Annotated in this window: 48 protein-coding genes, 6 tRNA genes and 1 pseudogene; 12 read left to right on the top strand and 43 right to left on the bottom strand. The window is 32.4% G+C overall.

Annotation, left to right across the window (positions count from 1 at the left end; translation table 11 throughout):
- Positions 1-189 precede the first annotated feature (189 nt).
- Both N5B56_RS11610 and N5B56_RS11605 read right to left on the bottom strand, forming a co-directional pair.
- Positions 190-1,119, bottom strand: a complete 930-nt coding sequence (locus N5B56_RS11610; RefSeq protein WP_022088908.1) for a glycosyltransferase — start codon at positions 1,117-1,119, stop codon at positions 190-192.
- A 12-nt stretch (positions 1,120-1,131) separates the two neighbouring features.
- On the bottom strand, positions 1,132-2,139 hold the full coding sequence (locus N5B56_RS11605) for a LacI family DNA-binding transcriptional regulator (protein WP_022088909.1): 1,008 nt from the start codon (positions 2,137-2,139) through the stop codon (positions 1,132-1,134).
- A 378-nt stretch (positions 2,140-2,517) separates the two neighbouring features.
- On the opposite strand from N5B56_RS11605, the gene N5B56_RS11600 reads away from it, so the two are divergent.
- From N5B56_RS11600 to galT, 3 genes are all read left to right on the top strand, one after another.
- Complete coding sequence (locus tag N5B56_RS11600) at positions 2,518-3,795, top strand: galactokinase (RefSeq protein ID WP_260979022.1); 1,278 nt, start codon at positions 2,518-2,520, stop codon at positions 3,793-3,795.
- A complete protein-coding gene (galE, locus tag N5B56_RS11595; protein WP_260979021.1) occupies positions 3,792-4,781 on the top strand; it encodes a UDP-glucose 4-epimerase GalE in 990 nt (329 codons plus the stop codon). The genes N5B56_RS11600 and galE overlap by 4 nt, the downstream gene beginning before the upstream one ends.
- 98 nt (positions 4,782-4,879) lie before the next feature.
- The gene (gene galT / locus N5B56_RS11590) at positions 4,880-6,370 is read left to right on the top strand and encodes a UDP-glucose--hexose-1-phosphate uridylyltransferase (protein WP_260979020.1); all 1,491 of its coding nucleotides are present in this window, start codon (positions 4,880-4,882) and stop codon (positions 6,368-6,370) included.
- Positions 6,371-6,434: 64 nt separating this feature from the next.
- On the opposite strand, the gene N5B56_RS11585 is transcribed toward galT, so the two are convergent.
- From N5B56_RS11585 to N5B56_RS11545, 9 genes are all read right to left on the bottom strand, one after another.
- Positions 6,435-7,484 carry an aldose epimerase family protein gene (locus tag N5B56_RS11585; protein WP_117910279.1) on the bottom strand — a complete coding sequence of 350 codons (1,050 nt, stop codon included), beginning with the start codon at positions 7,482-7,484 and terminating at the stop codon, positions 6,435-6,437.
- A gap of 334 nt (positions 7,485-7,818) precedes the next feature.
- Positions 7,819-10,095: a bifunctional diguanylate cyclase/phosphodiesterase gene (locus N5B56_RS11580; RefSeq protein ID WP_260979019.1), complete on the bottom strand. Its 2,277-nt coding sequence runs from the start codon at positions 10,093-10,095 to the stop codon at positions 7,819-7,821.
- Positions 10,096-10,181: 86 nt separating this feature from the next.
- Positions 10,182-10,835 carry a YesL family protein gene (locus N5B56_RS11575; RefSeq protein WP_260979018.1) on the bottom strand — a complete coding sequence of 218 codons (654 nt, stop codon included), beginning with the start codon at positions 10,833-10,835 and terminating at the stop codon, positions 10,182-10,184.
- Between the two features lie 95 nt (positions 10,836-10,930).
- A complete protein-coding gene (locus tag N5B56_RS11570) occupies positions 10,931-13,717 on the bottom strand; it encodes an AAA family ATPase (RefSeq protein WP_260979017.1) in 2,787 nt (928 codons plus the stop codon).
- Positions 13,704-14,849 (bottom strand): exonuclease SbcCD subunit D, encoded by a 1,146-nt coding sequence (locus tag N5B56_RS11565; protein ID WP_022088917.1) that lies wholly within the window; start codon positions 14,847-14,849, stop codon positions 13,704-13,706. The genes N5B56_RS11570 and N5B56_RS11565 overlap by 14 nt, the downstream gene beginning before the upstream one ends.
- A 111-nt stretch (positions 14,850-14,960) precedes the next feature.
- Positions 14,961-15,956, bottom strand: coding sequence for an ornithine carbamoyltransferase (gene argF / locus N5B56_RS11560; protein ID WP_260979016.1), 996 nt, complete (start codon positions 15,954-15,956; stop codon positions 14,961-14,963).
- A 37-nt stretch (positions 15,957-15,993) separates the two neighbouring features.
- Positions 15,994-16,989 (bottom strand): putative ABC transporter permease, encoded by a 996-nt coding sequence (locus N5B56_RS11555; protein ID WP_260979015.1) that lies wholly within the window; start codon positions 16,987-16,989, stop codon positions 15,994-15,996.
- Positions 16,990-17,203: 214 nt separating this feature from the next.
- The gene (locus tag N5B56_RS11550) at positions 17,204-18,334 is read right to left on the bottom strand and encodes a glycosyl hydrolase family 18 protein (protein WP_260979014.1); all 1,131 of its coding nucleotides are present in this window, start codon (positions 18,332-18,334) and stop codon (positions 17,204-17,206) included.
- Between the two features lie 297 nt (positions 18,335-18,631).
- Positions 18,632-20,659, bottom strand: coding sequence for a sodium-translocating pyrophosphatase (locus tag N5B56_RS11545; RefSeq protein WP_022088921.1), 2,028 nt, complete (start codon positions 20,657-20,659; stop codon positions 18,632-18,634).
- Between the two features lie 526 nt (positions 20,660-21,185).
- Here N5B56_RS11545 and N5B56_RS11540 point away from each other — a divergent pair.
- Entirely contained in the window at positions 21,186-21,635 is a 450-nt protein-coding gene (locus tag N5B56_RS11540) for an Lrp/AsnC family transcriptional regulator (protein ID WP_022088922.1), read from the top strand.
- Positions 21,636-21,857: 222 nt separating this feature from the next.
- On the opposite strand, the gene N5B56_RS11535 is transcribed toward N5B56_RS11540, so the two are convergent.
- Both N5B56_RS11535 and N5B56_RS11530 read right to left on the bottom strand, forming a co-directional pair.
- Positions 21,858-23,144 carry a glycosyltransferase gene (locus N5B56_RS11535; RefSeq protein WP_260979013.1) on the bottom strand — a complete coding sequence of 429 codons (1,287 nt, stop codon included), beginning with the start codon at positions 23,142-23,144 and terminating at the stop codon, positions 21,858-21,860.
- A gap of 43 nt (positions 23,145-23,187) precedes the next feature.
- Positions 23,188-24,324, bottom strand: a complete 1,137-nt coding sequence (locus N5B56_RS11530; protein WP_022088924.1) for a hypothetical protein — start codon at positions 24,322-24,324, stop codon at positions 23,188-23,190.
- Positions 24,325-24,978: 654 nt separating this feature from the next.
- Between N5B56_RS11530 and N5B56_RS11525 the strand changes: the two genes are divergently transcribed.
- The 5 genes from N5B56_RS11525 to rfbC all read left to right on the top strand — a co-directional run bounded on the left by N5B56_RS11525 (position 24,979) and on the right by rfbC (position 30,472).
- Complete coding sequence (locus tag N5B56_RS11525; RefSeq protein WP_022088925.1) at positions 24,979-26,160, top strand: MerR family transcriptional regulator; 1,182 nt, start codon at positions 24,979-24,981, stop codon at positions 26,158-26,160.
- A 544-nt stretch (positions 26,161-26,704) separates the two neighbouring features.
- Positions 26,705-27,601 carry a glucose-1-phosphate thymidylyltransferase RfbA gene (rfbA, locus tag N5B56_RS11520; RefSeq protein ID WP_118565716.1) on the top strand — a complete coding sequence of 299 codons (897 nt, stop codon included), beginning with the start codon at positions 26,705-26,707 and terminating at the stop codon, positions 27,599-27,601.
- 110 nt (positions 27,602-27,711) lie between these two features.
- The gene (gene rfbB / locus N5B56_RS11515) at positions 27,712-28,731 is read left to right on the top strand and encodes a dTDP-glucose 4,6-dehydratase (protein ID WP_022088927.1); all 1,020 of its coding nucleotides are present in this window, start codon (positions 27,712-27,714) and stop codon (positions 28,729-28,731) included.
- Positions 28,732-28,930: 199 nt separating this feature from the next.
- The gene (gene rfbD, locus N5B56_RS11510) at positions 28,931-29,827 is read left to right on the top strand and encodes a dTDP-4-dehydrorhamnose reductase (protein ID WP_260979012.1); all 897 of its coding nucleotides are present in this window, start codon (positions 28,931-28,933) and stop codon (positions 29,825-29,827) included.
- A 36-nt stretch (positions 29,828-29,863) separates the two neighbouring features.
- Positions 29,864-30,472 carry a dTDP-4-dehydrorhamnose 3,5-epimerase gene (gene rfbC / locus N5B56_RS11505; RefSeq protein ID WP_022088929.1) on the top strand — a complete coding sequence of 203 codons (609 nt, stop codon included), beginning with the start codon at positions 29,864-29,866 and terminating at the stop codon, positions 30,470-30,472.
- Positions 30,473-30,607: 135 nt separating this feature from the next.
- On the opposite strand, the gene N5B56_RS11500 is transcribed toward rfbC, so the two are convergent.
- The 23 genes from N5B56_RS11500 to N5B56_RS11405 all read right to left on the bottom strand — a co-directional run bounded on the left by N5B56_RS11500 (position 30,608) and on the right by N5B56_RS11405 (position 52,390).
- Positions 30,608-31,000 (bottom strand): AAA family ATPase, encoded by a 393-nt coding sequence (locus N5B56_RS11500; protein WP_260979011.1) that lies wholly within the window; start codon positions 30,998-31,000, stop codon positions 30,608-30,610.
- 92 nt (positions 31,001-31,092) lie between these two features.
- Positions 31,093-32,517, bottom strand: a complete 1,425-nt coding sequence (locus N5B56_RS11495) for a nucleotidyltransferase domain-containing protein (RefSeq protein WP_260979010.1) — start codon at positions 32,515-32,517, stop codon at positions 31,093-31,095.
- Positions 32,518-33,036: 519 nt separating this feature from the next.
- Positions 33,037-33,486: an integrase core domain-containing protein gene (locus N5B56_RS13565; RefSeq protein ID WP_428979610.1), complete on the bottom strand. Its 450-nt coding sequence runs from the start codon at positions 33,484-33,486 to the stop codon at positions 33,037-33,039.
- 14 nt (positions 33,487-33,500) lie between these two features.
- Positions 33,501-33,797, bottom strand: a complete 297-nt coding sequence (locus N5B56_RS13560; protein ID WP_428979609.1) for a transposase — start codon at positions 33,795-33,797, stop codon at positions 33,501-33,503.
- Positions 33,794-34,168 (bottom strand): hypothetical protein, encoded by a 375-nt coding sequence (locus N5B56_RS13555; protein ID WP_428979608.1) that lies wholly within the window; start codon positions 34,166-34,168, stop codon positions 33,794-33,796. The genes N5B56_RS13560 and N5B56_RS13555 overlap by 4 nt, the downstream gene beginning before the upstream one ends.
- A complete protein-coding gene (locus N5B56_RS13550; protein ID WP_428979607.1) occupies positions 34,116-34,298 on the bottom strand; it encodes a transposase in 183 nt (60 codons plus the stop codon). The genes N5B56_RS13555 and N5B56_RS13550 overlap by 53 nt, the downstream gene beginning before the upstream one ends.
- Positions 34,299-34,560: 262 nt before the next feature.
- Positions 34,561-35,178 carry a VanZ family protein gene (locus tag N5B56_RS11485; protein WP_260979009.1) on the bottom strand — a complete coding sequence of 206 codons (618 nt, stop codon included), beginning with the start codon at positions 35,176-35,178 and terminating at the stop codon, positions 34,561-34,563.
- A 68-nt stretch (positions 35,179-35,246) separates the two neighbouring features.
- Positions 35,247-35,441, bottom strand: a complete 195-nt coding sequence (locus tag N5B56_RS11480) for a 4Fe-4S dicluster domain-containing protein (RefSeq protein WP_182436384.1) — start codon at positions 35,439-35,441, stop codon at positions 35,247-35,249.
- Between the two features lie 40 nt (positions 35,442-35,481).
- Positions 35,482-36,414: a Coenzyme F420 hydrogenase/dehydrogenase, beta subunit C-terminal domain gene (locus N5B56_RS11475; protein WP_260979008.1), complete on the bottom strand. Its 933-nt coding sequence runs from the start codon at positions 36,412-36,414 to the stop codon at positions 35,482-35,484.
- On the bottom strand, positions 36,377-37,897 hold the full coding sequence (locus N5B56_RS11470) for a polysaccharide biosynthesis C-terminal domain-containing protein (RefSeq protein WP_260979007.1): 1,521 nt from the start codon (positions 37,895-37,897) through the stop codon (positions 36,377-36,379). The genes N5B56_RS11475 and N5B56_RS11470 overlap by 38 nt, the downstream gene beginning before the upstream one ends.
- Positions 37,898-37,965: 68 nt before the next feature.
- The gene (locus N5B56_RS11465; RefSeq protein WP_260979006.1) at positions 37,966-39,204 is read right to left on the bottom strand and encodes a PIG-L deacetylase family protein; all 1,239 of its coding nucleotides are present in this window, start codon (positions 39,202-39,204) and stop codon (positions 37,966-37,968) included.
- A gap of 12 nt (positions 39,205-39,216) precedes the next feature.
- Positions 39,217-40,302 carry a polysaccharide pyruvyl transferase family protein gene (locus N5B56_RS11460; protein ID WP_260979005.1) on the bottom strand — a complete coding sequence of 362 codons (1,086 nt, stop codon included), beginning with the start codon at positions 40,300-40,302 and terminating at the stop codon, positions 39,217-39,219.
- The gene (locus N5B56_RS11455) at positions 40,299-41,276 is read right to left on the bottom strand and encodes a glycosyltransferase family 2 protein (protein WP_260979004.1); all 978 of its coding nucleotides are present in this window, start codon (positions 41,274-41,276) and stop codon (positions 40,299-40,301) included. Before N5B56_RS11455 ends, N5B56_RS11460 begins: the two co-directional genes overlap by 4 nt.
- Positions 41,277-41,286: 10 nt before the next feature.
- Positions 41,287-41,847 carry an LbetaH domain-containing protein gene (locus tag N5B56_RS11450; RefSeq protein ID WP_260979003.1) on the bottom strand — a complete coding sequence of 187 codons (561 nt, stop codon included), beginning with the start codon at positions 41,845-41,847 and terminating at the stop codon, positions 41,287-41,289.
- 14 nt (positions 41,848-41,861) lie between these two features.
- Positions 41,862-43,100, bottom strand: a complete 1,239-nt coding sequence (locus N5B56_RS11445; protein WP_260979002.1) for a hypothetical protein — start codon at positions 43,098-43,100, stop codon at positions 41,862-41,864.
- Between the two features lie 11 nt (positions 43,101-43,111).
- Positions 43,112-44,143, bottom strand: a complete 1,032-nt coding sequence (locus tag N5B56_RS11440; protein ID WP_260979001.1) for a glycosyltransferase — start codon at positions 44,141-44,143, stop codon at positions 43,112-43,114.
- Between the two features lie 14 nt (positions 44,144-44,157).
- Complete coding sequence (locus tag N5B56_RS11435) at positions 44,158-45,375, bottom strand: Coenzyme F420 hydrogenase/dehydrogenase, beta subunit C-terminal domain (RefSeq protein ID WP_260979000.1); 1,218 nt, start codon at positions 45,373-45,375, stop codon at positions 44,158-44,160.
- Between the two features lie 5 nt (positions 45,376-45,380).
- Positions 45,381-46,442: a polysaccharide pyruvyl transferase family protein gene (locus tag N5B56_RS11430; RefSeq protein WP_260978999.1), complete on the bottom strand. Its 1,062-nt coding sequence runs from the start codon at positions 46,440-46,442 to the stop codon at positions 45,381-45,383.
- Between the two features lie 2 nt (positions 46,443-46,444).
- On the bottom strand, positions 46,445-47,503 hold the full coding sequence (locus tag N5B56_RS11425; RefSeq protein WP_260978998.1) for a polysaccharide pyruvyl transferase family protein: 1,059 nt from the start codon (positions 47,501-47,503) through the stop codon (positions 46,445-46,447).
- On the bottom strand, positions 47,503-48,615 hold the full coding sequence (locus N5B56_RS11420; RefSeq protein WP_260978997.1) for a glycosyltransferase family 1 protein: 1,113 nt from the start codon (positions 48,613-48,615) through the stop codon (positions 47,503-47,505). Before N5B56_RS11420 ends, N5B56_RS11425 begins: the two co-directional genes overlap by 1 nt.
- Complete coding sequence (locus N5B56_RS11415) at positions 48,608-49,615, bottom strand: acyltransferase family protein (RefSeq protein WP_260978996.1); 1,008 nt, start codon at positions 49,613-49,615, stop codon at positions 48,608-48,610. Before N5B56_RS11415 ends, N5B56_RS11420 begins: the two co-directional genes overlap by 8 nt.
- 5 nt (positions 49,616-49,620) lie before the next feature.
- On the bottom strand, positions 49,621-50,751 hold the full coding sequence (locus tag N5B56_RS11410) for a glycosyltransferase family 4 protein (RefSeq protein WP_260978995.1): 1,131 nt from the start codon (positions 50,749-50,751) through the stop codon (positions 49,621-49,623).
- Between the two features lie 181 nt (positions 50,752-50,932).
- Positions 50,933-52,390 (bottom strand): sugar transferase, encoded by a 1,458-nt coding sequence (locus N5B56_RS11405; protein WP_260978994.1) that lies wholly within the window; start codon positions 52,388-52,390, stop codon positions 50,933-50,935.
- Between the two features lie 665 nt (positions 52,391-53,055).
- Here N5B56_RS11405 and N5B56_RS11400 point away from each other — a divergent pair.
- The 3 genes from N5B56_RS11400 to N5B56_RS11390 all read left to right on the top strand — a co-directional run bounded on the left by N5B56_RS11400 (position 53,056) and on the right by N5B56_RS11390 (position 55,637).
- Positions 53,056-53,460, top strand: a complete 405-nt coding sequence (locus N5B56_RS11400; RefSeq protein WP_117910315.1) for a zinc ribbon domain-containing protein — start codon at positions 53,056-53,058, stop codon at positions 53,458-53,460.
- Between the two features lie 160 nt (positions 53,461-53,620).
- Entirely contained in the window at positions 53,621-54,700 is a 1,080-nt protein-coding gene (locus N5B56_RS11395; protein WP_260978993.1) for a DUF5685 family protein, read from the top strand.
- 103 nt (positions 54,701-54,803) lie between these two features.
- Positions 54,804-55,637 carry a DnaJ domain-containing protein gene (locus N5B56_RS11390; protein WP_260978992.1) on the top strand — a complete coding sequence of 278 codons (834 nt, stop codon included), beginning with the start codon at positions 54,804-54,806 and terminating at the stop codon, positions 55,635-55,637.
- Between the two features lie 228 nt (positions 55,638-55,865).
- Here N5B56_RS11390 and N5B56_RS11385 read toward each other — a convergent pair.
- The 7 genes and pseudogenes from N5B56_RS11385 to N5B56_RS11355 all read right to left on the bottom strand — a co-directional run.
- A pseudogene (locus N5B56_RS11385) lies at positions 55,866-56,606 on the bottom strand (Rpn family recombination-promoting nuclease/putative transposase); the annotation flags it as partial.
- 179 nt (positions 56,607-56,785) lie between these two features.
- Positions 56,786-56,858: transfer RNA gene (locus N5B56_RS11380), tRNA-Phe, on the bottom strand.
- A gap of 8 nt (positions 56,859-56,866) precedes the next feature.
- A tRNA-Met gene (locus N5B56_RS11375) sits at positions 56,867-56,940 on the bottom strand.
- A gap of 19 nt (positions 56,941-56,959) precedes the next feature.
- A tRNA-Tyr gene (locus N5B56_RS11370) sits at positions 56,960-57,041 on the bottom strand.
- A gap of 45 nt (positions 57,042-57,086) precedes the next feature.
- Positions 57,087-57,159, bottom strand: a tRNA-Thr gene (locus N5B56_RS11365).
- A gap of 166 nt (positions 57,160-57,325) precedes the next feature.
- A tRNA-Val gene (locus tag N5B56_RS11360) sits at positions 57,326-57,398 on the bottom strand.
- Positions 57,399-57,474: 76 nt separating this feature from the next.
- Positions 57,475-57,548 (bottom strand) — tRNA-Asp (locus N5B56_RS11355).
- Positions 57,549-57,671 lie beyond the last annotated feature (123 nt).

Here is a 57,671-nt window from a genome sequence, read left to right as displayed (position 1 = left end):
TTCCTATTCAATCGACAACTGATTAATCATACACTAATATGGGAAAAATAACAACTTTATTAAAATATATGCCTTAATTTTGCTTAACTTATCAATATAAACTTAATATTGATTTATATAAGTCAACAATCAAATTTTCACAAACGGACTTAATATACCTGTATCATTCTAAGCCCGTTCTAAATCATTTTAAGCTCGTCCCAAAACGAATAAAATTCTTAAGGCAATATCTCCCGGCACTCTTGAACGCAGTGCATGTGGATAAAATATTTTTCTAATCTGTGTTATAAGACCATTTTTCTTTATAAATAATGCCATTTTCTTCTTTTGTTCATTTGACAATCTATCCTCAAACACTTTTGCAAAATAGATAAGGTTCTGTTTTGCTTCAACGCTTGCAGGGCCAAACACTTCCTTTTGGAAGAATCCTTTTAACAGACCTATTGTATTAGAATCCTCAGCTGTAACAGCTTCCGTATGTCTTATATGCGAAGCCGTAAAACGCTTATCATAAATCGTATCACCAAAACATACACAACATCTGATGAGCCATCTGTCATGCATTTCTATTCCGGGGTCTACATCTAAAATAAATTGTTTACATGCTTCATGATTAAATACAAGCAAAAATCCTGATGCAGGAGTACAGTATAAAACATCTGTTAAACCAATGTTTTCTTTTTGCTCCGGCGAGTGACGGATAAAGCTTCCATCACTCATGTAATAATCATATGCTGAAAAATAAACCAAAGGTTTATTTGTATCTTTTTTCTTCTCAAGTTCTTCAACCGCCCATTTAATTTTATCAGGGTACCATACGTCATCCTGATCGCAAAATGCATAATATTCTGCCGGTTCACATTCTCTTGCTATCTGGTAAAATGATTTCGGAGGTCGTAAATTAACTCCATTATTTTCTAAAAGAATTATCCTCTTACCTGATTTATTGCTTTCGATATAATTTTTAATAAATTCAACTGTATTATCTGTAGAGCAGTCATCTCTTACATATATATCAATATTTTCATAAGTCTGTTCAATAAGACTGTCCAATTGAGTTTTCAAAAATTTTTCGCCGTTATACGTTGCCAGCAAAATGTTTACTTTCGGTTGACTCATGCCAATTCTCCTTTATTCATTTATCGCCATGCAGGAATCTCTTACAACCAAATGACATGGTAATTTTACTTTAATTGTTGTCTTGATTGCTAAATTTGATGCTGCAAATAAGGAATTTACACCATACTGACCCATTTCATATGCAGGTGCATGAAGTGTCGTAAGTGCAGGTGCCGTATATCTTGTCATTTCCAAATCATCAAATCCAATCAATGAAATATCTTCTGGAATATTAAGATCATGCTCTCTAATTGCCTTCATTGCACCAAATGCAATCTGGTCACTTGCAGCAAACACCGCTGTAGGCAACTGTTTTTTTTCTAGAATTTCATTCATCATTTGATATCCTGATTCCATGGAATATCTTCCTTCTATAAGATATTTATTGTAATCTATCTCATTTTTCTCACAGAATTTAATAAATGCTTTTTTTCTATAATCTTCATATACTACATTATCATTCTCTTCGCCCAGAAATTCTCTACCACCTAAAAACGCAATTTCTTTATGGCCTAATTCTATAAGATATGTAAGTGCCTCATTAACTGCCATTTCAAAATCAAGTGAAAATGTAGTTGCCTTATAATCATGGAATGACATATCCAAAAAGACTATATTCTTTGTAATGCTCATAAATTTTTCGACTTCTTCGTTGCTAAATTTACCAATACAAATAATTCCGTCAGCATCTTCAATTTGTTCTAAATAGTTGGGATTTGACTTGAAAGTTCTCACAACATTAATGCAGTTCTTAACACAAAAATCCTCTATTCCTCTTCTTACCTTAAGATAATAATTATCCTTTGCTTCCTGTTGTTCAGAAAACCATTGAATAATTCCCAATGTAAAAATAGCTTTAGACATTTTCTTACTCTTGTTGTACTTAAGTTCCTTTGCTGCATTAATAACTTTTTTCTTAGTTTCAAGCGATGTACTCAAAGTAGGATCCTCATTCAAAATTCTCGATACTGTTGAGGGGCTTACCTGAGCTAATTTCGCCACATCTTTGATTGTAGCCATACTCTATACCACCTTTATCTTATTTATGTCCCTAGTCACTTTTTCCTTAGTAACTCCGCCATTTTTTTAATGACGCCGCTTCAAGTATAACATCTTTTTTTAATTAAAGATATGATTTATTGTGATTTTCTACTATTTTACTGTTATTTATTTAGTGGTAAACACGGAAATCAAATAAGTTTACTAAATTATATTGTATTTTAGTAAACATAAGTTTATATTTAAATTAGCAAAAGTATTCTAACAAATTAACAATTAATATCAGCAATTAGATTATAGATTAATTTGCTTTAATTAGAGCCACTCATTCTGATTACTTATAAATATTGTTTATTTCTGAATACTACAAATCGGATTATTTTTTAACGGAGGATTTAAATGAATATTAACGAATTAAAATCATTATTTGGCAAAAATGAATTTGACTCACTTTTAATGGATATTTACGAGGATTCATCTTTAATTGGATACCAGAACAACAGATACATTAAGGCTTTAGATAAATTTGAAAGTCTTTTCGGTGAAGGAGAGGTCGAAATCTATAGTGCTCCAGGGAGAACTGAAGTAGGCGGTAACCATACTGACCACCAGCACGGACAGGTTCTTGCTGCATCTATTAACTTAGATGCCATTTCTATCACACAAAAAACTGATGACGGAATTATTTCTTTAGTATCTGAAGGATATGACCTTATTACAATTGATACTGCAAATACAGAACTTATTGAAGAAGAAAAAGGCACAACAGTTGCGCTTATTAAAGGTGTTGTTAATGAATTTAAAAACCGTGGATACAAAGTCGGTGGATTTAAAGCATACATTACAAGTGACGTATTAGTTGGTGCAGGTCTTTCTTCATCTGCTGCATTTGAAGCTGTTATCGGAACAATTCTTTCAGGATTGTATAATGATATGAAAATTTCTTCAGTAGAAATTGCCATTATAAGTCAGTATGCAGAAAACGTTTATTTTGGAAAACCTTGTGGATTAATGGATCAGATGGCATGCTCCGTTGGTGGATTTGTTAACATTGATTTTATTGATCCTGCTCATCCTGTTGTAAACAAAATTGATTTTGATATTACAAACGAAGGATATAGTTTATGTATTGTTGATACAAAGGGTAGCCATGCAGATTTAACTGACGATTATGCTTTGATTCCTGCTGAAATGAAAGAAGTTGCCAAAGTATTTGGCAAAGAAGTTCTTGGAGACGTAAACCCTGATGAATTTTTCAGTAACATACCTAAGGCATTGGCAGGAGCTTCTTCAAGAGGAGTTCTTCGAGCATATCATTTCTTTACTGAAAATAAACGTGTATCAGTTGAAGTTAATGCTTTAATAGGAAATAATTTCCACAAATTCCTTGATACAGTTAAGGAATCCGGAAATTCATCATATAAATTTTTGCAGAATATTTATGCAAATAAGGAACCTTTAAATCAGCCTGTAAGCATCGCCCTTGCTGCCAGCGAATATATTCTCGGTGATAATGGCGTATGTCGTGTTCATGGTGGTGGATTTGCCGGAACCATTCAGGCATTTGTAAAAAACGAGGCCGTGCCTGAATATAAGAAATTTATTGAATCTATATTTGGCACAGACTCATGTCACATTTTAAAAATACGTAAATATGGAGGTATGAAGGTACAATGAGTATTTTAGTATTAGGCGGAGCCGGATATATCGGTTCTCACACGGTTTATGAACTTATTGACAGAGGTGAAGATGTTGTCGTAGTTGATAATTTACAAACAGGATTTAAAGCAGCTGTTCATCCCAAAGCAAGATTCTATGAAGGCGATATAAGAGACAAAGATTTCTTAGATGATTTATTTACAAAAGAAAAAATTGACGGAGTTATTCATTTTGCTGCCAACTCTCAGGTTGGAGAAAGTATGAAAGTTCCTCTCAAATACTATGATAACAATTTATACGGAACAATGGTTCTTTTAGAAAGCATGGTTGAACATGGAATTGATAAAATTGTATTTTCTTCTACTGCTGCAACATATGGAGAACCTGAAAGAATTCCAATTTTAGAAAGTGACAGAACTGAACCTACAAATACATATGGTGAAACAAAGCTTTCTATGGAAAAAATGATGAAATGGACAAGTAAAGCCCACAATTTACGTTATGTAGCATTAAGGTATTTTAATGCATGCGGTGCTCATATCAGTGGAAAAATTGGAGAAGCCCATAATCCTGAAACTCATTTGATTCCACTTGTACTTCAGGTTCCACTTGGAAAACGTCCTTATATTTCTATATTTGGAAATGATTACGATACAAAAGACGGCACATGTGTACGTGATTATATTCATGTTACTGATTTGGCACAGGCACATATCCTTGCTCTTAAATATTTGGCTGAAGGAAATGACAGTGATGTATTTAATCTTGGAAATGGAATTGGATTTACGGTAAACGAAATAATTGAAAGTGCAAGAAAAGTTACAGGTTTAGACATTCCTGCTAAATACGAAGCTCGCCGTGCCGGTGATCCTTCAAAGCTTATTGCTTCAAGTGAAAAAGCTAAGACTGTTTTAGGATGGAAGCCTGAATATCCTGATGTTGAAAAAATTATTGAGACTGCATGGAAATGGCATAAATCTCATCCAAACGGATATGAAGATTAAAATTCCTACTATATGTTAACAGGCGATTTAACTGTTCTTAGCATTATATCTTAAAACTTATATTTATTCATAAATATAAAGTTTAGAAAGGTTGTTATATGTTAGATTTATATATAAAAAAATTAGTTAATTATGGAATTAACACAGGCTTAATACCTGAATGTGAAAGAATTTATTCTACTAATTTGCTCCTCGAAGTATTTGGAAAAGATGATTATACAGATTTGGCTGTTGATGACAAAGAAGAAAACCTTGGCGATATTCTCGTTGCTCTTTGTGATGAAGCCGTAAAATTAGGAATAATTGAAGACAGCGTAACTTACAGAGATTTATTTGACACAAAATTAATGAACTGCATTATGCCACGTCCTTCACAGGTTCAAGAAAATTTCTGGAAGGAATATGCTAAATCTCCTGAAGATGCCACTAAATTTTACTATGATTTTTCTCAAAACAGCAATTATATCCGTCGCGACAGAATAAAAAAAGATATGAAATGGGTTGTACCTTCTGAGTACGGAGATATTGATATAACTATCAATCTTTCAAAGCCTGAAAAAGACCCTAAAGCTATTGCTGCTGCCAAAAACAGCACAAGTGTATCATATCCTAAATGCCAGCTTTGTATGGAAAACGAAGGTTATGCAGGTCGCATTAACCACCCTGCAAGAGAAAACCACCGTATAATCCCTATAAAGATAAATGATTGTGACTGGGGATTTCAATACTCTCCTTATGTTTACTACAATGAACATTGTATTGTATTTTCAGGCACACACACACCTATGAAGATAGAAAAGGCAACATTTATCAAGTTATTCGATTTTATCAAATTAATGCCTCACTACTTCTTAGGTTCAAATGCCGACCTTCCAATTGTAGGTGGTTCAATTTTAACTCATGATCATTTTCAGGGCGGACATTATACATTCGCAATGGCAAAATCTGATTCAATCAAGACTTTTAAAGTTAAAGATTATGAAGATGTAGATTGTTCAATTCTTCATTGGCCACTTTCAGTAATCAGATTGAAATCAAAAGACAGCAACCGATTAGTAGAATTAGGTTCTCATATTTTAAATAAATGGAGAAACTATACTGATGAGGATGCATTTATATATGCAAATACAGATGGTGAACCACACAACACAATTACACCAATTGCCCGTTTTAGGGATGGCATGTATGAGCTTGATTTGGCTTTACGAAATAATATTACTACAAAGGAACATCCTCTTGGTGTTTATCATCCTCATGAAAAGCTTCATCATATTAAGAAAGAAAATATCGGTCTTATTGAAGTAATGGGTCTTGCAGTTTTACCTTCAAGACTTAAAGGTGAAATACAAACATTAGCTGATTATATCGTAAATAAAAAAGATATACGAAGCAATGAATCTATTTCTAAGCATGCTGACTGGGTTGATGAATTTCTTCCAAAATATAATGACATTACATCTGAAAATGTTATGAACATTCTTGAATCAGAAATTGGAAAAGTATTTGTAAAAGTTCTCGAAGACGCTGGTGTTTACAAGTGTACACCTGAAGGTCTTGAAGCTTTCACAAGATTTATCGATACATTATAAAGCTTTCAAATTTTCTTTTAATATACGAGGCGCCTGCAGTTTTACTGCAGACGCCTCACCCTTTTTATAAAAACTTTAACTTTATATTCATATTATATTCTTCATCAGGTTTTAAAATTGCCGACTCAAATTTATCATTATTGATATTATCCGGTACATACTGCGGTTCAAGACAAAATGCATGTCGTCTGTTATACACTGCTCCATTTTTTCCTGATTCATCTGATACAAAATTAGCTGTATAAAGTTGTAATCCCGGTGTATCTGTATAAAGTTCCATCTTAATTCCTGACTTATCTCCGATGGCTTTTGCCGCCAGTCTTAATTCATGAGCATTTCCATTTATCATAAAATTATGGTCATATCCCGTTCCAAATTTTAACTGTTCATCTTCAACATCAATATCTCTCCCAATTGATTTCATTTCCGTAAAATCCATTGGTGTACCTTTTACGCTTCTAATCTCACCTGAAGGAATAGAATTGTTTGTGGCAAATGGAGTAAAATAATCACCATTTATCATTAATTTCTGCTCATATACTTCACCTGAATCATGGCCATTTAAATTGTAGTATGAGTGATTTGTGAAATTAGCAATTGTAGTTTTATCCGTTGTTCCTTTATAATTTAAAATCAATTCATTGTCCTCTGTAAGTATGTATGTAAGATTCACTTTTAAATTTCCCGGAAATCCCTGCTCCATATCTTTACTTAATATTTCAAATGAAATCTTATCATTTACATTCTCATCATAAATTGCTTTCCACATTTTTAGTGCTGTACAATTTGAACCACTATGAAGATTATTACCATTGTCACCATCATTGCTTTCCAAATTGTATTCAACTCCATCAATTATGCACCTTGCACCTTTGATTCTATTGGCATTTCTACCTACATTTGCTCCAAAAAAAGCTGATGCGCCCTGATACGGGTCAACATTATCATAGCCTAAAACTATATCCGTGTCTTTTCCATCTTTATCCGGCACAATTAATGAAACTAGAGTTGCACCATAATCGCATACTTTAACTTTCATTCCATTGCTATTTTCAAGAGTAAATAAATGTGTCTGTTCCCCATTTTTTGTTTTTCCAAATTCACTAATCTTCATCTGAATCTCCTTATTCTTGTAATTTTACAACAATTATGGACGCGAGGAATATTAGACTTCCTGAAAGGACGCTCGCGCTGCTTGTCGCTCGTAGCAGTTCTAAACATTCAGCACACAGACCGGCTTTGAAACCTACAGTTTCAGCCGGACTATGCGCCGAATATTTGAACCGACGGCGCCAAATGCCCTTTCATCAAGTATAATATTCCTCACTATTTAATTGCTTGTTCTTCTTTCAAATTTTCTTACATTCTTAGAGATTTCCCTACTCTTTTACTTATTTAAAATTTTAATGTTTACCATATATAATTTTCTTTTATCTTTTAAAATTTCCCTACTTCATATTTTTTACAAATTCAAGATATTCTTCTGCCGGCATAGGCTTTGCATATAAATATCCCTGAATATACGAACAACCATACTGCTTTAACTTTTCAGCCTGTTCAACTGTTTCAACACCCTCTGCAACAACTTCCATGTTAAGTTCTTTTGCCATGGCAAGAATCATTCTGATAATTGTATCTGCTCTTGCAGGATCCTGTGTTTGTGATACAAACCTCATATCCATCTTTATAATGTTAACCGGAATATCTTTTAAGGCATTAAGAGATGAATATCCACTTCCAAAATCATCCATTTCTACAATAAATCCAAACATTTGAAGTTTTTTTATTACATTTACATTTTTCTCTAAATCAAGAGTAAATGCACTTTCAGTAATTTCAAGTCTAAGCTTATTTTTATCAATTCCGTACTTTTCGATAAGATTTGTAAACACTTTATATAAATCTATAATGTAAAAATCCTTCATTGAAATATTTACTGCAATATAGTCATCTCTGCCTTCCTCTTTCCACTGTTTAAGAATCTGGCATACTTTCTCCCACACATACATATCAAGTTCTGTAATCAAGCCATTTTGTTCAAAGAACTCTATAAAATCTCCAGGTGGAATTAATCCTAATTTTCTGTGTTCCCATCTCACAAGAGCCTCTGCTCCTTTTACCAATCCATCTTCGCATCTGACCTGGGGTTGAAGATAAACTTTAAAATCTTCATTTTCTATGGCACTTGTAAGTTCTTCTTTATACATATGCTCTTTTAAAATTTTATTTCTAAGATTATCATTATAAACTGCTGCAACACAATTTCCATTATTCTTTATAGAGTCAAGCGCCATTCTTGCCCTATCACACATAGTTCCAACATCAACTTTAGAATCATAATCTACTTCATAAATTCCATATCTGATATGAACAGTACATGTGATGTTGTTATAAGTAACCTTTATATTTCTTTTCTTCTCAAGGTCTTTTATTACCAAATCACTCTTAGGACATAATGTAATAAAATTATCACTTTCCACTCTCGCATATACCCTTTTATCAGAGCACTGCGCTAAACAGTTTTCTGAAATCTGCTTAAGAATGGCATCACCCATTTTTCTTCCAAACATATCGTTTACGATTTTAAATCTTGATATGTTAAATATCATAATTGCAAATTTATCATCCGGGTATTTATTTGTTATCTCATTTACTTTTTCATAGAACCTCTTCATATTGTACAGTCCTGTAAGTTCATCATGAGTTTCCAAATATCTCATAACAGAATTAACGATTGTTATTTCCGTTATATCTTCAAATACAAAGTATTTTGCATATGCTATATTATCATTTTCACATAATTCGCCATATTTACACTGAAAATAAAGTTTCTTATCTTCATGCATAATACTTATTTTTTTGTGATAAGTTTTCTCTAACGCGGCAGGTGTATATAAATTATATGCTTTACAAAATTCCTCAAGCGAACACTTTTGTGTGCATTTATCAAATAATCTTTCCGCTTCTTTATTATAGGCAATTATGCTATCATCTGTGCCGAATACTACCATCGGCAGTTCTGATTCCTCAGCAATTTTCTGCAGTGCCCTGTTCTTAACAACTTTATGACTATATTGAAATGTTATTTCATAAACAAATGCACCTAATATACCATAAAACAATAATGATACATTCTCCCACAATCTAAGCTGAAACATTACAATATTAATGCAGGACACAATTATCATGCATGTTAATATCTGCATATATTTCACCTTATAAATACGTGGCGAATTTAATATACGGTATATGAAGCACAATATAAAAACTGCGACAAATACATATGTAATAAATATGTGTGCATCATATCCCAAATTATAAAGCCATGCAGCCACACCACTTTTATTCATCCTTACATTCTCAATTTTAATAATTGAATGTATAAACATATTTATAGTATCCACAATTGTAAATACAAACACAGCTCTTTTAATATATTTGAAGCATTCAAATGCTTTACCTAACCCTGTATATTCAAATGCATATTCTATTAATGCCAATATCATCCATGTAAAGCATGCATAAAATGGCCATATAAGAATGCTATCTATAAAATTCGAACCAATACCCTGCATTATAATTCCGAGTATTACTGCAACAAGATTACTCTCCATAAATAATGCAATGCTTTTTCCTGTCCTATTTTTATGTATTAAACTTAATTTAAGATACCTTACATCCATTACCCCCAATAAGATATATGGAATAATCATGTATTTCCCCATTCAAATTCTCCCTTTGTAAATTAATAGTTTCAATTTACTCTCACCCGTATTTATTTTACCACATTACTCTATATAAACATACACTTTTAATCTAATTCCTGTACCATATTACTTTCATTATTCTCTTCATCTCTTGCATCAATTATTTTAGCAAATATCTTTTGATATACTTTTGCATGGCAAAATCCTGATATTAATGGGAATAAAATAAATAACGCCGGAATCTTAAAAGCAAATATGAATATTGCTACATCAATTATAATAAGTAAAATTGACTGAAGAAAATGTCTTGTTGAAAATATTAATGAAATCATTAAAGTCCTCTTAACAGTATCATAAAATTTTGCGATATATGGGAATACAAAATTAATCGTCATTGTATAAATAATGAGTACTAACAAATAAAATGGTAATGCATAAAACAATTTGCTTCCTACTTTAGATGAGTTAAATACAATATAAAGACTTGTACAAACTAATCCTCCGATTGTTCCCATTATAAGCCATACAATTGTTGATATTTTAAAATTCTCCTTAAAAGCCTTAAAGAAACTTCTTACCACATATGACTCCTCACCAACAACTAATTTCATCATTACTGAGTAAAATGCTGTTGTAGATGCGCCAACTGTAATTATTGGCAAAGAACAAATTACCCACAATATTGCCAAAACCATTACATCTGCAAATCCATCTAAAAATGTCATTAATTTTCCTTCACTGTCAAATATATTTTTCACTATTTTTACCTTTGTGTATTATTACACACCTTTCGTTTTAAATTTGTCACTAATTTTAATAGTCAATCTGAATTCCCTATCAACACAATTTACATTTAATTTATTATTTCAAGTTTGCTTCCTTTCTCTTTGTCTTTCGTAACCACAATCTGCCTGTCAATTCTGGTCTTAAGTTCTGATACATGCGATATAATCCCTACAAGTCTTCCTACATCTGTAATCGAACTTAATGCCCTCATTGCACTTTCAAGCGATTCTCCATCCAATGATCCAAATCCCTCATCTACAAATAATGTATCAATCTTTATTCCTCCGGACTTAGCCTGGATTTCGTCAGACAAACCTAATGCCATCGACAAAGAAGCTTTAAATGATTCTCCACCTGAAAGAGTTTTTATATCCCTTTCACTTCCACTATAATAATCGATAACATTTAACTCTAATCCGCTCTTGCTTACCTTATTGTCAGCTTCACGCTTTCTCTTCAACTCATACTGACCTGAAGTCATATCCCTGAAATGGCTGTTTGCCTTGACTATAATTCTATCAAACATTTCCATTTGGACATAGGTTTCTAAAGTAATTCTTGACTTCGAAGAAAGAGTTCCATTGCATGTATCCGCCAGACTGCCAACAACCTGCAGCTTATCTTCTACTTCCACGGCTTCATCCATACACTTCTCAATTCTTTCATTTGCAAATTTATTCATATCCAGTCGTGAATGAACTTCTTTTTCACTCTTTCCAAGTTCCTTTTCCATACTTTGAAGCTGCTTCTTTTCTTCCTTTAATTCATCCAAATCTTCAACCTTTGAATTTTTAAATTGATTTTTCAAAGCCGCTATCGCATTTTCAAGCCCGGATTTTCTTTCCTTTGCTTCTTCATAGTTATCTCTTGCCTTTTCAAATAACTTAATAAGCCTGTTTCTTTTATCCTGCAAACTGCTGATATATTCCTCTGCTTCTTTCAGACTTGAGTATTTAAGTTTAGACTGAAGTTCTTCTATTCTGATATTTGCATTTGCAATATTAGTATTTTCTTCAATTATTTTATTTGAAATTTCCACAATTTCTGTTTTTTTACTTTCAAGTTCGTTCTTTAGTTTAGGCAAATTTTCTTCAATTGTTTTCTTCTCTTCTTTAAAATCTGACAATTCTTTAGCTTTAACATTTAAGTTCTTTATATCATCGTTTAACTTCTTTGTATTTTCTTCTAAAATATTAAAGCTATTCTCATCTATGCTTTCAGCAAATTCATTTGGATTTTCATTTACTACATCATCTATTCTTTCTTTCAACGAATCGATTTCTGTAATTTTCGCCCTCAAATTACCTGAAATTTCACTTCTTTTCTCTTCCTTTTTCTGTCTAAGATTTTTAGCATTTTTCAAATCTTTCTCAGACGGAATTTCATCTTTAACCTCAGTTATATGAGGATGACTTGTCGAACCACAAACAGGACAAGGTTCTCCCTCTTTCAGATTTTGTCCAAGCATACCAGCCTGCGCATCCATGTACTTAGCCATAAGACTTTCATAATTTTGTGATGCGTTATTATACTCATTAACGCTTTCCACATATTTTTCCTTTAAAGACTTATGCTCATCTTTGACTTCAACATATTTTTTAAACAATTTTTTCAAATTAGAATAAAGATTTATCTTATCCTCAACACTCTTAATGCTGCTCTGGCATTTTTCAAATTCAACTTCGCAGCCTTTTATTTCTTCAAGCCTTTTTTCAGAAATCAAAATACTATTTTCATTATTTTCTACATCGTCTTTAATTTTAGTTTCTTTATTTGTTAATTTTATCAAATTTACCTGTCTGTTATGTAAACTTTCAAGTTCTTTAGTAAGTTCATTGTAGCTTTCAAGTTTTTGTTTTTCTATCTCGATTTCAGTTGCAAGCTTTTCGCGTTCACTTTCCGTCTCTTTTTGCAAATTATAATCTTCTAAGAGCTTCGGCATAACTTCTAATACTTTAGCAAGTTCATTTTCATTATTTTCAATGTTTTTCATACCTGCCAAAACATTTTCTGTTTTACCAATTGTCTCATTAATTTTTTCAAGATTCTTATTAACTTCTTTTTTATTTTTTTCTAAAGTTTTTAACAAATCTTTGTCTTTATTAATAAGTTCTAAAATAAAATTATTAATATCTTCTGTCTTCCAAAATGTGTTGTCATCAATAATCTGTTTTAATTTTTCTTTATCATTTTCATCATTGCCACACTGAACACTTGCAATGTAATTTTTGATTGACTTCTCAATATCCTGATACTTAAACTTAAGTTCATTCTTTTTTCTTTTTAATTTTTCCTGTAAATCAAGATATTCATTTGTATTAAATATCTTTCTTAAAATTTTACTACGTTCATCAGTTCCCGTAAGCAGAACTTTCATAAAATCTCCCTGTGCAATCATGGCAATCTGAGAGAATTGTCCTCTATCTAGTCCTATAATTTCTGTAACTGCATCATTTACATTCTTTTTATTTATAATTGGTTCTCTGTCCTTAGTAAGAAAATATAATTCTGCCTCTTCCTTCTGTACAACCAGTTTGTCCCCACGTTTTGCTTTACGCATATATTCAGGAATTCTTCTGATTTTATATTTTTCATCTCTATATTCAAATTCTAATTCAACATAGCTTTCCGTTTCATCATCAGCATATTTGCTTCTAAGAGATTTCACTTCTCTTACCTGTCCGCTTGCCTCTCCATAAAGAGCATATGAAATTGCATCAAATATAGTCGTCTTTCCGGCTCCTGTATCACCTGTAATCAAATACAATCCGCTTTCACCTAATAATGTAAAATCAACTACGGTTTTGTCTGCATAAGGTCCAAAACCACACATAACTAATTTAATTGGTCTCATGGCTTTCCTCCCTTGCTTCTCCTAAAATTTCCAACAGGTAATTCCTTTGCTTTTCTGACATTTTCCGTCCATTCTGTTTTTCAAAAAATTCCTCAAAATAATCCAATGGAGATTTAGTCTCTCCTGTTTCAACATTATCAACAACAGAATATGAACGTGTTCGCGTATTGTCATATTCCATGCTCATCAGATTTGGATAAATGCTTTTTAATTTTCCTATTGCATTCAAAATATCATCTTCATCTGTAAGCACTGCTCTGTAATAGTCTTCTTTTTTTAATTCTTTGTAAAACTCTTCACTTGTTATTTTGCTGAACTTTCCTTTAATTGTCTTTAAATCATGTAACGGCTTTACGGGAATTTCTTTAATTTCTATATTTCCTTTTTCTTTTAAATCAACAATCGTCATTGACTTATTATGTTTTTCTTCTGAGAATGAATACTTAAGCAATGTTCCTGCATAACGTGCACTTTCCCTGCCCATTTGCTGAGCTCTATGAATGTGTCCTAACGCAACATAATCAAATGCTTCATAATTTTCAACGCTAACATTATCAAGTCCGCCAACTGAAACTTCTTCTGATTCGCTTCTCAACGCACCTGTAACAAACTGGTGTGACACAATCACATTTCTCTTTGTTTTATCAATTTTTTCCTGACTTAGAACGTACTCTAATGCGTCATCATAGTCTTTAATTTCAGCCTCTTTATAAATATTTTTTACCGTTGCCGGCTTTATGAATGGCAATAAATAAACATTTATTTTGCCATAGTCATCTTCTAATTCTATTTTTTGTAAATTGCCATTATACACTCTCGACATATAAACCTTTGCCGCAGACAGTATATCTGAACCAAATCCTATTCTCTCAGCACTGTCATGATTTCCGCTTATTACAAAAATCGGCAAATTGATAGACACGAGTCTTGTCAACATTTCGTCAAATAACTTAACTGCCTCCGCAGACGGAACCGGCTTATCGTAAATATCCCCCGCCATAATAATTCCATCTATCTTTTCATTTTCTATTACATTATAAACCTGTTCAAAAACAAATTTTTGATCCTCTATCATGGAAAATCCATTTACTCTTTTCCCAATATGCAAATCCGCAAGATGTAAAAATCTCATTCACTTCTCCATTCCTATTGATAAACAACTCGAGCAGGTTATCCCACTCGAGTTGTTACATTTGCCATAATTGTGCTGTTAAATTTTTATATTTTTTCAGGCACATTATTACTAAAATTCTGCACCAAGTGTAGCAGCCATTACAGCCTTTATTGTATGCATTCTGTTTTCAGCTTCATCAAATACTACTGAATGTTCTGATTCAAATACTTCATCTGTAACTTCCATTTCCGTAAGTCCGAATTTTTCATAAATCTGTTTGCCAATCTTTGTATCTAAATCATGGAAAGCCGGAAGGCAATGCATAAATACAACATCCTTATCAGCATTGTTAATTAAATCCATTGTCACTCTGTATGGAAGTAAGTCATTGATACGTTCTTCCCATACTTCATCAGGTTCGCCCATTGAAACCCATACATCAGTATAGATTGCATTTGCATCCTTAGTTGCAACCATAGGGTCTTCAATAAATTCCAAAATTGCTCCTGTTTCTTTAGCAACTGCCTGACATTCATCAATAAGTTCTTTAGCCGGCCAATATTTTTTAGGTGCACATGCTACAAAATGCATTCCCATTTTTGCGCATCCGACCATGAGCGAATTTCCCATGTTATAACGTGCATCGCCCATGTATACAAATTTAAGTCCTTCTAATTTTCCAAACTTTTCCTTTAATGTAAGAAAGTCTGCTAAAATCTGTGTTGGATGAAATTCGTTTGTAAGTCCATTCCATACAGGTACTCCTGCATATTCTGACAACTGTTCAACTATTTCCTGTTCAAATCCTCTATATTCGATACCATCAAACATTCTTCCTAATACTCTTGCAGTATCTTTAATGCTTTCTTTCTTACCAATCTGTGAACCTGTTGGGTCTAAATATGTAACTCCCATTCCTAAATCATGAGCTGCAACTTCAAAAGAGCATCTTGTTCTTGTACTTGTTTTTTCAAATATAATTGCTATATTCTTTCCTTTTAATACATCAACGAGCTCTCCGCCTTTCTTTTTTGCCTTTAACTGCGCTGCCAAATCAATAAATTCCCCAATCTGTTTTGGTGTAAAATCCAATAATTTTAAAAATGACTGTCCTTTAATGTTCATGTTCTCCTCCTAATGTTATGTCTTTGTATTATTTTTATTATTTTTTACTAAGCTTATTTCCAAAATCAGTAAGTCTTTCTCTGACACTAACTGTCGAGCCGCTAACTCTAAGTTTTGGAAACGCTTTAACCTGTCTTTTTCCTAATTTCTGTGCTTTAAGAAGCATAGCTGCATATTTAGCTTCCATTTCTAATTTCTGTATCTTTAATTCAACAATGCTTGTCTCATATGCACTCGCAATTTTCTCACGGCTGTTAACTGTTGCTTCTGCGATTTTTTCACGACTACTTGCTGTTGCTTCTGCAATCTTTTCACGACTACTTGCTGTTGCTTCTGCAATCTTTTCCTTACTATTAGCTGTTGCTTCTGCAATCTTCACGCGGCTTTCAGCCGTCGCTTCTGCAAGTTTTTCCTTGCCTTCTTCTGTTTTTTCAGAAACAGTAATTGCTGAATTTCCAACCACATCTTTAAGCTGATCTCCAATATCTTTAAGGCCGTCAGCAATTTTTTCAAGCTGTCCAAGACTCTTCTTAAATCCTACAATTTCCTTAACAGTTACAATTATATCAATAATAAATGCTATCGCAAATATTACTAACAAAGCATATATTACCATAAGCGGAATCTTACTTACCACACCATAAATCATTGGATGAATCATGTTAACCATAATCATACTTCCAAGACCCCACTTTATACTAAACTCCAGGCAAATATAACCACCTATATTAAATCTATTTTCTGAATAATCCCACCATCTCATACGGAATATTTTATCCAAAATCCAACCGGTAAATAATTCTAGCACTGAACAAATTACCACACCACCTATAAATAACACAATTGCATTATCCTTAAGTGGTTCTAGTGCATATAGGATTCCAACCATCCCAACTCCATAAATCGGGCAAACAGGTCCATTCAAAAATCCTCTGTTTACTACTTTTCCCCTTGTAATTGCAACAAACGAAACTTCAACGCACCATCCAAGAAAAGCATAAATAAAAAAGAATACCAGACAATTAATAAACACATTCATCTCTTTAAACTGTATTTCCTTTCCGCTTAATTATTAAAAAATACCATTCCTTATATTAAACAACTATTTTTTTGCCTGCATTAAATAAGGAATCATCTGCCCTATTACTTAATCTCATTTTTAAGAGCATAATAATTTTCACTAATAAAAAAGATTATACTACGTATTAATATCTGTAGCAAACAAAAAAAGACTACTATTTTAGTTTTTATTTTACCTCAAACTTACTTTCAACAAGCAGCCAGTTTGCTCTAAACAATCTCATTATCTGCCAATAAGCTGCCCCCCTAAGATTGTATTCATCAATTAAATTTAATTTTGCATTTATGCTCCTTACATCTTCAAACCATACCTCATGTATTTCATTTCCGATTGTGTAATTAAAAAATGGAGTTTGTGCCACATCATCATATTGTACTGTAGCGCCATTATTAATTGCTAGTTGAATTGCCTCAACATTTCCAATTGTCTTAGCTTTAGTCACACCTTTTTCATATGGCAAAGTCCAATCATAGCCGTAGTTTGGTATTCCCATATCGATTTTTGCCTCAGGAATTTGTGAAAGTGCATATTCAATTACCTGTCTGACTTTATTAATTGGCGCCACCGCCATTGGTGAACTATAAGTATAACCCCATTCGTATGTCATCAAAAGGACTGAATTTGCGGCAGCACCAAGTCCACCATAATCTTTTCCTTCATATAGCAAACCTTTCTGGTCAGATGACGTCTTTGGTGCAAGTGCCACTGACACCCAAATTCCATACTCATTCATTCGTCTTGTACATTCTGCAACAAAACTTGTGAAGGCATCTCTGTCTTCTTTATAAATATATTCAAAATCTATATCAAGCCCTGCAAAGCCCTTTTCATTCATTAAATAAATCAAATTGCCTATCAGGTTTTCAATTGCCTGCTCATTATTAACTAGAGCTGTAATCAAATTATTGCTAAATACTCCATTTTCATCAAATGGAGTAAGCGTAAGTACAGGCTTGGTATCATTTTCATAGGCTTCATTTATCATCCACTGGTCATCTAAAGCCGGAGACACAACTTCCCCTTCCTTAGTAAATCCATACGAAAAAATATATAATCCTGACAAATACGGCAAAGTTACTCTCAACACATAATTACTTATAAAAGGATACGCATAGCCATTTATTACTCTTCTTGTTCTATACTGATTTGGTCGAAATTCAACTAAAAGAGCCTGCCCAACTGCTAATTTATACGGATAAATAAGCTGATTTGCAAATATTATTTCTTCTACCGGTGTTCCAAATTTATTTGCAATGCTATCAACTGTATCCAGTGGTTCCACAACATATATCTGCATACGGTACCTCTTTCTAAATTCCACTTATACTAATTTATGTTGTTTAGTATATTTGTGTCACTTTCTACAAGGTGCAAACTGCCATTTAATTTTCTATATATTAGGTATCAACTTTTAGGAGAAATGGATATTTTATTTTGTTTCACATGTCTAAGCCCTAAAAAACAGAGGATGCGAAGTTATAAACTCGCATCCTCTGTTTTTTCGTAATACTAAAGTTATAAGATTTTCCCTATAGGAAATAATGTATTGTTAAAACTAATAATAGTTTGTAACCATATTTTAATTTTATTGTCTTTAGAATAAAATTCCGCCGTACTGAGCAATTACTGCTGCAAATACAAGTGAAACAATTGTCATTAATTTGATTAAGATATTGATTGATGGTCCTGATGTATCCTTGAACGGATCACCTACTGTATCACCAACAACTGCTGCCTTATGAGCATCGCTTCCTTTTCCGCCTGCGAAACCACCTTCGATATACTTCTTAGCGTTATCCCAAGCACCACCTGCGTTTGCCATGAAGATAGCCATCATAACACCACTTACAAGTGCACCTGCAAGCATACCACCAAGAGCTTCTACGCCGAGTAAGAATCCGATTAATAATGGTGCTACTACTGCCATAACACCCGGAATAATCATTTCATGTAAAGCTGCCTGTGTTGAAATACCAACACATGTCTTATAGTCAGGTTTTTCTGTTCCTTTAAGGATTCCCGGTTTTTCTTTGAACTGACGACGAACTTCTTCAATCATCTTATTTGCTGCCTTACCAACTGAAGACATTGTTAAAGCTGAGAACATAAATGGAAGCATACCACCAATGAATAAACCTGCAACTACAGGAGCATCAAGGATGTTAATTCCTTCTTTTGTAATGCCTGCTGTTTCAGCAAATGAAACAAATAATGATAAAGCTGTAAGTGCTGCTGAACCAATGGCAAAACCTTTACCAATTGCTGCTGTTGTGTTACCAACTGCATCTAATTTATCTGTAATATCTCTAACGCTTTCATCAAGTTCTGACATTTCTGCAATACCACCTGCATTATCAGCAATTGGACCATAAGCATCAACTGCGATTGTCATACCTGTTGTTGAAAGCATACCAACTGCTGCAAGAGCGATACCATACATTCCAGCAAAATGGAAAGCAACTAAAATACCGATTGCAACGATGATGATAGGAATAAATGTTGATTTCATACCAACTGATAAACCGCTGATAATATTTGTTGCTGAACCTGTCTGAGAGCTTTCAGCGATTTCTTTAACACTCTTATATTTTTCTGAAGTATACATTTCTGTAACTTTACCAATAATAGTACCAACGATAAGACCTGAAATAATTGCGATAAATGCATCGAATCCACCGAAAAATACTTTGCTTAAAATTGCTGATGCAATAATAACTAAAACTGTAGCTGTATATTCGCCTGCATTTAAAGCCTTCTGAGGATCAGAACCTTCTTTACCTCTAACAAAGAAAGTTGCGATTACAGAAGCAAGAATACCGATTGCTGCAATAACAAGTGGGAAAAGAGCTGTCATAAATGATGTAGCATCTCCCAATGTTGTAACAATACCTAATGTAACTGCTGAAACTAAAGCACCAACATAACTTTCAAATAAGTCAGCACCCATACCTGCAACGTCACCTACATTGTCACCTACGTTATCAGCGATAACTGCCGGGTTTCTTGGATCATCTTCAGGAATACCAGCTTCAACTTTACCAACAAGGTCAGCACCAACGTCTGCTGCCTTTGTATAGATACCACCACCAACTCTTGCAAAAAGAGCAATTGATGAAGCACCTAAACTAAATCCTGTAAGTATACTAACTGAATTAGAAGTAATTCCTGTTGTAGCATTAAGCACAATGAAAATAACGCTAAGTCCAACAATACCAAGACCTACAACGCAAAGACCCATAACTGCACCACCTGAGAATGCAATTGAAAGAGCCTTATTCATACCACTTTCCTTAGCTGCATTTGCAGTTCTAACATTTGCCTTAGTAGCAACTGTCATTCCAAAATAACCTGCTAAAGTTGAGAAAGCTGCTCCAACTAAGAAACAAACGGCTGTAAGCCAGCTAACTCCAAATCCAATAACTATAAAAAGCACTGCCGCAAAAATAACTAAAACCTTATATTCTGAATATAAAAATGCTTTAGCACCTTCTGCAATGGCGTCTGAAATTTCTACCATTCTTTCATTTCCAGGTTTAGCTTTTCCAATAACCACTGCTTTGTATGCTGCAAAAATTAAAGCAATAACACCTGCTATCGGAGCTAAATAAACCAAATTCTCCATTTCAAATTTCCTCCTGTTTTCAATTTTTCTTTTAATAATTTTGAGGCTAATAAAGTTTATCATTTCCAGCATTTAACAAAATTAACTATATCGTATTTTTACTTGTTTTATTTAACTTATATACATTTTTTATTTAAGAAAATAAACTTTATTTCAAATCCCCATTAATATTTCAATAGATTATCATTTTATTTCAAACTTATCAAGTATTTTGTTAATTTTTTCACAATAAAATTTTCACTAATAAAAGTGCAAAAGTTTTTTTGAACGTTTTCTTTCTTAATTAAATATGTTTTATTTCCATCATAAATTTTTACTTAAAAAAGTTTTTTAATTTGTTTTATTTTAAGTTATTTTTTATTAGATCTTTTTTTATGAACTTTTTCTTCCTTTTTTCTTTATTTAGTAAATTTTCCTTTGTAATTTTTATAAAGTGTGTGTTATAATATCTGTGTTAAAATAAAGTTTAAACTTAACTTTATTAATAACAGGCTGAAAAATAATATGAAATTAAAGGAGAACTACTATGAGACATGAACTTGATCACATTGATGAACAAATTATCAGACTGCTTCACGAAAATGCCCGTACCCCCCTTAAGGCAATAGCCAGTCAGGTGTTTCTTTCATCCCCGGCAGTTTCTGCAAGAATTGAACGTCTTGAGAAAGCCGGAATTATAACAGGCTACAATGCAATAATCAATCCTGCTGAATTAGGATATCATATTAAGGCATTTATTAATTTGGAAGTAAAACCGGGACAGAAGAAAGACTTCTACCCATACATAAAGAGCTGTGATAACGTTATTGAATGTAATTGCGTAACAGGAGAATACGCAATGCTTATTGAAGTAATGTTTAAAAGCACTGAAGAACTTGACCATTTTATCGGCGAACTTCAGAAGTTTGGAAGCACAAAGACTCAGATTGTTTTCTCAACATCTGTACCTCACAGAGGAATTCCTCTTTCAGACTAATTTTTAATACTAATCGCTATAGAATGATAATATAAAAGCTTAGATGCTTTAGATTTTTTAATAGTAATATGAGATTTAGTTATTATGAATCTCCAAAAAATACGGCTGAATTTTATTTTGAAATTCAGCCGTATTTTTTAATTACATTTCAGAAATCCTGCTTTAGTCTCGAATTACAGAGATCCTATTCTAATCACACATTTCAGAAATCCCACTTTAGTCTCATAGTTCATAAATTCTATTTATCTTCTTTAGATTATCAATAATATCATATCCATTTCTTAAAATTATATTGCAATTATGCTCTGATAGATGCCTACGGCTTTCTATCTGATTATTTGTGCTTATAATTCTTTTATCTTCATTAAATATAAAATTCATAATCTCACACGCCCATGCACGTGCCGGTTTTTTTAATGATAAAAAATGCACTGTATCCGTAACATTAATCTTTTCACTTAAAACATCTGATGCAAATATTTTAGCGCCACTTGCCTGTGCCGCCAAAAGTGCTGTTGACAATGCTGTCTTTTTCCATGGAGCCAGAATAATATCTGATGCCGATAAAGCTTTATCAAGGTTTTCCATAGATCCAAGAAAATACAACCTTTCTTCAAATCCATATCTCGAAGCATACTTTTTAAAGAATTTGATTTCATTTATTTCCTTCTTATTATCTTCATTACCTATAAATAAAAGACATGCATTTTTAACTTCTCTTAATTCACGAAATATTTCTATAGAAAATTTCTGATTAAATTGGTCACTTATATTTCCAATATGCAAAAAAACAATCTGGTTGTCATCTATTCCAAGAGAACTTCTAAACTCTTTTGCAGTATCTAAATTAAACTCATATTCAATTACATCAACTGCCTTATTCACAGAAACAATTTCCTCTTTATTTTCATTCGGCACCATTATGCCTTCATTACCTTCATCGATTTCATTTGTCACTGCTGCATTTGTGTTAACATGGTCTACTCCGGATATTTCCCGATTAACACTTTTACTTCCATTATTATACAAATTAATTTCATTCGTATCAGCATTCTTTTTACCGGATGCAGCTGTATTATCCGATTGATTGTTATTTCCTGTTGTGACTATGTGTGTGATTTCATCATTTTTATTATTTTTTCTATTATGAGCGACGTCATTTTCACTACAGTTAATAATTCTTACCGGTATTTCATTTTCTTTTGCCACAGCTAAAGCGACCATTCCATTTTTCAAAAAAGAATGTACAACATCGTATTTATTTCTTTTCTGAATGAATTCTGCAAATTTAGTTTTAAATTTTCTATCGGAAGTACTCGCACATAAGCAGAATACATTGCATCCTTCATTGCTAAACTGCTTCTCCATACTTCCTAATTGATTTGCTGCAACTAATATATCAAAATGAAATTTATTCCTATCCATATTTTTGACATAACTTAATACAGTGGAATTTAGGGCACAAAATTCCATCCTATCTAATAATAGTAAAATATTCTTATCTCCCATTATTTTCTCCTTTTCATAATTTGTAATTAATTTTTCAACCCAATTAGTCTAATCTACTATTTAAATAAGAAACAATTGCTATCCAATCTAAATATTTGTATGCATAAATGCTAAACTTTTCTGCCGCATTTGTACTATAAGAACTGATTATGCCAATCAAATAACATAAATACACAAAATCAGTATCTTTATCTATGTACTGTGACAATAATTTTTTATATTTGTCATACACGGCAATCGTCTTGTCGCCATCATTCTGCAAACCGTATAAAGACATTTTGGTTAAATAATGAAATGCATCTACGTATTCAGGCATCTCATAATGCGCATACTCAAAGTCATACATGCACACTTCTTTTTTGCTATTATAATAAATGTTCCAAGGCGAAAAATCACCGTGACTAACCGCATAATAATCCTCTGTTTCTTTAAGCTGGTTTTCTATAATTCTAATTGAATGCTGTAATATCATTCCCTCATTTTTAGGGAACTTTATCTTTATTTCGGATTTTAATTTCTGAATTAATCTATATAAATCTGTCTCCTCATATTTACATAATATCTTTGTTTTGTCCATAATGTCTTTAAGACACTTCATATGCCTATCATCAAATTCAAGTTTAACTTTTTCTGAAAGTTTCTTCTCGCTTTTTTGTGCAAAAATATGCAAATCCCCAATAATAGACGTATCTATTATTTCAGGAATGTTTGCTACTTCTTTTTCATGCAAAAAGTCAATCATATCTATCTCGTGCTTCATCACATTAATAACTTCAGAAGAATTAGAAATTCTCAAATAGCACAATATCTTCTCATTCGTAAAAATCTGTAGCGTAACTTTTTGGTTTAATTCAGATGAAATATCTCCCATATAAGCTGCTACATAATAATTTTCCGTTCCAACTAATCCGTCTATATATTCTTTTAACTGTGGCTGTAACAATAAGTTAACTGTCTCAACTCCCATTTTGCGAAGCGCAAATCCAACATCCTTTACCGTTAAAATTAAATCTCTTCTTTTCTGATCCTTCTTAGAATAAGGCTGACACATTTCAATCGCCAATTTCAATTTATCTGCCGGAAGAATCCATGTATTTTCGTTCTGATTAAAAACGAGGTACCTTCCACCTCCATCATCAGATGCAAATATACAATTTAATAATTGTTTATACCCGAACATCTCTACATCCCTCTTTTCAACAAATTTTCCGTAATTTTTCCCTGCATAATTGCCGTATTTGTTATTTTCATACTATCAGTCATAAATTTGTTACTTTATGCCATACTGCAAATCATAAAATTATTTTATTTGTCTTTCCTATAAATTTATATTTTAGTTTTTCATTTTGTTCTTAAATTCAAATTTAATATTACTTTAGTTTTCTTTTTAATCCTTTTTATTTTTTTAATCCGTTTCTAAATTTTTTCTATAATTTTATCTCATTTTGTAATCTGACCTAAATAATTCATTTGGTCGTTTTTATAATTTTATCCTTTCCTTAAATTTTATTTTTCCTATCTGTACTCTCAATACAGACTTAGAAAATTAACACGTTAAATAATACTTTAATTATACTATTTTAAAGGTATTATATCAAATATTAATAAGCACAATTTTTACGTTGCACCATTGTACAATATGGCCTTTTTTACTAATTAAATTTTGATGTGAATTTTGCTTTATAATGCTATGCAATATGTCGTTATACCAATTATATTTTGATGTGGATTTTGTTTTGTACTGCTGTGTAATATGGCGTTTTTTTACTAATTGTGTTACGATTACACAAGATTAAATTTTTGATAACACATATGGTAACGAGAGGATTTTGTTATGCAGAAAGATGATTTATATTCATCAGGGGAATTTGCCAAAATGGCACATGTTTCCGTGAGAACAATACGTTATTACGATAAACAGAATATTTTAAAACCAACTTATATAACTGATTACGGAGCAAGATTTTATTCTCATGAGGATTTGGTTAGATTACAGCAAATCCTTTTGCTCAAATACCTTGGTTTTTCTTTGGATGACATTAGAGAAATCACAATCGACGACAGTAATTCGCAAATGCTTCTCAATTCATTGAATATGCAGCTTAAACTTGTTCAGGATAGAATTGAGCAAATGCAAATGGTTGAAAAGGCGATTAAAGACACAACAGCCGCCTTAACAAAGGAACATCATGTTGACTGGAGCCAGATGTTAGAGCTTATTCATTTGACAAATGCAGAAAATTCCATAAAAACACAGTATCAGAATGCTTCTAATATTTCTGCCAGAATTAATTTGCATAATCTATACTCTCATAATGAGCAGCATTGGTTTAACTGGCTTTATGACAATTACGATATTCAACCGGGCATAAAGGTTTTGGAAATTGGTTGCGGAAGCGGAGCCCTTTGGACCCAAAACATGGACAAAGTGCCTGCTGACATTAACATTTATCTTTCTGATATTTCTCAGGGAATGATTCGTGATACCAGACGTGCCATCGGACTTGCTGACACACGATTTTCTTTTGGAACATTTGACTGCGAAAATATTCCATATAAAGATGAAGAATTTGACCTTGTAATTGCTAATCATGTGCTTTTCTACTGTGAAAATATTGATACTGCTCTCTCTGAAGTCAACAGAGTTCTAAAGAAAGGCGGTCGTTTCATATGTAGCACTTACGGAAATAAGCATATGTGTGAGATTGACAAACTTGTCAAATCTTTTGACAACCGTATAAATTTGTCATCAAATAAACTTTATGAAAAATTTGGTCTTGATAATGGTGAAGATTTTCTTAAACTTCATTTTAACTCTATTCAAATGAAGCCTTATGAAGATTACCTTGAGGTTGACCAGGCTGAGCCATTGATGGAATATATTTTGTCCTGTCACGGAAACCAGAATGAATATATTCTCAGCAAATATCAGGAATTCAAAGATTTTGTCGAGCAGAGAACAAAAACACCTTTCCATATCACTAAAGAAGCCGGAATATTTGTTTGCGTGAAATAAATGATGGCATTTAGCAAAAACAAAAATAAGTTAGTGTACAACTCTGTACCCTAAAGTTAACTTAAGGTTTTACAAGGGTACAACTTTGTACCCCTAAGCATAAAATTTCTTTTCCTTAATTATGAAATCTGATATAAGACTCAATAAAATGTAAAAGATAACTGTTACTTATGGTATAAGTGAACAATCTTAGCAAATAATAGCTTCAAGAATCTAAAATATCGCACCATATGTATCAAATTTGCATAAAATAGTGCAATTAAATATGAATTTTTTATTAAATTTCAAAAAAATTGAAAAAAATACTTGAAGGTGACGTTACGTCACCTTTTATTATATACTTAACATTTGAGTCAGACAGTTTTATTGCTTTCAAAGTAGAATGTTTTATGATATTTAAAATCGTGCGAACTAATATTGTTGAATTGATAAATTTTATCAACTAATATTGTTGCAAAAATCGTGCAACCGGATATTGCTACGATAATTTTATCATCATCAAATTCTACTTAAGCAAAATTTGATTAAACAAAGGAGATATACTATGAAAGGTATTATTTTAGCAGGTGGTTCAGGCACACGTCTTTACCCTCTCACAATGGTAACTTCTAAACAGTTACTTCCTATTTATGACAAACCTATGATTTATTATCCAATGTCAGTTTTAATGAATGCAGGCATTCGTGATATTTTAATCATTTCTACACCACAGGATACTCCTCGTTTCCAGGAATTACTTGGCGACGGACATCAGTTTGGTGTTAACCTTTCTTATAAGGTTCAGCCTAGCCCGGACGGACTTGCTCAGGCATTTGTAATCGGTGAAGAATTTATTGGTGATGATTGTGTTGCCATGGTTCTTGGTGATAACATTTTTGCAGGTCACGGACTTAAGAAGCGTTTAAAAGCTGCTGTTGAAAATGCAGAAAGTGGAAAAGGTGCAACAGTATTTGGTTACTATGTTGACGATCCTGAAAGATTTGGTATCGTAGAATTTGACAAAGAAGGTAAGGCTATTTCTATAGAAGAAAAGCCTGCACAGCCAAAGAGTAACTACTGCGTTACAGGTCTTTATTTCTATGATAATAAGGTTGTTGAATATGCTAAAAACCTTAAGCCAAGTGCTAGAGGTGAATTAGAAATCACTGATTTGAACAGAATCTACTTAGAAAACAACGAATTAAATGTTGAACTTTTAGGACAAGGATTCACTTGGTTAGATACAGGAACACATGAAAGTCTTGTTGAAGCAACTAACTTTGTTAAGACTGTTGAAACACATCAGCATAGAAAAATTGCATGTCTTGAAGAAATCGCTTACCTTAACGGATGGATTTCAAGAGAAGACGTTCTTAAAGTTTATGAAATATTAAAGAAAAATCAGTATGGCCAGTATTTAAAAGATGTACTTGATGAAAAATACATGGACGTACTTCACTAATTAAAACTTTGTTTTCTTTGAAAACTTAGTTTGATAAACAGGGTATTTCCCTAAGCAATAACATTCATGTTATTAGAAAAAGAAAATTTACACAATTAAGGAGAATTATTATGAACATTATCGTAACCGGCGGTGCCGGATTTATCGGAAGTAACTTTGTATTCCATATGTTAAACACATATCCGGACTACCGTATTATTTGTCTTGACTGCCTCACATACGCAGGAAATCTTTCAACACTTGCTCCAGTTATGGACAATCCAAATTTCCGTTTTGTAAAAGAAGACATCACAGATAGAGAAGCTGTATATAAATTATTTGAAGAAGAACATCCGGACATCGTTGTTAACTTTGCTGCAGAAAGCCATGTTGACCGTTCAATCGAAAACCCTGAAGTATTCTTAAACACAAATATTTTAGGAACTGCAGTTCTTATGGATGCTTGTAGAAAATACGGCATCAAGCGTTATCATCAGGTATCAACTGATGAAGTTTATGGTGATTTACCACTTGACAGACCTGACTTATTCTTCACTGAAGAAACACCAATTCACACAAGTAGCCCATACAGTTCATCAAAAGCTGCTGCTGACTTATTAGTATTAGCATATCACAGAACATATGGACTTCCTGTAACAATCAGCAGATGTTCAAATAACTACGGACCATATCATTTCCCAGAGAAATTGATTCCACTTATGATTGCTAATGCATTAAATGACAAACCACTTCCAGTATATGGCAAGGGCGAAAACGTTCGTGACTGGTTATATGTAGAAGATCACTGCCGTGCAATCGACTTAATTATCCACAAAGGTAGAGTTGGTGAAGTTTACAATGTTGGTGGTCACAATGAAATGACAAACATCGATATCGTTAAGATTATTTGTAAAGAATTAGGCAAACCAGAAAGCCTTATCACATATGTAGCTGATAGAAAGGGACACGATATGCGTTACGCTATCGACCCAACAAAGATTCACAACGAACTTGGATGGTTACCTGAAACAAAATTTGCTGATGGTATCAAGAAGACAATTCAGTGGTATCTTGACAACAAAGAATGGTGGGAAACTATCATTTCCGGAGAATATCAGAATTATTATGAAAAAATGTATGGCAACAGATAATATGTCTGCCTAAATGAAAATCCTGTTTTCTTCCCTGGAAACAGGATTTTTCATAATTCAATGGTATACACTAAAATATATGTAATTTTAAAATCACAAGATGCCCGGGGCAAAAGGTCTTTTACCCACTTATAAGCAAGCTTATGTGGTCTTAAACCTTTTACCACTGGCATAATTACAATATCAAAAAGGAGTAAATATGAAAGTTCTCGTAACAGGAGTTAAAGGTCAATTAGGATTTGACGTAGTAAATGAATTAAAAGAGAAAAATATTGAAGCAGTTGGTGTTGATATCGAAGAAATGGATATCACAGACAAGGCTTCTGTAGATAAAGTCATCAAAGAAGTTAATCCTGACGCAGTAATTCACTGTGCTGCATGGACAGCCGTTGACGCTGCTGAAGATGAAGATAAGCAGGAAAAAGTTAAACTTGTAAACGTAAACGGAACACAGAATATTGCTAACGTTTGTAAGGAACTTGATATAAAAATGATGTACATTTCAACTGATTATGTGTTTAACGGAGAAGGAACAGAACCTTGGCAGCCTGATTGCAAAGATTATGCACCTCAAAACGTTTACGGTCAGACAAAACTCGATGGTGAATTAGCTGTTGCAAATACATTAGACAAATATTTTATCGTAAGAATCGCATGGGTATTTGGTAAAAACGGAAATAACTTTATCAAGACAATGCTTAAAGTTGGCAAGAATCATGACCAGTTAAAGGTTGTTTCAGACCAGATTGGAACTCCAACTTACACTTTTGACCTTGCTAAATTATTAGTATCTATGATTGTAACTGACAAATATGGATACTATCACGCAACAAACGAAGGTGGTTACATCAGTTGGTGGGATTTCACAAAAGAAATTTTTAAGCAGGCTACTGAAATGGGTTATGACAGATACAGTGAAAAAAACATTACTGTTACACCTGTCACAACTGCTGAATACGGCGTTTCAAAAGCAAAACGTCCATTTAACAGCCGTCTCGACAAGAGCAAATTAGTTGAAAATGGATTCACTCCACTTCCAACATGGCAGGATGCTGTTAGCAGATATTTAAAAGAACTTGATATTGAAAGTTTGTAAAAATCAAAATATTTTATAAATAAGGAGTAAATAAAAATGGGACAGATTAAAGTTGAAAAAAATGCAGGTGGAATCAAAGGATTATGCGTTATCGAACCAACAGTACACGGTGATGCAAGAGGATATTTTATGGAAACATACAACCAGAAAGATATGCAGGAAGCCGGACTTGATATGGTATTTGTACAGGATAATCAGTCAAGTTCTACTAAGGGTGTTCTCCGTGGTCTTCATTTCCAAAAAGAATTTCCACAGGGCAAATTAGTTAGAGTTGTAAAGGGCAGCGTATTTGATGTAGCTGTTGACTTAAGAAGCGATTCAGAAACATACGGAAAATGGTTTGGTGTTGAACTTACTGAGGAAAACAAGAAACAGTTCTACATTCCAGAAGGATTTGCTCATGGTTTCTTAGTACTTTCAGACCTTGCTGAATTCTGCTACAAATGTACAGACTTCTATCATCCTGGTGATGAAGGCGGACTTGCTTGGAATGATCCTGAAATTGGAATTAAATGGCCACAGCTTGTTGGCGAATACAAAGGAACTGCAAGCGGCGAAGGCTATAAGTTAGAAGACGGAACAGCACTCAACCTTAGCGATAAAGATCAGTTATGGGTAGGCTTAAAGGATACTTTTAAGTTTTAATTAGATATGCACTCTTCAAGGTGTATGATTAAAGCAGGGCTGGCACAAGTGCCAGCCCTGCTTTGGTTTTTTATCATCTTCACCCTCTACATAATATTGGTATATTCCATTTTTTCTCATCCCGCACCACCCTAACTATAAATCAGCAATTTCATATATTCTATTTAATTCCGGAGCAGTACAAAACAAATCATTTTCAACAGCATTTTTCAGCGAATCTGTATTCCTTTTTAAATACTTAGACGCACTAATACATTTTATTGTTGTTTCATCATCTGACATATCCTTTTTCAAAAATGAATAGGCATGTTTTGGTAACTGCATATCTAAAATATCAGAATTGTGGGTTGTGAAAAACAACTGTTTTCTCCCTTTAAGCTTATCTATTATAATCGATAAACATGCCTTCTCAATGTCACTATTAACAAATGAAAATAACTCATCACAATAATATAAATCATGCATATTACATATAAGTGATGTTATTATATAAGATATTTCAAGTCCAGCTTTAGTCCCACTTGACATTACATTACTATTTTCAATTCTTCCATCTTTGATTATTACAGAACAATTCTCCCAGATAATTGCATATGTATTCTCAACTTCATTTACCTTTACTACTTCTTAAAAACTTCCCGAAGCTCACCCGCGACTTTCTTTCTTCGTGTAAATGGAATTTTGCCGATTCTATAAATGTACAAGAATGGGATTGCCCATTTATGCTTGTAAAAGAATGGGAAAAATTCCTCGATTGTATCCATTGAAGGGAAAAGTCTGCGGAATATGTATTTTACTTTATCGGATGCTTTCTTCTTCTCACCCTTAGTATACCCCATCTTGTGGGCCACACTATTTTCCAAATTTCCGTATGTTCCGGCGTCAAAAATATATGACAACATATCATGTTCTTTATCATCAAATGAATTCCACCACTTGTCTTGCTCTTTAGCATCAAATGAGCCACATAACTTGTCCTGTTTTTTAGCGTCAAATGACTCTCGCAACATATCCTGCTCTTTAGCATCAAATGAATCCTGCAACTCATCTGCTGCCGCATTGCCTTCTTTAGCATTCTCCCCAAACATTTTAAAGGCAAGACTTCTAAATGTCTGCTCAAAATCATAAGCATCAAGCTTCTTTAGCTGCTCCTCAATATAATCAAAATCAAGCTTATCCTGTAAATTATTAAGATACAAATAAACATCCAAAACAGTTCTTAAGCCCATGCCACTATTAAGAAAATGCTTATATGTGTGCACTATAAAATAAACATAAAAATCATTATCAGAAAAATAAAACTGATTTTTGCCATTTGCATCATTTATCAAAATTGACTTAACATCTTTATAATATTCATACCACTTAGGTCTTTCCTTTGAGCTGACCAACTGCCTGTGCATTTCAAAATTATAAGCAGGCGGTTTCAAATACTCGTCATGATATCCTTTGTTATAGTCGTCAGATTTATATCCTCTTGCTGTCATAAAATCATAGACTTCTTTAGAATATTTATTATCAAATAAAATATCATTGTCAGCCATTTCTCTAAGTTCCGGAGCAGGATAATACTTTCTTATAACCATTCCTTTAAGAAGCATGTACCAAATATTATTTTCCTCAAAAAAATCCTGAATTGCCTCACGCTCTACATCCATGAGAACGCTTTTGTAAATAAGCTGATTCTTCTCCTTTAACCAACATTTCCAAATATCACTATCAGACTCAAATCCCATCTTCTCCATAGCTTGTGCCATGAGCGAAACAAGATTATGTTTCTTTGCAATATAATAAAATCTTCCTATATTGTTAGCCTCCGAATTATTTTTCCCTGCATTATTCGTTGCCTGAGAATTTTCTTTATATGCCTTATTAGCCATCGAAGCTTCTTCCCCAGTATTCTCATTTTTTTCCTGAGAATTTTCTTCATCCGGCATATTCATAATTCTCTCATTAAGAAAATCTTTTTCAATTGTCTTATTATTTACAAAATTTCTAATAAGTTCTATTGCCGTATAATAAGTTCTTAAATTTATATTTACCATAACATTTTATCTCTTTCACAAATCTTTAAATCTTTGTTACAAGTATAACATATATTTTAAGCTATATTTAACATATCTTTCAAATCTTATTTGCTTGACTGAATATTAACTTATATCTTGAGAATATATTGAAGATAACTGCATATATTAATACATACAGAAAACAATTCGGATTCATTTTTGTCTTGTACGCAAGACAATTTTAACGTATTTATGTTCCTTCCGAAAAACTTGCAATCCAAGTAAGTTTGCAAGTTCTTGATATATAGACACACGCGAACGTGAAACCAGAGCTTTTACTAAACTTCAGGGATTTATCCCGAATTCAAAATGTCTTATCATTACAAATAGCGAGGAAGCAAATCTTGAATATAACGGAATATCTATTTCTGTAATTCCATGTACTCTAATGTTCATAAATCGCTATCCTGTTATAAAAAATACAAGACACATCATTCTTTTATTAATCGGAATTTTTTTGGGTGGTTGTCACCCTCCCAACTTTCCTTTCTTTAAAATCTATGAGGCCTTTGCCCCGTTTTCTGTTTCCTTTTTCTGCTTTGGATTCAACCATTCTTCCTCTGAAAAACTCCAGTCCCTTATTTCTCCTGACCATCTTTCAGGATGTTTCTCTTTTGCTTTCGTATACACTTCTTTTCGTTTTTCCAATATTTCACGGTCTTCTCCATTATGTCTTTGCTCTGGTGTAACATAATTGATTCCACTATGACGATGTTCATTGTTATACCAATTCACAAAGTTCCTCACCCACACTCTGGCTTCATCCAGTGTTTTAAATCTCTGTGGCTGATAGTCTGGTACATATTTTAATGTCTTAAACAGACTCTCTGCATATGCATTATCATTACTTACTCTTGGTCTGCTTCTTGACGGTGTAATTCCCAGGGCATACAGTGTTTCCAGCATTGTTGCTCCCTTCATTGGGCTTCCATTGTCTGAATGTAACACTAATGGTCTCTCTTTTATGTTCCTATGTCTGCTAGTATTGGAACTATTTCACTCGGTGACTTTGAAGCAAACTCCTCTGAATTACAAATCTCCAATATCTGTTCTTTTTCTTCCTGTGTCATTTTATTTTGTGGCTCAGGTCTTTCGCATGTTGTGCGTTTGTCTATATAAGCGTTGTCTGTGTTTTTCCAACGGTTATAGGTTCTCTTACTTATTCCCAGCTCTCGGCATGCCTTGTACAGGGCTGCTCCTTCCTTAACTGCCTCACTGATCAACTCCACTGCCTGTCTGCGATCTGAAGCGTTGATCATTCTTCCTCTTCATCCATCCCCCAAATCGCATTTTCTTTTTTTCTCAATACCAATAGGGCTGCTGTTTCTGCCAGTGCCTTTTCCTTTCTTGCAAGATCCTTCTCTATTTTTTCCTCCTCTTTCTTTATTTCTCGAAGTTCCTTATTTGCCCTTGTGTTGTTTTCCTTTGCATTATCATTTACATTAATGCAGGCTTCCTTCCATTCCCTTACCTGTTCTGGATAAATTCCTTTCTGTCTGCAATACTCTGAAAATTCTATTTCCGACAGATTTGCTGTTTCCAATACAACAGTGAACTTGTCCTGACTGCTCCATTTATCAGCATTCTTGTACTTGGTAGTTGCTGACAGTCCTTTTTTTCTGGGCTGCATCTCTCCATCTGTACAACGTGTTAATGTTTATTCCTGTGTCTCTTCCTATGTCACTTATCGTTTCTTCTCCTGACATTATTCTCGACACTACTGCTTCCTTCATTTCCTTTGGATATTTTGCGTAACTCATATCAATCACCTTTCCTTCTGGTACCTATCATACCAGTATGGGAGGTGGGTGACAACTACCCTAAGCTAGAGGGCTCTATTTTTTATACTATTCTCCCAACCAATCCAAATATTCTTTTATATCTGTATTATTTTTGATTATTTTGTATGATATTTTTTAGTAATTTTAATATTTCGTTATCTCTCTTTGTAAATAAAGCAAAAATAAAAAATGAGCAAGCCCTGCTCCCCAACAAAACCTGCCCACACATCATTCTTATTCATCATTCCCCTTTATGCCTAACCCTATATATCACATAGTACACCGCGCCGCCAACGGTTCCGCCCAGCGTGTTGTACACCAAGTCTGATATCTGGAACGTACCAAGGTGGAACAACAATTGAGAAAACTCGATTCCAAAAGAAAAAATTCCGACTGTTTTAGTTGCTATCCAAAGAGTCTTTCTTATTTCTGGTTTTTCTCCTAAAAGTTCCTTTCTAAATGCCCATAAAAGCAAAACCGTAAATGGAATAAATAACATAAGATTTTCTATTGCTTCCGTAGTCAAATTTCCATCTACGTCATACAATCCCCAGCCTCCCATAATATCACTTAATGGATTTGTCCATATATCTCTATAAAAAACCGTTCTTGATAAAATTAACATTGAACAGACCACAAGAAAAAATACTCTTCTAAACTCACAACTTTTTTTAAAATAAGATATCCATGTCAGACATATATTTTTTGTCAAATCCTTTTTGCCCCAATTATGTTCCTTTGCATATATAAATATAAACATTGCAATGAACGAAAAAAATACTGTTGCAACAAATGGTTGATAAAGAGCAATAAGTACGTTTCTTATTATTTTACAAATTCCAATATAAATACTATTCATTTATTTCTCCCTTATTTATCAATCCTATTCATTTATTTTCTTCTATATGAATAGCTTTGTTCCATTTTCTAAATTTTAAACGGACAAACCATAATGCATTTTTTACAATTCAGGCAAATATGTTCATCTATTAATGGATATTCAAATCCTTCTTCGTCTTCCTCCATCCTTATAGCTTTCACTGGACATATTGCATAACACGCCGAACAACCACAGCACTCTTCCTTTAATTTATATAAAATAGGAACTTTCTTATTTATCATAAGCACCACCTTCTAACTACTACATCACTTTAAATGTTACTCATCTATTTTTTATAGTTTTGACCACTCTTTTAAGTTTCTTAACAATTTTAGTTTTCATCTTTTCCGATGCATATTTTTTTAATATTCTATCTATCCCACCCTTTTTATAATCACTCCAAAATTCAACTCTATTTAATGGTTCATTTGTAGGATGTGCCAAATTTGGTTGAATACACTCAACTAAATCACTTTCTTTATACTCTAATTTGCTTTGAATTTTCTTCCACAACTCCATTCCCTTATCACTATGAATAAGAACTAATGAATTTCCATCCGGAGAATAAAAGTCAGGCATAATCCTATCTATTCCCCAATAGTCTCCTATTGTAATGTCTACTTTTCTTTCTGTCGTTGCATAACGGCATTTATAACAAGAAGGTCTTAACGCCCAATCTCCATAAAATATCCTATCATACTCTGAAATTTCTTCTTTTTCCCCATTTCGTATTATGAATGCTCTTGGTTTCTTCCAACCATCTGTTTTATCCTTAAATGTAACATATTCTATCTTTCCGCCTATATAATCATTCCATATTTTAGGAGATGGTACACCGTGGCATATAATATCTATTATAACTACTCTATCCTTTAGACCTCTACTTTTTGCAAATTTTCTGAAGCCATCTGCTTGACACCCCATACCAAAAAAATAAACTTTTCCTTTATTATTTTTAAGCCATTCTTCTGCCGTTATGTATGAGTCTCCAGGTATTGCCTGCATATATTTAGAGCCCCTTGCTTTATCTCTTTCTGCCTTACTAGTATACAATGTAAACTCATTTCTATTGCTACTATAATTATATACTGCAGATACAATTGCATCTCCTTCCGATATTGCCAAATCAGATACCGCTGTAAAAATACCACCCGATGAACTTGCCAGTAGCTCTTCTTTATCTTTGATTCTTGCTGCGTAAACTTTTGTTTCCATTTTTTATAATATACTTCCTTATAATTTTATAACATTCTCGGTTAACCGCTAAATTCAAACTCGTACATATAACTCCAAATATAACTGTTAACATTACCCCCCACACTGCAAACTGCAAATAATTATTAATCATTGGTTTCAAAAACTTTGAGCCAATCACAACTACTGCAAAAAAAACAAAATTTATCCCTATAATAGATATTGTTTTTAAATAAGATCTATGCATAACCTTTTTATCCGATACATATGAACACCAAATAATCTTTAAAGGTAATGCTATTACCGTTGCAAAAAGTACTCCTACAATTCCAAACTTATGTACCAATAAAATAGATAGCGACACATTTAATAACGCTTCCACTAAAGATATATAACTTGTTTCTTTTGCATATCCTGCCAACCCTGTCAAATTTCCACTCACATATCTTGACCACGACAATAATTGTACTAGACAGAACAATAATGGTAATTGATTATAGTTATAATTAATATCAGTTACTCCTCTTGTATACAAATTAACGAATGGTACAGTCAATATATAACAAACCGACATCAAAATTGTCATAATTCCAAGAAAAATGGTAGTAAACGAATCATGCATTTTTTCATATTTTTTTATACCACCATGATATGAATAACCCAACATATAATTTAAACTATTATAAACAGCACTTAACAACATATTTAGATTGACAAATATCATATTGTAAATTGAATATACACTTGATAATTGTGTACTAACAAACATAGATAAAACAATCATATCTGTGGATGAAAAAATGGTCCATGCTATTTCAGTAATTATATATGAATTTCTATCTTTTAATTTTTCCTCTTTTTTACATTTTTGAAATTTTATCCATTTATACTTTTTCCTAAAATAATATTCATAAAAGAATACCTTAGCTATCGTAATCAAAAAATATGCGAACTGTAAAAATACTATTTTTATTCCCATACTTGCCATTACAATTTTAATTATATAACTTACTATTTTATTTACCAATGTAATTTCGTTATTAACATAATTTTTACCATCAACACTTATTAATATCGAAGGTGTTTGGATAAAATAAAATGAAACAACTCCCGACAATCCTTCAAACATTACTATTAAAAAAACTGTAAAACTATCTATATTTGTTTTCAAAACAAATGGTAAAATTATTGATAATAATATTACTCCAATACCATATAATAAAGTGATTCTTCGAAAATAACTACGTGCAACCGAAATTACATTATTAATTTCTGTTACATTTTTTTCGTTTATTGGTTTATATAACGCATTTTTTGCAGCTTGTCCTATTCCTGCCTCTAGAAGAGCCATATATGTAAAAATTTGAGTAACTGTACTTAACAATCCATTTACATCCGAACCGTAATTTGTAATTAATAATCTAGGTACAATAAGTCCTAAGACAATCGCAATTAATTGTCCCCCAAAACCTGTTACTATATTTTTCGCTAATTTAGATTTCATCCATCTATCTCCTTTAAAACAACAAAAAAATTTTTATCGTTCTTTTTATAATATTTTAACATTATTTTTTACATATTATAATTTGTCTTGTCGTCCAAATTCTCTTTTTTTATACAATAAACTTTCAAAAAATATCTATACATTTTTCTATATGTAATAAACCATATTTTATCAATGATTTTTTCCAAATTTCTACAGCATTTATTAATAATACTTTTGTATGATGAGATTAGTTCTATTCCAATATTATCATCGCTTTTCCCATCTTTTGTTTCTACGAATATTTTTCCCTTTCTACGCTTGCCTTTCCATTTGAGTTTTCCTTTTTCATATACAATATCTCCACTTGTCTTAACAATGAACTCATTTAATGGTCTTATTCTACTCTTTTCACCATCATATTCGTACACCAAAATTTCATTTAATTCAACATCTCTTTTTATTTTCAAATCATATACAAAATCTTCTTTAAAACACAATTTTATATACGGTTGAATATCTATATTTCTTGCCGATATCCAATAACAAAAGTCACTGTTTATAATACTTTTTGCATTAATCGTTGCAATCTGAGAAGCATGCTCATTTAAAGCTTTATAAATTTTATTATTCCATATAACTCTTGATCTACATGTTTTGTCTACTGGAAATCTCATTCTCTGTCCCCATTCTTTGTCATATATATTGGTCACATTTCCTCTGCAACATGATAAAATATTTTGTGCATAATAGTCTCTTGGTGCTTTCCATGCTGTTTCATAGCAAAAGCCTTTTAACGCTAATCCTACTATTTGTGGCGATTCTTTAATTATCGCTTCAACAATATTACATAACAAAATATGAGCTTCATGCTTATCGTTTCCGTTATAAACAATAATATCTGGCTGTATATCTGATATTAATGCTTCTATATCACTTTTTATATTTTTATAATTTATTAAAGCATGTTCTCCTGTTTTTAACCAATGATATTCTGGTTTTTCTTTTAATGCATATGTATGTTTTAAACCTCTATATGATATTATATTTTTCCCCCCCTCAAAATCTGCTGATGCAAAATCTGCTTCAGGATAACCCAAATATATTAAATTTTCAGATACAATTCCTAATTTCCTTATTGAACCATCTATCTCCATTAATCTTCTGCTATACATTCCGTAATAGTCTCCATTTGTCATCACCGCAGTATGTATGCTCTCAGCAATATTATTGGCAGAAGCAATTAACGCTCCTGCCAGATTTATTTCATCATCAGGATGTGGTACAATAACAAGTATTTTTTTATTTTTAAATATATCTAATTGCATATTAATTTCCTTTTATTCTAGCGCATTTTTTAAATATTCAATAGCGTGTTTTCTTTCCTTAAGGATATTATTATCTATTTTATCCCAATCTTCGTCGTTTGGATAATCATCATTTGGATTTAAGCGTTCCATCGCATGCTTTGGAACCCCCAATAGCGTCATAAGATTTTGTACTCTTGCATTTCCATTTCCATTTTCTTTAAATTCCACATATAATTGTTTATGATATATAATTGAAAAAACCGCACCATGAAAGGAATTTGTTACTACCATATTTGCATTCCTTATCAGTCCAATAAATTGACTCGGTCCCGCTATCTGCAAAAAAGTTACTTCTGGATCATGCCATTTCAAATTTCTATCCAAATATACTACCTTCCAATTATTCTTTTTTGCAATTTTTTTTGCAAAATCAATCATTTTCTTTGATACTCCTACAGGATAAACAAATATATAATTTGAAAATTCTACTTCATCTGCAATTTTATCCCATTCTTTTGAACTAAGCAACAACGTAGGATCTGCATTAACATAAATTTTATTATTTACATAAGGTTTTAATATATCTGCTCCCTCCTGCTCTCTGCAAGATAAATAGTCAAATCTTTCAATCCTGCTTTTATATTCATCAATCAAATTATCTGGTAGTTCCATTTTATCAAAGCTTGCAGCATATGAAATTTTTCTTTTTTCTGAATTTACAAATGTTAAAAAATAGCTTGGATCAAACCCGGCACATTTAGGATCAAATATTTGATCACTTCCTGTTATAAACATATCATATTTTAAATTTGCTTTTCTTAATTCATCTATAGTGTTATATTTTTCTTTACTTAAAATCAAATTATGTTGAGCAAACTCATCATACTGTTTTTTTAATTTTACAGTAGTCAAACTATTAAGAACACTTTTTATGAAAGGTTTTATTCCCTTGTTTACTTTAATAGTTGAATAGTCCGAAATAAAAGTTGGACATTTATAATCAATTATTTCATTTTCTTTTCCAAGTTCAATCAACGTATTCTGTAATGCATATGCTTGTAATACTGCACCATAATTGTAAGCAGTATGAAATGTCATAATTCCTATTTTTTTCATTTGTTTCTCCTTCTTGCCTTTAATTGGCATAATTTTTTCAAGCAATAACTAGATTTATATTTTATCGCCATTCTAATTATCTTTTCTTTATATCCAGAAGGTTTTATTTTTTCTGCAACCAGTTCATATTTACCTTCTTTTAATAATCGATTAAATACTCTCTTAAATTCACTTCTTTGATTCAGATATACACTAAACAAAATTGATATAAAACTATTATAATATTCATCATATATCTGTTCTTCTGGAATATTCAGACTTCTAAAGAACTCTTGTCTAATCTCATTGTTTTCTACTGCTGCATTTATTTGTAAATCTATGTTCTTTGTTAAAGATCCTTCTACTGTAACATCATAAAAATACAAACACTCACGGAGATATGCAATTTTAGAAATATTTTTAATATACTCTAAATTAAACTCCATATCCTCCCCCATATTCCTATTTAGATTGAATAGCTTACTGATTTTTTCTCTCAAAAATAATTTATTACATGGTGAATTTACAATTCGCGTTATAACAATATCCTTACAAATTTTTAAATAATCTTCACATAACTCGTCTTCTTTTTTACAAGGGAAGTGGTCTTTTTTTTGTCCGTCTTCTTTTATTTCTGAGAATCCACATATAACCATCTGTGCATTAGTTTCTTTTGCCCTAGTCATTAATTTTTTACATATATCTTTATCTACCCAATCATCCGAATCAAAAAAACATACATACTTACCTTTTGCATTTTTTATTCCACAATTTCTTGCAGATGACACACCTCCATTTTTCTTTGTTATAACATTTATTCTATTATCAACTTTTTCATATTTCTTACATATTTCTAAAGATTGATCTGTCGACCCATCATCAACTAACAGAATTTCAATATTTTCATATGTTTGTTCCAATAAACTCTTTATACACCTAGTTATTTGTCTTTCAACATTATACACAGGCACAATAATTGTTATTAATTCCTTCATTCTTTACACCTTAAATTTGTTTCTTATGTGCTGGTACCCCAACTAATGTAATTCCTTCTTCACTAAAAGATTTTGTTACTACTGCACCTGCACCTATTTTTATGTTACTAGCCAATTTTACATTTCCAATAATACTTGCGCCAAAACCAATATCGATATTATCTCCTAAAATAGGTGCACAAGAGTCCTTTCCATTATTGCCAATACAATTATTTCCATGCAATTTGCAATTTTTCCCAACTACTGCATTTCCATTAACAATAATGGTCCCGTGATGAAAAAGAACTAATCCAACATCAAAAACATCACCACCTATATAAAAGCCCAATTTGTTTCCTAATTTGTTCTTTTTTTTCGTATAGTATAATTCCAAAATTTTTGACACAATATTTTTCTTATGTCTATAATAATTTTCTTTTCTTAAAAATTTTTGATATTTAGATATTTCAACTAAATGATTATTTGTAATTACATATTTTACTATTCCTTTTCTATCAATCCCTGAAAATAATAGTTTTTTCTCATATTTAATACACTTTCTTAAGTCTGACTTATTAGTAAACAAAAACATATTGCTTTCTCCCTCTATTCTCTCTTCATTCCTTCAAAAAGCACGGCAAATGGTATCAACAAATATGCCGTTTGAAAACAAAAATATACATTAGTATTGTCCGTCAAATATGTTATCATTGCATATATAGAAAATGTAATCATTATTATTGCTGTTTTTTTAGACATTGATGACTTTGACTCGTTTATAAATTTTTTAGGTAAAAAATATACATAATAACTAATCCATAAACAAAATCCTATAAAACCATAATCAACAAATGATTTCAATATATCACTATGAATAATAGACAAATCTTGTAATCTGTCTAATACTAATGTAGAATAACAGTACCCGCGTCCTAAAAACAAAAGTGACATCGAATAATAATCTTTCAACAGAGCATAACTATGTAATCTGCCATTAAAATTAATAGCATACTGTAAAGCCAAATCTTGAATTTCATTGCTCTTAACTATTGCTATAAAAGCAATAAAAACCACTATCAATCCCACATTAATTATTGCACTTTTTATATTAATCTTTTTTTTAGCACATTTTTTTAACATCACTTTCATTACAATAATCGCAATCAAAATTGCCAACATTTCAATTCTTTTAAATCCAAGCCACATATAAAGAAATGCTATCCATAGCTTTACATCTTTTACTTTATTTTTTTGTTCAGAAAATAGTAAATAATATAACACAAAAAAGCCTATTGCAAATGTTAAATCATGCACCTCCAATGCTGAGGCTATGCTATTAGAAGCTTGCCATTCATTCCACTCATCTCTCCATGCTGATAATGCAAATTTCACAAAGTTTCCAATTCCATATTTAATAATTGCATTCATAATTACAAGTGAATAGTCTATACATAATGCATAAAAAGTGTACTTAATAGAATTCAGCTTAAAATATAATGCTGCTACAATTGGTATTGCTAATAAAATGCATCTTTGAACAAAATAGCTTATAATTCTATTAAATACTGCACCGTCAAAATGTTGATTGTATATAAAATACACAATTGGAAGATGTATAAGCATAACAATGAACGGAATTAATAGAAAACCATAATAATTTCTTAAAATTCCTCCATCTCTCGCTTTGTTCTTTCTATTTGATATCAATTGGATTCCCAATACACACCATACTGCACCCAAAATATATTTTATCCAATAATTTAAATCGATTCCAAATATTCCTCCTGTAGGAATAAAAGCTATACAAAATATAATTATATAAATTGTAGATATTTTTATTTTCACAGTTTCACCTCTTACAATTTTTTACCTAATATTATCAGTAAAAACACTAAACGGTATTTCATAACATTAGCTACTATTCTGTACTTTAATGGAAATTTTCTTATTTCTAATTTTTCAAACATTTCATCAAATATTTCATCATTTAAAATTTCTTTGACTATATTATGCTTTTTTATTATTGAATATCTTTTATTGTTCAAAATTCCTTTAATGCACCTTCTACTTCTATCCAACGTAAATCTTTTAATTCTATTACTACATTGTTCTAATAATCCATAATAACTTAATTTTTTACTAAGATAATAATATAAGCTTTTTTCTTTTTCAAATCTGTCCTCTCTAAATACTTTTGTTAAAGATTCTTTCCTAACTACATAATAGTAGAATTGTTTTTTTACTACATATGCAACTTTAGCTTTCATCAAAAAATCTAAATTAAACGGTATATCTTCTGATATGACCTTTCTCTCTGATGGAAAAACGATACTATTATCCTTAATTATTTGGGTTTTATATATTGCTCTCCATACACTTATACCAATATGTGCCTCTTTTCCCTCATTAAGTTCTTTACCAAACATAGGGCAAACTAATTTTTGAATAATATCTTCTTTTTCATATTTTCCCTCCTTTAACGCATACATACTGTTATCTACTATACAATCATTTTCATCAACTATCAAATTTTCACATCGTACATAATCTGCCTTGTTTTTCACTGCACAATCATACAATGTTTTATACATATTTATGTCTACATAATCATCGGAATCCACAAACCCAATAAATTCACCTGTACAAAGTTCCATGCCACTATTTCTTGCCAAACCTAATCCGGCATTTTGTTTGTGAATAACCTTGATTCTACCATCTTTCTTTGCTAATTTATCACATATTAGCCCACTTGAATCTTTCGAGCCATCATCAACCAATATTATTTCAATATTCCTTAATGTTTGTTTAAGTAAACTCTCCACGCACTTTTCTAAATATCTTTCTACATTAAATACTGGTACAACTATACTTACCAAAACTTTCTCCATTATCTTTATCTCCCCTATTTTTTTATTTTTCCAATAATTCTTTTAATCGTTTGCTTAGTTTTTTTAGGTATAAATGATGAAATAACATTTTTTAGAATACTTTTTTTATAATGTTTATAATAAAATTTTTCTACAAAACCATATCCTTCCTCTTTATACCCTTCTAAAATTTTCTCCCTATTTTCATTGTATTTCGATGGTATATACAATTGTTCATTATGTTTTTCAACCTTTTTGAATTCCGATTCTAAAATAATAAAATTATCTTTAATTCTTTCATTTAATTCCATTCCTTTATCTGTATTAACTAAAACACATGATATTCCCGTCAAATTAGTCAAGCCCTTCTTTTGATTGTACTCTGGATATTCTTCATGAAATCCCCAATAATCACCCATCGTAATGTCAGCAATTCTATCATTTTGTGCAAAAGGACACGTATAACAATTTATTCGATGTGTTAATGATTTAGAAAACAATCCTGTATATGACATTATATCGCCATTAACAATATACTTTTTTCCATTACTAAATATAATCTTGATTGTCTTACCTTGTCCCTTACTCTTATCTCGAAACCAAAACTTTGTAACCTTCCTATCGCCTTTTCTTTCTAAATTTTTAATATAATCATTAAAAAATCTTTTACTTGGAACTCCATGGCAAATTATTTCTACAAGAAAAAGATTTGCGTATTCTTTCTTAAGAAATGTCTTTATCGCTGCAATTTGACAAGGTGTCCCTGAAAATAATACTTCAACACCATTATCTAAATCCTTTTGTAATAATTTAAAAATGTCCTCAATACTACTTTGTACATATTTCGAACCTTGAATTTTTTCAATTTCACTTACTCTTGTAATTCGAATATGTTTTGGATTAAACTCACCATTTTCATTTAACATCGTTGCACCATACACAACCCCATTATTATTCAAAACACTTTTTGCATATTCTGCAAAAGCACCACCTGATGCTGACTTTTTAAGTGTCTCTTCATCTTTCGATGCCACCGCATACACTTTTTTTACTTTATTAAATTCAGGTGTATTTTGATATCCACAAACTTTCTTACACATTCCACATTTAACACATAAATCATTATCTATTTCAGGATATACAAAACCATATTCATCTTCTTTCATATGTATCGCATGTTTAGGACATACGTTTTTACACGCCCCGCAGCCACAACAATATCTTTTATCTTCATATAATACAATATCTTCCATTGCAATTACTCTCCTTGAATAAAAGCTTTTGCTTCCTTTTGCTTGTTCTCTATATAACAATAAGCTTTTGTATAATCAATCGGTTTTTCTAACATATCGATAAATTTTTCTTCTTTTCCTAATTCAAGCCATCTATTTTTTAAGTCCATATCTTCCAACAATGATGTTATCTTATTTATCCTATTTTTCTCTGTCGGATAGCATACAAATTGCTTTTTATACTTTATCGAAAATACAGTTCCATGAAATGTTCCTGTAATTACTCTTTCTGCTCCTTTAAATAAATTTACCCATTCATATGGCGACAAGCAAATTGTAACTTCATCATAATATTTTTTATAATCACCTGCTCCTATTATTTTCATATTGTTAATAGTAGCATAATTTTTAAGTTCTGAAACTTGATCAGATGTAAGTTTACAATCATAAATAAGGATATATTTTTCTTTCTTCTCCTTTATATTTTCTCTTTTTATATCCAAATCAAAATTGTATAAAAATGTTGGATCTAAAAGTTTTACTGCACTTCTTTTCGTTACTCGCATTACAAACTTTATAGTTTCACTATCCCTGCACGAAATTCTACTCATCCTTTCTATGCCTATTTTTAATTCTTCTGGTATAATCGATTTATCCGTCACAGACCCTACACTTGGTGCATATGATATAATCGTATCCGCCTCTAGCCCAGCTCCAAACTTAAGTTTGTTATATCCTGAGCCATACCAGTTCCATATCTCATCGCTTCCCAAAATAATCATATCTAATCCTAACTTGTTTATATCTGTTGCAGTTTTTACTTTGTTAGTTCTAGGTATACTTCTTTCATATTTTGTGAATACCATTAATTGTTTTACTTTTTGAAAATATGTCGGAATTGAATCTATTCCAACCCTGTAATGAAGGATGTGTATAATATTTTTCATCCAGTGCTTCTTTACTGTATAATTTATTATTTTCACATCTGCATCTGGATACAGCTCTCTAACTGTCTCATACATTCCTTTCATCTGTAGAAAGGCTCCATAATTTTTTACATAATGGTGTGTTAATATACCTATTTTCATTTCTATCTCCTAATAGCGTCTTCTAAAAATTGTAAACTTTCCCTTTTCTTTTTATCTATAATATTATAAACTTTCTCATAATTTATCTCGTTTCCCATTTTTTGCAAATCAAACTTAAATTCACTTTCCATAATCCTATTTTCAATTTTTAATTCTCTTAAAAGTGCGCCCACTTTTTTTATTCTACTTTCGTTCGTCAAATATACTTTAAATTGCCTTTTATTTAAAATTGAAAATACTGTTCCGTGAAAAGTTCCAGTAAAAACAAAACGAGCATTTCTAAACATTCCTACCCATTCAAACGGAGTCAAATTTACTGTAATATTTGTATATTGCTTATCACACTCTCCCGCACCATAAACTGCCATTTGATTTTCTTTTGCGTATTTTAATATTTGCTCTTTAATTCTTTTTGGAAGTTTATCGCAGTAATAAAATAAAATATATGGTTTATTTACTTTTATTTTTTTCATAGGAAATTTTGAAAGAAATGTTGGATCTAAAACTCTTATTGCACTCTTCCCTGCTACTTTTTCTACTAATTCAAATGACAAATCATCACGAGCCGAAATTGCTGAAAATTTTTTAATTCCCTCTTCTATACATTTAGGCATTTCCTTAAAAGTTGCTTGTCCAACACTAGGCGCATAAGCAATTAACTTCTTGCACTTCAATCCTATGCCGAATTTAATAGGATCATATGCCTTTGAGTCTTTAAAATTCCAAACCTCATCACTCCCTATGATAATAACATCATACTCTAGCTTATTAACTTGCTCAACTTTGTAGCAACGTCTACTCAACTTCATTTCTTTTTGTCTTGCTCTTGAAAAAGTTTTCGGTAATTTTATCTTTTCTCTCCAACATTTTAAGTTTTCTCTATCTTTATAAAATCTAAACCAACCAAATGTATTTATTACCTTATGTTTTAAATTCACATAATCAATTATTTCCACCTCGTCATTAGGACACATGGTTTGTATTGCATCACATAATGCCCATGCTTGAAGAAATGCACCATAATTATTTATATAATGATGTGTTAATATTCCTATCTTCACTACTTCGTCTCTCCTGCCAATTCAATATACTTATTTTCTAACTTCACAGCCTCTATCTCTATATCATAATTGTTATTTTTAATTAATTCCGAGGTATCTTTCCTTTTTTTATCTTCCATTGCCTTTTTTATTTCGCTTATCCACTGCTCTTTATTTTTTGTTGATACAAATTTTGCTCTGCTAGACAATCCTATTTCTCTTGTAATACTTGCTGAAAAAATACACGGTAAATCTGCAGCCTGAGCTTCCACCCCAACAACCGGTAACCCTTCCCATATAGATGGCAAAACGAAACAATCAAATGCTTGATACCATTCATTCACATTTGATACATTTCCTACTAGAGTTACCTTTTCTTCTATTCCTTTTTCTTTTATTTTTCTAGTAATTGTATCTAGTAATTCTCCATCTCCTAATAATACTAAATGCGCATTATTATCTATTTTTAAATACTCTAAAAAAACATCAATCAAAAAATTATGATTCTTTTGTGGCATAAATCTTCCAACATGTCCTATGACATTTTTATTTTCAAGATTATTCTCTTTTCGCATACGTTCTCTTACACTTGGATTAAAAACAAATTTCTTTGTATTAATCGCATTTGGAATAAATTCATAATCATTCATCGATACAATTTTTTCCCCAAAATAGCATTCTGCTGCTGCTTTTCCGCACGTAAAATGTCTATTCATATTCAGCGGTAATAACGCCTTACAAACACGCTTAATTGGCCATTTCCAATCTTTTGTAATGCTAGCTCCATGGGCATGAAATATTCTAATTGGTATTTTATATTTTTTTGCTGCATGAAGTGCGTATACACCTAACGCTCCATTATGTGCCTCAACAATTTTATACTCTGGATTATTTTTAAATATTTTTTTCATACACTTTAAATATTGTCTATACTTTATAGGATTCAATCCTGGTGTGTGATATATTTTTCCTCCCATTTTTTTTATTTCTTCATCATAAGCACCTGGCTTTGTCTTATTACACAAGAAATCAAACTGTACTTTATTTCTATCTATATGTCTGTAGTAATTCATAAGCATTGTTTCTATTCCCGCTCTATCCATATTACTTACAGAATGTAAAATTCTAATCATTTATTTTCTCTCCCCTTAATTTTTCTACCGTCTTTGTTGGATAAAAGAAAATTTCCAACACTGTGCTTTTATTTGCTAATATTGCAATACAAATAGGTGCAAAAATCCCTAAAATTATTCCCGCAACAACATTTACAACATAATTTCCTATTCCTATCTTCATAAGAACCGTTCTAATTCCCGCTGTGAAAATTGTATGTAAAAGATAAATTGGCAAAGAATAACGATTTATGAACATCAAAATCTTTTTTACGTTTATTCTTTCTATTGCTAAAGAAATCAATGCTATGCTAGCCATAATTCCTAACACCTCTTCAATATCATCGATAAATGGTTTTCCCGTAATATTTGTAAAAATAAAAGCATTTACTAGCAAAACATGCAAAACTATTAATCCTATTTTTTTCGCATTATTAATTTCTTTTATTTTTAAATTATCAAGAGATGTTCCTATTCCAAAACATAAAGCATACGGTAATCCCCTTTCCAAAAATGGTAACGAGATACTACTAAAAAAGCAAATATAATATATAATAACCAGTAAAATAGTTATTTGCCAATTTTTCAGAATTTTTGATAAAACAGCCCATATAGCGAATAATATAAATAATGTATATAAGAACCAATATTGTGCTACAGGTGTTTTCCATATCCATATAATATCGTTAATACTGTTGTTATGATTCGTACTTGAAATCAGACTATTCAAAATTATGTATATACACGAAAATACAATGTACGGGATTCCTAAATTTATAAATTTATATAAAATAAAGCGACTCCTTGTCTTTTTCCTTCTCCATTCTCCTGTAATATTATAAACATATCCACTCAAAAAAAAGAATAAAGCAACATGGAATGACCATATAAACATTTCTAACTTTTCACTATATGCGGGACACACAATCCCCGCATTTCTGATTCCCATAATAACATGTCCAAACACTACTAAAAAGCATGCGTAACCTTTTAGGCAATCAACTAACTTATCTCTTTTCACCTATTCTAACCTCTATACATCTCCATCGTTCTTTCCACAACATCATCCCAATTGTATTTTTCACATATGAAATCTGCTGCTTCTTTTTTATACTTATCTACCATTTCCGGCTTATCGCAAGCCTCCTGCAGTCTTTCTTTTAATTGTTCCACATTCGACTTTTCAAATACAAGTGCCTTATCTTCAACTACTGATGCACATTCATCTATGTCTGACACAAGACAGCAGTTGCCATAGCTCATTGCCTCAAGCAGACTAAGCGGCATTCCTTCTAAGTCACTTGGCAAAGTATACACATACGCATTACTATACAACTCATCCAGTTCCTCGCCCTGAACAAATCCTGTAAATATTATTCTGTCATCGCCCTTTGCCATTGCTTTTATTTCATTTGCAAATTCATCCGTATCTGAACTTCCACCGGCTATTACAAGTTTCTTATTCGTATTCACATTTTTAAATGCTTCCACAAGATACCGTAATCCTTTTTCCGGCACTAATCGTCCAAGATACAATATGTAATCGTCCTTTTCAAGTCCGAATTTATATTTAATTATATTTGCTTCTCTTATAACCGGTCTGTTTACTCCATTAGGAATAAATCTTGTTTCACGACCATACTTTTCTCTGAAATAATCCTGTACTCCCTTACTTAACACTATTATTTCATCAGCATGTTTTACTGCACATTTTTCGCCCATCATTATGTATGTACTTGCAAGTTTTCCCCATTTTGCTCTCTGGTGGTCAAGTCCGTGAATTGTTGCCACGCATCTTTTCCCAAATAATTTAGGTAGCCATAACATGGCACAAGGACCCTCTGCATGAAAATGTACTACATCGTATTTGCCAAATGCAGCGCATACTCCTCCCGTCACAGAAGCAGTCATAGCAGCTAGTCCTTTCTTATCTAATGTAGGAACTGTTTTTAATCTGATTCCCTTATATTCTTTTTTATTTTTTTCATCGAATTCTTTTCCACTTACATGATGCCCGGCACGGTTAAGACAAGTAACCTTATTGCCTCTTTCCACCATTCTGGTAGCTAATTCCTCAACTACTATTTCGACTCCGCCTTCTCTTGACGGTATTCTTTTATGACCAAGCATTGCTATTCGCAACTGTCCATTTTTCATATTACCTGTTTCTCATTTCTCTTATTTTTATTATCGGCATCCTACCTGTTATTCCACATAGTGCCAGGCTACGCCCGGCACCACATTTCACTTATCTCATTATTTCTATTAGCTAAGTTTATTTAGCCAAATAATTTTCACATAGTTATTTTCGTTTATACTTAAACCTTATCAAATCACTTTATACTGACCCTTTTCTTGCAATTACCACAAAGAAAGTCTTCAGTATAATCTTTATATCCAGTCCAAAGCTCCAGTTCATTATGTACTCATTATCAAGTTTTACTATTTCTTCAAAGTCCGTCATATCGCTTCGACCGCTTATCTGCCACATTCCCGTAAGTCCCGGTTTTGTTGCAAGACGGCTCTTGTGATGTGCTTCGTACTGTTCGTATTCATCCATTGTTGGCGGACGTGTTCCTACAAGACTCATGTCGCCTTTTAATATACTGTAGAAATTCGGAAATTCATCTATTGATGTAGCTCTAAGGAAATGACCAAGTCCTTTCTTTGTGCCGTCTTTTCCGCTTCCTATAATTCTAGGGTCTGCGTCCATTTTAAACATAAGTCCGTCCATCTTGTTCTGTTCCATAAGTTCTTTCTTGCGTTCTTCTGCATCTGAATACATTGAACGGAATTTGTAGAACTTAAATGGTTTTCCATTTTTCCCTGCTCTTAACTGGCAGAAAAATATTGGTCCGTTAGGGTCTGCAATCTTAATCGCAGGCGCTACAAATATAAACAATACTGCTGTAACAAGGCACCCTACAAGTCCTGCGCATATATCAAGTGCTCTCTTTGCAAATGCTCCAACCGGTGACACCTGATTTATACTTGTCGTTACAACTGCTACCTCGTTAATTGTTTCAAATCCTGCATTTGGCAAAGTATGTGTAAGAAATTCTACATTTATATGAACCTTAATTCCCATGTTCAAAAATCCATATGCCATGCCTTCTACGAAGAAGTTGTTTACTCCGCTTACTCTGATAAATACATCATTAATGACATTTGCTCTGGCATATTCGTATACGGAATCAGCATCGGCCACTACAGGTATTCCTTCTATTTCATCTATGTGTGATTCTTTAATGTCCATCACATCTGTCAATGCGATTCCCACTATCTCAAATCTCTTGTCCGGTCCGTTGCTTATCTTGTTGATAGTGTCTGTCGCCATATCTGATGATACAACAAGCAACATATTTTCCTTAGCATTATCATAATTCTTACGTACCGCATAAAACTTCTTAAATAATATACGGCTTATGTACATTAATATTGTGTCTATTATAATGAATAGCAATATTACTATTCTAGACACATTTCCTGACTGCTGTATCAAAAATAAATAACCAAACAGCACTGCCATAACTATAACATTATGGTACACTGTATCTTTCATTTCTTTCAGATATCCTCGTCTTAATATTCCTGAATATCCGTTTCTAAAAAACGCTACACAAAAGTGTATCAACGTTAATGATATTGTTACATTTCTATATAGGGAAGTGTTGTACATATGCCCAGACCCTGAATATATCAGTGTAGCTAGAAAGAACGCTACATTAATGCATATAACATCTACTATTATGAAATCAAAATGCTTTGTCCACTTATTACTTGTTCCGTTGTACACTCTCTATCCTCCCCCTTTGTATTTTCTCTAGTTTGCTTTATATATTAGTTAGGTGAATGATTTTATTACTTATTTACTTAATGAATATTTACCATATCATTATTTGATGTATAATCTTCTTGTTTATTATCCAATAAACAATCACTTTATTTACCGTTTGGTGAATAATATTCATATTTTCATTAAATTATCTATATAATTTTCATTCTTACAACTTGTTTTATTTTTCGTTCAATATGTAAATTTGTTGCTTATTTTTTTAGACACAATCTTTTATTATTATATCATTTACGACTTTCTTTGTACATTGATTTTGTTAGTTTTATCAATATTTTCTGCTTTTCTTATGGAAAAGTTAAAATAAAAATATTTTTATTATACAATTCCTACATACATTTTCATTTGTTTTTTCATGAATTGACATATATTTACGATTTTCTCAACATTCAAACTTTCCACACAATTCACGAATCTACACAATCTATTTTTGCAATGGCTTTTGTCCTATTTGTTAACATTTGTAACGGATTTGTTAATTATCGCCCTTTTGTCTTGTTTTTCTTTTTCTTTAGGGTTAATATTTCTTATAAGTAAGGGGCAAAGTTTTAAGGTTTTATGATAGACTTTAGAACTTTTCTTATTTTTATATGGAAGGAGTCTTAGATTTGCGTGAAAAATTAGCGAAGTTAATGTACGGGAGGTATGGAGTAGATCAACTTGGCAGAGCAATGCTTATTTTCGCACTGGTTTTATGCGTGCTTTCGTTATTTGTCCCAAGACGTTTGTCCGGGATTATTTATTATATTTCACTTATTTTAATTATTTTGATGTATATAAGAATGTTTTCAAAAAATATTCAGAAACGCTACCAGGAGAATAACAAATATTTAAGTTTAAAAGCTTCCTTCTTAAGAAAATTTCAGCGTGAAAAAGAAATTTTCAGCCAAAGAAGATTTTATCATTTTTACAGATGTCCACGTTGCAGACAACGTATTCGTATTCCTCGTGGCAAAGGCCGCATCGAAATCCGTTGTCCAAAATGTTCACAGACATTTATTAAAAAAAGTTAATTTATCAGATGCATAAATAGTCTGCAACTGATTATATAATTTAACAACATGCGTAAGAATTTCCTTTTAAGAGGGCATTAAGTATTTACGACTGATTGTGTGATTTAACTTAGAGCCGATTTGATTTGTGGTTCTTTACTTATTTTGTCTGGAGGACTCTATGTTTGGATATGTAGTTGTAAACAAGCCCGAACTCAAATTTAGGGAATTTGATGTTTATCGGGCATATTATTGTGGCTTATGCCACTCACTTAGCAAGCGACACGGTCTGTCAGGGCAATTAACCCTGTCCTATGACATGACCTTTTTAGTTATCCTTCTTTCTTCACTTTATGAGCCGGAGCACAGCGTAACTTCAAAGCGTTGCATTGTGCACCCTCTAAAGCGTCAGAACATCATTTCCTCAGAATTTACGGATTATGTTGCTGACATGAACGTCATCCTTTCTTATTTCAAATGTCTGGATGACTGGCACGATGACAGAAGCGTTCTTAAGCTTGCTTATTCAAAATTATTAAAAAAAGGGTCAATTGGGAAAAATTTAAATAATGTACATGCCACTTCTGATTCAACTGACGATGGTTCAGTTGCAGCTACTCAGCCAAGCGCTGTTGACGATGGTTCAGTTGCAGCTACTCAGCCAAGTGCTGTTGACGATGGTTCAGTTACAGCTACTCAGTCAAGTGCTGTTAACGATGGTTCAGTTACAGCTACTCAGCCAAATTCTGACAGTAACAATCAGAATTCTTATTTTACTGACGATTCCGGGCATTTGCATATTTCTCCTGATTATTCCTATAAAAATAAAATCGAAGCTATTTCATCTTTGTTGGACGAACTCGGTACCCGCGAAAAAATGAATGAAACCAACGTTGATGTGGTAGCCGGTTTATTTGGCCGGATAATGCAAATCCTATTCGTGCCTTTTGACGATATTTACGCCAAAGGTCTTGGTCGCATGGGCTTTTACCTTGGGAAATTTATATACATTATGGATGCATTTGACGATGTTGAGGACGATGTCAAAAAGGGACATTACAATGTTTTTTCAAATTGCTATACTGACCCGGATTTTGAAACTCATGTCAAAGATATGCTTACAATGATGATGGCTGAGTGTTCCGATGCTTTCGAAATGCTCCCCGCTGTTGACAACGCTGATATTCTTCGTAATATTTTGTATTCCGGAGTGTGGAATTCCTATGAACGGCGTGTTTCAAAAAATTTACAAAACAAATAATTTTTTATTGTGATGTTTTAATTTTTCAGAATTAATTTTTATTAACAATATTCTATCGCATTATAACATAATCACAGCAAAAATTTAGAAAGAGAATAGATATATGAATCCTTATGATGTTTTAGGGGTTAGACCAGATGCCTCTGAAGATGAAATAAAAAAAGCATACAAGGCTCTAAGCCGCAAATACCACCCTGATGCAAATATTAACAACCCTAACAAGGAACAGGCTGAAGAGAAATTCAAGCAGGTTCAACAGGCATATAGTCAGATTATGGATGCACGCAAGCATGGTGCAAATGGCTATGGTGGTTCTTCTTATGGCAGTGGAACTTATGGCGGCTATGGCTCCGGCTATGGTAATTCAGGCAGTTATGGATCTGGAAATTCCGGTGGTTTTGGTGGCTATGGCTCTAATGGTTCCGGTGGCTATAATTCCGGTGGTTTCGGCGATTGGGACTTTGGTGGATTTGATTTTGGAGGTTTCGGCAATTTTGGTGGCTTTGGTACAAGCTACGGTAGTGCAGGTAATTATGGCAACTCTTCAAATATGTCAGAAGACGAGATGCATATGCGTGCTGCAGCTAACTACATTAATAACCAACATTATGCCGAGGCACTTAATGTATTAAATACAATTTCCAACAAAAATGCTACATGGTATTATTATAGTGCTATCGCAAATAAAGGCGTAGGCAACAATGTCCAGGCTCTTGAGCATGCCCGCATGGCATCTTCAATGGAGCCTAATAATGCTACTTACCAGCAACTTGTCCGTACATTCGAAAGTGGTGGCAGCTGGTACACTTCTCGTCAAAGCAGTTATGGTGGAATGCCTACAATTATTTGCAGTAACCCACTCTTAGCCTGCTGTCTTGCAAATCTTTGTTGCAATGCTTGTTGCGCAGGTTGTGGTGGTGGATACACTTACCGATAAAATAAATTACAATTTAATTTATTAATAAAAAGAACTCAAAGTTTGAAAATTATTAATAACTTTCAGGCTTTAAGTTCTTTTTTATTAATAGATATTTTATTATGCTTTATTTTTTAATATCTATTATTATGCTTTATTGATATCTATTATCATTCTTTTTAATATCAATTATCACTTATTTATATCATCTTTTATTCATATCAACATTAACTTTATTGTTATATTGAACTAGTCTATAATCTTATATTCCTTCATCAGCTTATTCTGGTACTCAATATCCTGAGCTGATTTTTCTAAGTCATCATATCTTTTTTCTTTTAAAAGTATTTTAATTAATTTATTTGTATTCTCCTGACCTTTTTCTTCTCCGTCCTTCAGACCCTCTCTATACTTTAGATTCATCTCCATCTGTAATGACATATACTCTCGCCTCCATCTCTCATTTTTTCTGGCTGCGATTACCTTTATGTCTATCCTTCTCGTAAGTTCACTTTCAGGTTCGCTGCCGTCAAAATATTCCAATAATGATTTCAGTTCCTCATTTATGTCACTTTTATCGCCTTTTGTGTTTAGAAATATCTTATGCGTTCCGTCATTTAACTTGATTTCACTATCTTCCAGGCATACATTTTCAAACTCGTAAACACTTCTTCCTTTTTCAAAAAAATCAAATGTACAGATAAATATGACATAACTTTCCTTAAGTATATCATATGATTCGCCTTTTTCAATCATGTTTAAATCTATTATTCCCTGATAATATCTTGATCTTTTCGGTAATTCTTTATAAGTTGTTGTCTGCATTTCGAGATTAAATACTGTGTTGTCGTCATCCTCAACATATATGTCGATTCTTATACCTTTTGACTTCGCTGTCATCTGTATTGTTTCTTCATAATCAACATATACAATATCCCTTATTTTTATGTTTAATATATTTTCCAACAGTGGTTTACACAATTCTTTTTCACATAAAACTCGCCTTTATAAACACGGACTTGCCCTATATAATAAAAAAAGAAGCATTTCTGCTTCCTTATCTGTCATTCATGTTTATTCTGTTACGGTTTTTGCCGTTTTTAAATTTATCTGTCATTCCTGCGTCTTTTCTGTCTTGTCCCTCTCTCTTTTGCTTCGGACATGGTTAATGCCCAGTTCCGGAATCGAACCAGAGACACGAGGATTTTCAGTCCTCTGCTCTACCAACTGAGCTAACTGGGCATAAAAAATTGCGGGGACAGGATTTGAACCTGCGACCTCCGGGTTATGAGCCCGACGAGCTTCCAGACTGCTCTACCCCGCGCTGTTTCTTCTTTTTTTAATGGGCAGAGAAGGATTCGAACCTTCGAAGGCGTTGCCAGCAGATTTACAGTCTGTCCCCTTTGGCCACTCGGGAATCTGCCCATTCTTTTAAGGTAAGCCTGACTTTTGTAATCATTGCTTCCCTAAAGCCGATGAACGGACTCGAACCGTTAACCTGCTGATTACAAATCAGCTGCTCTGCCAATTGAGCCACATCGGCATATTAAATTTTTGTAACAAACCACTTTGCTCAATTGTCAGAGCCAAGCTTCGCTTGATTGCTCTCCTCTTATTGACTTGCGTCAATAAGCCTAAATTGAGCCACATCGGCTTATTCTGTTTTATTAACAAGCTTTCCTGCTTATTTTCTTTTTACCTTTCGGTAGTGGGACCTACAGGGCTCGAACCTGTGACCCCCTGCTTGTAAGGCAGGTGCTCTCCCAGCTGAGCTAAGATCCCATGTTTCCTTATACAAAAATAGAGGTCGAGAAAGCCGGCTTTTGCTTTCAACCTCCTCTTTCTCTTCTTTTATTGACGACCCGGATGGGGTTCGAACCCACGACCTCCGCCGTGACAGGGCGGCGCTCTAACCAGCTGAGCCACCGGGCCATTGTACATTCAAAACTGCACACCAACTAATCTTCCAATCTCTTTCCTTCCTTGGATAACTTTTCCTCAAATTCCTTCCTTATGGTTAAGCCCTCGACCTATTAGTATCAGTCAGCTGCACGT

The organism is Eubacterium album, from assembly GCF_025336545.1.
Lineage (GTDB): Bacteria > Bacillota > Clostridia > Lachnospirales > Lachnospiraceae > Eubacterium_U > Eubacterium_U album.
The sequence above is the reverse complement of the archived record's forward strand: the minus strand, read 5'-3'. Positions and strand labels throughout refer to the sequence as shown.

What these genes read in the sequence shown, in the direction of transcription:
- N5B56_RS11610 (WP_022088908.1), bottom strand. Translation starts at nt 1,119, where the DNA reads ATGAGTCAACCGAAAGTAAACATTTTGCTGGCAACGTATAACGGCGAA.
- N5B56_RS11605 (WP_022088909.1), bottom strand. Translation starts at nt 2,139, where the DNA reads ATGGCTACAATCAAAGATGTGGCGAAATTAGCTCAGGTAAGCCCCTCA.
- N5B56_RS11600 (WP_260979022.1), top strand. Translation starts at nt 2,518, where the DNA reads ATGAATATTAACGAATTAAAATCATTATTTGGCAAAAATGAATTTGAC.
- galE (WP_260979021.1), top strand. Translation starts at nt 3,792, where the DNA reads ATGAGTATTTTAGTATTAGGCGGAGCCGGATATATCGGTTCTCACACG.
- galT (WP_260979020.1), top strand. Translation starts at nt 4,880, where the DNA reads ATGTTAGATTTATATATAAAAAAATTAGTTAATTATGGAATTAACACA.
- N5B56_RS11585 (WP_117910279.1), bottom strand. Translation starts at nt 7,484, where the DNA reads ATGAAGATTAGTGAATTTGGAAAAACAAAAAATGGGGAACAGACACAT.
- N5B56_RS11580 (WP_260979019.1), bottom strand. Translation starts at nt 10,095, where the DNA reads ATGGGGAAATACATGATTATTCCATATATCTTATTGGGGGTAATGGAT.
- N5B56_RS11570 (WP_260979017.1), bottom strand. Translation starts at nt 13,717, where the DNA reads ATGAGACCAATTAAATTAGTTATGTGTGGTTTTGGACCTTATGCAGAC.
- N5B56_RS11565 (WP_022088917.1), bottom strand. Translation starts at nt 14,849, where the DNA reads ATGAGATTTTTACATCTTGCGGATTTGCATATTGGGAAAAGAGTAAAT.
- argF (WP_260979016.1), bottom strand. Translation starts at nt 15,956, where the DNA reads ATGAACATTAAAGGACAGTCATTTTTAAAATTATTGGATTTTACACCA.
- N5B56_RS11550 (WP_260979014.1), bottom strand. Translation starts at nt 18,334, where the DNA reads ATGCAGATATATGTTGTGGAACCACTGGATACAGTTGATAGCATTGCA.
- N5B56_RS11545 (WP_022088921.1), bottom strand. Translation starts at nt 20,659, where the DNA reads ATGGAGAATTTGGTTTATTTAGCTCCGATAGCAGGTGTTATTGCTTTA.
- N5B56_RS11540 (WP_022088922.1), top strand. Translation starts at nt 21,186, where the DNA reads ATGAGACATGAACTTGATCACATTGATGAACAAATTATCAGACTGCTT.
- N5B56_RS11535 (WP_260979013.1), bottom strand. Translation starts at nt 23,144, where the DNA reads ATGGGAGATAAGAATATTTTACTATTATTAGATAGGATGGAATTTTGT.
- N5B56_RS11530 (WP_022088924.1), bottom strand. Translation starts at nt 24,324, where the DNA reads ATGTTCGGGTATAAACAATTATTAAATTGTATATTTGCATCTGATGAT.
- N5B56_RS11525 (WP_022088925.1), top strand. Translation starts at nt 24,979, where the DNA reads ATGCAGAAAGATGATTTATATTCATCAGGGGAATTTGCCAAAATGGCA.
- rfbA (WP_118565716.1), top strand. Translation starts at nt 26,705, where the DNA reads ATGAAAGGTATTATTTTAGCAGGTGGTTCAGGCACACGTCTTTACCCT.
- rfbB (WP_022088927.1), top strand. Translation starts at nt 27,712, where the DNA reads ATGAACATTATCGTAACCGGCGGTGCCGGATTTATCGGAAGTAACTTT.
- rfbD (WP_260979012.1), top strand. Translation starts at nt 28,931, where the DNA reads ATGAAAGTTCTCGTAACAGGAGTTAAAGGTCAATTAGGATTTGACGTA.
- rfbC (WP_022088929.1), top strand. Translation starts at nt 29,864, where the DNA reads ATGGGACAGATTAAAGTTGAAAAAAATGCAGGTGGAATCAAAGGATTA.
- N5B56_RS11500 (WP_260979011.1), bottom strand. Translation starts at nt 31,000, where the DNA reads ATGTCAAGTGGGACTAAAGCTGGACTTGAAATATCTTATATAATAACA.
- N5B56_RS11495 (WP_260979010.1), bottom strand. Translation starts at nt 32,517, where the DNA reads ATGGTAAATATAAATTTAAGAACTTATTATACGGCAATAGAACTTATT.
- N5B56_RS13560 (WP_428979609.1), bottom strand. Translation starts at nt 33,797, where the DNA reads ATGATCAACGCTTCAGATCGCAGACAGGCAGTGGAGTTGATCAGTGAG.
- N5B56_RS13555 (WP_428979608.1), bottom strand. Translation starts at nt 34,168, where the DNA reads ATGCAGCCCAGAAAAAAAGGACTGTCAGCAACTACCAAGTACAAGAAT.
- N5B56_RS13550 (WP_428979607.1), bottom strand. Translation starts at nt 34,298, where the DNA reads ATGAGTTACGCAAAATATCCAAAGGAAATGAAGGAAGCAGTAGTGTCG.
- N5B56_RS11485 (WP_260979009.1), bottom strand. Translation starts at nt 35,178, where the DNA reads ATGAATAGTATTTATATTGGAATTTGTAAAATAATAAGAAACGTACTT.
- N5B56_RS11480 (WP_182436384.1), bottom strand. Translation starts at nt 35,441, where the DNA reads ATGATAAATAAGAAAGTTCCTATTTTATATAAATTAAAGGAAGAGTGC.
- N5B56_RS11475 (WP_260979008.1), bottom strand. Translation starts at nt 36,414, where the DNA reads ATGGAAACAAAAGTTTACGCAGCAAGAATCAAAGATAAAGAAGAGCTA.
- N5B56_RS11470 (WP_260979007.1), bottom strand. Translation starts at nt 37,897, where the DNA reads ATGAAATCTAAATTAGCGAAAAATATAGTAACAGGTTTTGGGGGACAA.
- N5B56_RS11465 (WP_260979006.1), bottom strand. Translation starts at nt 39,204, where the DNA reads ATGCAATTAGATATATTTAAAAATAAAAAAATACTTGTTATTGTACCA.
- N5B56_RS11460 (WP_260979005.1), bottom strand. Translation starts at nt 40,302, where the DNA reads ATGAAAAAAATAGGAATTATGACATTTCATACTGCTTACAATTATGGT.
- N5B56_RS11455 (WP_260979004.1), bottom strand. Translation starts at nt 41,276, where the DNA reads ATGAAGGAATTAATAACAATTATTGTGCCTGTGTATAATGTTGAAAGA.
- N5B56_RS11450 (WP_260979003.1), bottom strand. Translation starts at nt 41,847, where the DNA reads ATGTTTTTGTTTACTAATAAGTCAGACTTAAGAAAGTGTATTAAATAT.
- N5B56_RS11440 (WP_260979001.1), bottom strand. Translation starts at nt 44,143, where the DNA reads ATGGAGAAAGTTTTGGTAAGTATAGTTGTACCAGTATTTAATGTAGAA.
- N5B56_RS11435 (WP_260979000.1), bottom strand. Translation starts at nt 45,375, where the DNA reads ATGGAAGATATTGTATTATATGAAGATAAAAGATATTGTTGTGGCTGC.
- N5B56_RS11430 (WP_260978999.1), bottom strand. Translation starts at nt 46,442, where the DNA reads ATGAAAATAGGTATATTAACACACCATTATGTAAAAAATTATGGAGCC.
- N5B56_RS11420 (WP_260978997.1), bottom strand. Translation starts at nt 48,615, where the DNA reads ATGATTAGAATTTTACATTCTGTAAGTAATATGGATAGAGCGGGAATA.
- N5B56_RS11410 (WP_260978995.1), bottom strand. Translation starts at nt 50,751, where the DNA reads ATGAAAAATGGACAGTTGCGAATAGCAATGCTTGGTCATAAAAGAATA.
- N5B56_RS11395 (WP_260978993.1), top strand. Translation starts at nt 53,621, where the DNA reads ATGTTTGGATATGTAGTTGTAAACAAGCCCGAACTCAAATTTAGGGAA.
- N5B56_RS11390 (WP_260978992.1), top strand. Translation starts at nt 54,804, where the DNA reads ATGAATCCTTATGATGTTTTAGGGGTTAGACCAGATGCCTCTGAAGAT.